This is a genomic window from Acinetobacter sp. VT 511, from assembly GCF_001077515.1.
In the GTDB taxonomy this organism is placed as follows: Bacteria; Pseudomonadota; Gammaproteobacteria; order Pseudomonadales; family Moraxellaceae; genus Acinetobacter; species Acinetobacter schindleri.
Genome location: NZ_LFRE01000061.1, coordinates 1 through 57671, shown reverse-complemented (window position 1 = coordinate 57671; position 57671 = coordinate 1). Strand labels below are relative to the sequence as shown.

Annotated in this window: 45 protein-coding genes, 15 pseudogenes and 1 other annotated feature (1 of these 61 running past the window's edge); of the genes and pseudogenes, 36 read left to right on the top strand and 24 right to left on the bottom strand. The window is 41.0% G+C overall.

Annotation, left to right across the window (positions count from 1 at the left end):
• The 3 genes and pseudogenes from ACS72_RS08940 to ACS72_RS08935 all read left to right on the top strand — a co-directional run.
• On the top strand, positions 1–873 hold the 3' end of the coding sequence (locus ACS72_RS08940; protein WP_048881894.1) for an excinuclease ABC subunit UvrA. 1794 nt of this gene lie to the left of the window's left edge; 873 of the gene's 2667 nt are visible here — the last part of the coding sequence; its start codon lies beyond the left edge, outside the window; its stop codon occupies positions 871–873.
• Positions 874–1039: 166 nt separating this feature from the next.
• Positions 1040–1308: pseudogene (locus ACS72_RS17425) on the top strand (transposase); the annotation flags it as partial.
• 195 nt (positions 1309–1503) lie between these two features.
• Positions 1504–1831 (top strand): annotated as a pseudogene (locus ACS72_RS08935) (hypothetical protein); the annotation flags it as partial.
• A 7-nt stretch (positions 1832–1838) separates the two neighbouring features.
• On the opposite strand, the pseudogene ACS72_RS08930 reads toward ACS72_RS08935, so the two are convergent.
• From ACS72_RS08930 to mobR, 3 genes and pseudogenes are all read right to left on the bottom strand, one after another.
• Positions 1839–2764, bottom strand: a pseudogene (locus ACS72_RS08930) (IS30 family transposase).
• Positions 2764–2919 (bottom strand): annotated as a pseudogene (locus tag ACS72_RS17420) (transposase); the annotation flags it as partial. The pseudogenes ACS72_RS08930 and ACS72_RS17420, both read right to left, overlap by 1 nt.
• A gap of 76 nt (positions 2920–2995) precedes the next feature.
• On the bottom strand, positions 2996–4663 hold the full coding sequence (gene mobR, locus ACS72_RS08925) for a phenol degradation transcriptional regulator MobR (protein WP_048881893.1): 1668 nt from the start codon (positions 4661–4663) through the stop codon (positions 2996–2998).
• A 410-nt stretch (positions 4664–5073) separates the two neighbouring features.
• Between mobR and ACS72_RS08920 the strand changes: the two genes are divergently transcribed.
• From ACS72_RS08920 to ACS72_RS08885, 8 genes and pseudogenes are all read left to right on the top strand, one after another.
• The gene (locus tag ACS72_RS08920) at positions 5074–5367 is read left to right on the top strand and encodes a phenol hydroxylase subunit (protein WP_048881892.1); all 294 of its coding nucleotides are present in this window, start codon (positions 5074–5076) and stop codon (positions 5365–5367) included.
• Between the two features lie 19 nt (positions 5368–5386).
• Entirely contained in the window at positions 5387–6391 is a 1005-nt protein-coding gene (locus tag ACS72_RS08915; RefSeq protein WP_048881891.1) for an aromatic/alkene monooxygenase hydroxylase subunit beta, read from the top strand.
• Positions 6392–6402: 11 nt separating this feature from the next.
• Positions 6403–6669: an MmoB/DmpM family protein gene (locus tag ACS72_RS08910; protein WP_004971969.1), complete on the top strand. Its 267-nt coding sequence runs from the start codon at positions 6403–6405 to the stop codon at positions 6667–6669.
• A 92-nt stretch (positions 6670–6761) separates the two neighbouring features.
• Entirely contained in the window at positions 6762–8288 is a 1527-nt protein-coding gene (locus ACS72_RS08905; RefSeq protein ID WP_048881890.1) for an aromatic/alkene/methane monooxygenase hydroxylase/oxygenase subunit alpha, read from the top strand.
• A gap of 117 nt (positions 8289–8405) precedes the next feature.
• Positions 8406–8768, top strand: coding sequence for a phenol hydroxylase subunit P4 (locus ACS72_RS08900; protein ID WP_048881889.1), 363 nt, complete (start codon positions 8406–8408; stop codon positions 8766–8768).
• 68 nt (positions 8769–8836) lie between these two features.
• Positions 8837–9898 carry an NADH:ubiquinone reductase (Na(+)-transporting) subunit F gene (locus ACS72_RS08895; RefSeq protein WP_048881888.1) on the top strand — a complete coding sequence of 354 codons (1062 nt, stop codon included), beginning with the start codon at positions 8837–8839 and terminating at the stop codon, positions 9896–9898.
• 147 nt (positions 9899–10045) lie between these two features.
• A pseudogene (locus tag ACS72_RS08890) lies at positions 10046–10627 on the top strand (dioxygenase); the annotation flags it as partial.
• 90 nt (positions 10628–10717) lie between these two features.
• On the top strand, positions 10718–11590 hold the full coding sequence (locus ACS72_RS08885) for a transporter (protein WP_048881887.1): 873 nt from the start codon (positions 10718–10720) through the stop codon (positions 11588–11590).
• Positions 11591–11675: 85 nt separating this feature from the next.
• On the opposite strand, the pseudogene ACS72_RS08880 reads toward ACS72_RS08885, so the two are convergent.
• Positions 11676–11900, bottom strand: a pseudogene (locus ACS72_RS08880) (IS3 family transposase); the annotation flags it as partial.
• Positions 11901–11906: 6 nt separating this feature from the next.
• Between ACS72_RS08880 and ACS72_RS17415 the strand changes: the two are divergent.
• A pseudogene (locus tag ACS72_RS17415) lies at positions 11907–12089 on the top strand (transposase); the annotation flags it as partial.
• Between the two features lie 21 nt (positions 12090–12110).
• Here ACS72_RS17415 and ACS72_RS08875 read toward each other — a convergent pair.
• Positions 12111–12455: pseudogene (locus ACS72_RS08875) on the bottom strand (ATP-binding protein); the annotation flags it as partial.
• A gap of 96 nt (positions 12456–12551) precedes the next feature.
• Here ACS72_RS08875 and ACS72_RS08870 point away from each other — a divergent pair.
• From ACS72_RS08870 to ACS72_RS08850, 6 genes and pseudogenes are all read left to right on the top strand, one after another.
• A pseudogene (locus ACS72_RS08870) lies at positions 12552–13046 on the top strand (IS5 family transposase); the annotation flags it as partial.
• Between the two features lie 236 nt (positions 13047–13282).
• Positions 13283–14362 (top strand): aromatic ring-hydroxylating dioxygenase subunit alpha, encoded by a 1080-nt coding sequence (locus ACS72_RS08865; protein WP_048881885.1) that lies wholly within the window; start codon positions 13283–13285, stop codon positions 14360–14362.
• Positions 14363–14435: 73 nt separating this feature from the next.
• Positions 14436–15404, top strand: a complete 969-nt coding sequence (locus ACS72_RS08860; protein WP_048881884.1) for a PDR/VanB family oxidoreductase — start codon at positions 14436–14438, stop codon at positions 15402–15404.
• A gap of 34 nt (positions 15405–15438) precedes the next feature.
• Positions 15439–15639, top strand: a complete 201-nt coding sequence (locus ACS72_RS17970) for a hypothetical protein (RefSeq protein WP_155858021.1) — start codon at positions 15439–15441, stop codon at positions 15637–15639.
• Between the two features lie 89 nt (positions 15640–15728).
• Positions 15729–16694: a PDR/VanB family oxidoreductase gene (locus tag ACS72_RS08855; RefSeq protein WP_048881883.1), complete on the top strand. Its 966-nt coding sequence runs from the start codon at positions 15729–15731 to the stop codon at positions 16692–16694.
• Between the two features lie 17 nt (positions 16695–16711).
• Positions 16712–17620: a LysR family transcriptional regulator gene (locus ACS72_RS08850; RefSeq protein ID WP_048881882.1), complete on the top strand. Its 909-nt coding sequence runs from the start codon at positions 16712–16714 to the stop codon at positions 17618–17620.
• A 136-nt stretch (positions 17621–17756) separates the two neighbouring features.
• On the opposite strand, the pseudogene ACS72_RS08845 reads toward ACS72_RS08850, so the two are convergent.
• From ACS72_RS08845 to ACS72_RS08815, 7 genes and pseudogenes are all read right to left on the bottom strand, one after another.
• Positions 17757–17975, bottom strand: a pseudogene (locus tag ACS72_RS08845) (type II toxin-antitoxin system HigA family antitoxin); the annotation flags it as partial.
• A gap of 222 nt (positions 17976–18197) precedes the next feature.
• Positions 18198–18977, bottom strand: coding sequence for a 3-oxoadipate enol-lactonase (pcaD, locus tag ACS72_RS08840; RefSeq protein ID WP_048881881.1), 780 nt, complete (start codon positions 18975–18977; stop codon positions 18198–18200).
• Positions 18978–19069: 92 nt separating this feature from the next.
• Positions 19070–20275, bottom strand: a complete 1206-nt coding sequence (gene pcaF, locus ACS72_RS08835) for a 3-oxoadipyl-CoA thiolase (protein ID WP_048881880.1) — start codon at positions 20273–20275, stop codon at positions 19070–19072.
• Positions 20276–20384: 109 nt separating this feature from the next.
• Positions 20385–21038, bottom strand: coding sequence for a 3-oxoacid CoA-transferase subunit B (locus ACS72_RS08830; RefSeq protein WP_016658296.1), 654 nt, complete (start codon positions 21036–21038; stop codon positions 20385–20387).
• Between the two features lie 20 nt (positions 21039–21058).
• Complete coding sequence (locus ACS72_RS08825; RefSeq protein ID WP_048881879.1) at positions 21059–21730, bottom strand: 3-oxoacid CoA-transferase subunit A; 672 nt, start codon at positions 21728–21730, stop codon at positions 21059–21061.
• Positions 21731–21948: 218 nt separating this feature from the next.
• Positions 21949–22239, bottom strand: a complete 291-nt coding sequence (catC, locus tag ACS72_RS08820; protein WP_034679659.1) for a muconolactone Delta-isomerase — start codon at positions 22237–22239, stop codon at positions 21949–21951.
• A 14-nt stretch (positions 22240–22253) separates the two neighbouring features.
• Entirely contained in the window at positions 22254–23363 is a 1110-nt protein-coding gene (locus ACS72_RS08815) for a muconate/chloromuconate family cycloisomerase (RefSeq protein ID WP_034679657.1), read from the bottom strand.
• Between the two features lie 102 nt (positions 23364–23465).
• Between ACS72_RS08815 and catM the strand changes: the two genes are divergently transcribed.
• Positions 23466–24383, top strand: a complete 918-nt coding sequence (gene catM, locus ACS72_RS08810) for a cis,cis-muconate-binding transcription regulator CatM (protein WP_048881878.1) — start codon at positions 23466–23468, stop codon at positions 24381–24383.
• 46 nt (positions 24384–24429) lie between these two features.
• Here catM and ACS72_RS08805 read toward each other — a convergent pair whose 3' ends face one another.
• The 4 genes and pseudogenes from ACS72_RS08805 to ACS72_RS17410 all read right to left on the bottom strand — a co-directional run.
• A complete protein-coding gene (locus ACS72_RS08805) occupies positions 24430–26043 on the bottom strand; it encodes a dynamin family protein (RefSeq protein ID WP_048881877.1) in 1614 nt (537 codons plus the stop codon).
• The gene (locus ACS72_RS08800) at positions 26040–27299 is read right to left on the bottom strand and encodes a GTPase (protein WP_048881876.1); all 1260 of its coding nucleotides are present in this window, start codon (positions 27297–27299) and stop codon (positions 26040–26042) included. Before ACS72_RS08800 ends, ACS72_RS08805 begins: the two co-directional genes overlap by 4 nt.
• A gap of 88 nt (positions 27300–27387) precedes the next feature.
• A complete protein-coding gene (gene catA, locus ACS72_RS08795) occupies positions 27388–28332 on the bottom strand; it encodes a catechol 1,2-dioxygenase (RefSeq protein ID WP_048881875.1) in 945 nt (314 codons plus the stop codon).
• A 226-nt stretch (positions 28333–28558) separates the two neighbouring features.
• Positions 28559–29026: pseudogene (locus ACS72_RS17410) on the bottom strand (IS1 family transposase); the annotation flags it as partial.
• A gap of 151 nt (positions 29027–29177) precedes the next feature.
• Between ACS72_RS17410 and ACS72_RS08790 the strand changes: the two are divergent.
• The 4 genes from ACS72_RS08790 to ACS72_RS08775 all read left to right on the top strand — a co-directional run bounded on the left by ACS72_RS08790 (position 29178) and on the right by ACS72_RS08775 (position 39263).
• Positions 29178–29849 carry a hypothetical protein gene (locus ACS72_RS08790; protein WP_048881874.1) on the top strand — a complete coding sequence of 224 codons (672 nt, stop codon included), beginning with the start codon at positions 29178–29180 and terminating at the stop codon, positions 29847–29849.
• Complete coding sequence (locus tag ACS72_RS08785; protein ID WP_048881873.1) at positions 29846–34894, top strand: tyrosine-type recombinase/integrase; 5049 nt, start codon at positions 29846–29848, stop codon at positions 34892–34894. The genes ACS72_RS08790 and ACS72_RS08785 overlap by 4 nt, the downstream gene beginning before the upstream one ends.
• 930 nt (positions 34895–35824) lie before the next feature.
• Positions 35825–37480 carry an HNH endonuclease signature motif containing protein gene (locus ACS72_RS08780; RefSeq protein ID WP_048881872.1) on the top strand — a complete coding sequence of 552 codons (1656 nt, stop codon included), beginning with the start codon at positions 35825–35827 and terminating at the stop codon, positions 37478–37480.
• Between the two features lie 550 nt (positions 37481–38030).
• Positions 38031–39263: an ATP-binding protein gene (locus ACS72_RS08775; RefSeq protein ID WP_048881871.1), complete on the top strand. Its 1233-nt coding sequence runs from the start codon at positions 38031–38033 to the stop codon at positions 39261–39263.
• A gap of 302 nt (positions 39264–39565) precedes the next feature.
• Here ACS72_RS08775 and ACS72_RS17405 read toward each other — a convergent pair.
• Positions 39566–40813 (bottom strand): annotated as a pseudogene (locus ACS72_RS17405) (IS3 family transposase).
• Positions 40423–40538, bottom strand: a sequence feature (AL1L pseudoknot). (Overlaps the previous pseudogene by 116 nt.)
• A gap of 84 nt (positions 40814–40897) precedes the next feature.
• Between ACS72_RS17405 and ACS72_RS17400 the strand changes: the two are divergent.
• A pseudogene (locus ACS72_RS17400) lies at positions 40898–41074 on the top strand (hydroxyisourate hydrolase); the annotation flags it as partial.
• A gap of 180 nt (positions 41075–41254) precedes the next feature.
• Positions 41255–41509 carry a TIGR03643 family protein gene (locus ACS72_RS08755; protein ID WP_004976999.1) on the top strand — a complete coding sequence of 85 codons (255 nt, stop codon included), beginning with the start codon at positions 41255–41257 and terminating at the stop codon, positions 41507–41509.
• Here ACS72_RS08755 and ACS72_RS17395 read toward each other — a convergent pair.
• Together ACS72_RS17395 and ACS72_RS08750 are read right to left on the bottom strand one after the other, a co-directional pair.
• Positions 41506–41658: a DUF2256 domain-containing protein gene (locus tag ACS72_RS17395; protein ID WP_081405843.1), complete on the bottom strand. Its 153-nt coding sequence runs from the start codon at positions 41656–41658 to the stop codon at positions 41506–41508. The genes ACS72_RS08755 and ACS72_RS17395 overlap by 4 nt on opposite strands.
• A gap of 3 nt (positions 41659–41661) precedes the next feature.
• The gene (locus ACS72_RS08750; RefSeq protein WP_048881868.1) at positions 41662–43185 is read right to left on the bottom strand and encodes a cryptochrome/photolyase family protein; all 1524 of its coding nucleotides are present in this window, start codon (positions 43183–43185) and stop codon (positions 41662–41664) included.
• Between the two features lie 390 nt (positions 43186–43575).
• On the opposite strand from ACS72_RS08750, the gene nudC reads away from it, so the two are divergent.
• From nudC to ACS72_RS08705, 9 genes are all read left to right on the top strand, one after another.
• The gene (gene nudC, locus ACS72_RS08745) at positions 43576–44343 is read left to right on the top strand and encodes an NAD(+) diphosphatase (RefSeq protein WP_048881867.1); all 768 of its coding nucleotides are present in this window, start codon (positions 43576–43578) and stop codon (positions 44341–44343) included.
• A 169-nt stretch (positions 44344–44512) separates the two neighbouring features.
• Positions 44513–45061, top strand: a complete 549-nt coding sequence (locus tag ACS72_RS08740; protein ID WP_048881866.1) for a lipocalin family protein — start codon at positions 44513–44515, stop codon at positions 45059–45061.
• Between the two features lie 135 nt (positions 45062–45196).
• A complete protein-coding gene (locus ACS72_RS08735; protein ID WP_048881865.1) occupies positions 45197–46183 on the top strand; it encodes an acyl-CoA desaturase in 987 nt (328 codons plus the stop codon).
• A complete protein-coding gene (locus ACS72_RS08730) occupies positions 46180–47472 on the top strand; it encodes an NAD(P)/FAD-dependent oxidoreductase (RefSeq protein ID WP_048881864.1) in 1293 nt (430 codons plus the stop codon). Before ACS72_RS08735 ends, ACS72_RS08730 begins: the two co-directional genes overlap by 4 nt.
• Complete coding sequence (locus ACS72_RS08725) at positions 47472–48266, top strand: DUF1365 domain-containing protein (RefSeq protein WP_048881863.1); 795 nt, start codon at positions 47472–47474, stop codon at positions 48264–48266. Before ACS72_RS08730 ends, ACS72_RS08725 begins: the two co-directional genes overlap by 1 nt.
• Positions 48263–49459, top strand: a complete 1197-nt coding sequence (locus ACS72_RS08720) for a cyclopropane-fatty-acyl-phospholipid synthase family protein (RefSeq protein ID WP_048881862.1) — start codon at positions 48263–48265, stop codon at positions 49457–49459. The genes ACS72_RS08725 and ACS72_RS08720 overlap by 4 nt, the downstream gene beginning before the upstream one ends.
• A gap of 25 nt (positions 49460–49484) precedes the next feature.
• Positions 49485–50264: a DUF1295 domain-containing protein gene (locus ACS72_RS08715; RefSeq protein WP_048881861.1), complete on the top strand. Its 780-nt coding sequence runs from the start codon at positions 49485–49487 to the stop codon at positions 50262–50264.
• 8 nt (positions 50265–50272) lie between these two features.
• Positions 50273–51322: a cyclopropane-fatty-acyl-phospholipid synthase family protein gene (locus ACS72_RS08710; protein WP_048881860.1), complete on the top strand. Its 1050-nt coding sequence runs from the start codon at positions 50273–50275 to the stop codon at positions 51320–51322.
• Positions 51323–51361: 39 nt separating this feature from the next.
• Positions 51362–52696, top strand: coding sequence for a HAMP domain-containing sensor histidine kinase (locus tag ACS72_RS08705; protein ID WP_048881859.1), 1335 nt, complete (start codon positions 51362–51364; stop codon positions 52694–52696).
• Positions 52697–52701: 5 nt separating this feature from the next.
• On the opposite strand, the pseudogene ACS72_RS08700 reads toward ACS72_RS08705, so the two are convergent.
• From ACS72_RS08700 to ACS72_RS08685, 4 genes and pseudogenes are all read right to left on the bottom strand, one after another.
• Positions 52702–53387, bottom strand: a pseudogene (locus ACS72_RS08700) (response regulator transcription factor).
• Positions 53388–53400: 13 nt separating this feature from the next.
• Positions 53401–53898, bottom strand: a complete 498-nt coding sequence (locus ACS72_RS08695) for a chalcone isomerase family protein (protein ID WP_048881858.1) — start codon at positions 53896–53898, stop codon at positions 53401–53403.
• Positions 53874–54446 (bottom strand): nuclear transport factor 2 family protein, encoded by a 573-nt coding sequence (locus tag ACS72_RS08690; RefSeq protein ID WP_048881857.1) that lies wholly within the window; start codon positions 54444–54446, stop codon positions 53874–53876. Before ACS72_RS08690 ends, ACS72_RS08695 begins: the two co-directional genes overlap by 25 nt.
• Positions 54447–54555: 109 nt before the next feature.
• The gene (locus ACS72_RS08685) at positions 54556–55449 is read right to left on the bottom strand and encodes a LysR family transcriptional regulator (protein WP_048881856.1); all 894 of its coding nucleotides are present in this window, start codon (positions 55447–55449) and stop codon (positions 54556–54558) included.
• Positions 55450–55549: 100 nt separating this feature from the next.
• Here ACS72_RS08685 and trpB point away from each other — a divergent pair, with 100 nt between their 5' ends.
• Together trpB and trpA are read left to right on the top strand one after the other, a co-directional pair.
• Positions 55550–56761 (top strand): tryptophan synthase subunit beta, encoded by a 1212-nt coding sequence (gene trpB, locus ACS72_RS08680; RefSeq protein ID WP_048881855.1) that lies wholly within the window; start codon positions 55550–55552, stop codon positions 56759–56761.
• The gene (gene trpA / locus ACS72_RS08675; RefSeq protein WP_048881854.1) at positions 56758–57486 is read left to right on the top strand and encodes a tryptophan synthase subunit alpha; all 729 of its coding nucleotides are present in this window, start codon (positions 56758–56760) and stop codon (positions 57484–57486) included. Before trpB ends, trpA begins: the two co-directional genes overlap by 4 nt.
• Here trpA and ACS72_RS17965 read toward each other — a convergent pair.
• Positions 57477–57671: pseudogene (locus tag ACS72_RS17965) on the bottom strand (IS30 family transposase); the annotation flags it as partial. The gene trpA and the pseudogene ACS72_RS17965 overlap by 10 nt on opposite strands.

Here is a 57671-nt window from a genome sequence, read left to right as displayed (position 1 = left end):
AATAATCCTTTAAATGAAGGAATGTTGGTTACCGAGGTTACACAGGGTTCTCTGGCTGGTGATGTGCAGGCTATACAGCGTCTGGTACAGGTTGATCAAAAACCAATTGGCCGTACTCCACGTTCTAATTTGGCAACTTATACGGGTTTATTTGATCATGTTAGAAAGTTATTTGCTGGGACTCCTGAAGCTCGCCAAGCTCATTATGATGCTGGACGTTTTTCGTTTAATGTGGCTAAAGGGCGATGTGAAACTTGTGAAGGTGAAGGCTTTGTCAGTGTAGAATTATTGTTTATGCCAAGTGTATATGCCCCTTGTCCGACATGTCATGGTGCTCGATATAATGATGACACTCTGAAAATTCGCTGGAATGGACGTAATATTGCTGAAGTATTAGGAATGACCGTCAATGAAGCACGTGATTTTTTTGATGGAGAGGTCTCGATTGCTCGTTCACTACAATTATTAAAGGAAATTGGCCTTGGTTATTTACGTTTAGGGCAACCAGCGACTGAACTATCTGGTGGAGAAGCGCAACGTATTAAATTGGCGACCGAGCTGCAACGCAATCAGCGTGGAAATACACTGTATATACTTGATGAGCCAACTACAGGTTTGCATCCATCAGATGTAGATCGATTGTTAGTTCAATTGCAGCGATTAGTCGATGCGGGTAATACCGTAGTTATGATTGAGCATGATATGCGTGCCGTTGCACAAGCAGATTGGGTGATTGATGTGGGACCAGGTGCTGGAAATGCTGGTGGGAATATTGTTGTGGCAGGAACACCAAAACAAATAACAGAAAATCAAGATAGCCGTACTGCTCCATATTTAGTTAATGAGTTAGTGGGTCGTGATATTAAACGTTGATATTGCGAGTGGGTGGAATAAAACCTTAAATTAAAAGCCTGTAAAATCAATCAGATATTTTTTGTTTTAGGTGGTGTGTGAGCATGAAATCTAAAAGTTTTTTTCAACTAAAGGCTTTGTTGCACAAACCTATCTGTAAAGGCTTTTTCAGCGATATAATTTTCAAATGAAGAAGCCTACACACAAAATCTACCGCACAACCAATTGGCCCGCATATAACCGAGCACTCATGAGTCGCGGAAATATTGCCATTTGGTTTGATCCTGCTACGCAATGGTATGCGCCATCAAAAGGCAAACAAGGGCGAAATCAAACCTACTCCGACGCAGCCATCCAATGCTGCTTAATGATTAAATCCTTATTTCGTCTGTCTTTACGTATGGTCACTGGCTTTGTGCAAAGTCTGATTAAACTTTGCGGATGAGCAGCCCCGAATATCAGTGATATTCGTACAGTACGCTTTGTAGAAGACAAAAGCATTTTAATATAAAAACAAAGTTAGTAAATAAATCATATAAATCAAATATTTTTTTATTAAATATAAAATCTATTTGAATTAATTTTGTTAATTTTGGGACTGTGTTATTCTATTATTGTAACGCTAAAAATAATTTACCTGTGCAGAAAAAAATGATGACACCATTGCTCATTGATGCATTAACAATATCTGAAGGTAGGTTTGAAAAACCATGCCCAGTTTTAGTTTTGAAAATGATGTTACTCAATGAGGAAATGAGCAGTGAGTCTTCAAAAAAAATTAAAAATCAAGCCTTACTACTGCTCGCGATATATCGTAAGTTATTGCTTGCTGTCGATAGGGATTTATATAAGGTAAAAACTCTAAATGACAGTGTGAAAAGAAGACACTGGGGGAAAAATGGATAAAGCACAGGACAAGATAGTGGTTGCAGACCAACTTCGGCTAAAGCGTTTAGATCCAGAAGAAATGATTTTATTTGGCAGATTCAAGCGGCAAGTGCAACAGTATAAAAACCAGCCATAACTTCACTCGGTGTATACCAACCTAGGGTTTTTCTAGGACGATGGTTGAGTGCAAATTCTATCTGCTCTATTTGTTCGTTTGACACGTCATCAAACGATGATGATTTTGGCAGATATTGACGGATTAAACCATTCGTATTTTCATTTCTAGCTCGCTGAATAGACTTGTAAGGATCAGCAAAATACGTCTCCATGCCAACATCAGTAATTCTTTTGTGTTCGGAAAATTCTTTGCCATTATCAAATGTCACACTATAAGCATGGCTCATTTGTAAACGATCTAATGCACAAGTAATCGTTTGAGAGGATGCTCTCGTTGGCCCTAAATGAACAATATATACATACAGGCTCTTTCGATCAACGAGAGTCAATAAAACACCTTTATGATGTTTACCAATCACCGTGTCACCTTCGAAATCTCCTAAACGTTGTCGTTGATCAATGACCTGGTCTCGGCAGTGAATACTTGTTTTATCAATGATTTGACCCCTACGATCCGTGTTTTTGTAACCGCGTTTTCGATATTTCTTCTGATGCCTTAAGTGTAGATGAAGTTTAGCACCTTTTGATTTATCTTGATAAAGGTACTGGTAAATCCACTCATGTGAAGGTACATCCAGCCAACCACGTTGTGTTAAAGCACCTGAAATTTGTTCAGGTGACCAGTCCAAACCAATCAAATAATCAATATAAGCGAAGGCAAATGCTGTCATTGATGATGAAGGACGGTACCGTCTTTGACTTGCAAATTTAGCTGCCTGTTGAGCTCTATATCCACGTTGCCCAGTATTTTTTTTAATTCACGGTAGATGGTTGATCGTGAACGTCCTAACTCCCGAGCAAGGGTAGCGACTGAACTTTTACTTTTCAAATTTGCCAAGGACAAAATTCTTGAGGAATATCACGCCATGTGGCGCATGTACGCAGTTTCCATAAGATCGCTATCATGATATTTCTACTATTCTTTGAACGGTAGCAATCATGTAATCGCATAGTATCTTGAATTTGCTGCCAGATATCATCGGTAAGAAGAGTACGTGCCATTGAAAATATAGAAATAAAAATAAGTCAAAGGAAGATTTTAAGTATTTAAAACCAATTCTTCAAATGAGGACACGCCCTAATAATATTTATTAAGTCGATAATCGAGCTTTGCTCGACTAATACCCAACAAACGGGCCGCTTCAGACACATTGTGTTTGGCTTTTTGCATCGCGGTGATAATCAGTTGTTGTTCATGTTGTTCTAAATCAAAACCTTCAGTCAACAGCTTGTCTAAATCTACGTTGGTTTGTTCATCTACGGTATGCTCGCTGTGCATTTGTGGAAATAAGGCTTTCAGTTTAATCAGTTGTTGATCTTCCGTTAGCAGTACCGCACGTTCGAGCAGGTTTTCCAGTTCACGAATATTGCCAGGCCAAGCATAGCTTTGCATAAAATCAGTGGCTTTTTCACTGACGCCCTGAATTTGTTTGCCATACATTTTTTCAAAGCGATTTAAAAAGTGTTCGACTAACAGCGGTAAATCTTCACGGCGTTCACGCAGAGGTGGAATTTGGACAGGAAAAATATTTAAACGGTAATATAAATCGGAACGGAAACGCCCAGCTTTAACCGCTTGTTCTAAATCTTCATTGGTTGCAGCAATCACGCGAACATCAATATGACGGGTTTGTGAATCTCCGACACGTTCCACTTCACCTTCTTGTAGCACACGCAGCAAAGCCGCTTGAGCACGTGGTGAAAGTTCGATCACTTCATCTAAAAAAATAGTACCGCCATGGGCGCGTTCAAATTTACCTACACGTGATTGATGTGCACCTGTAAATGCACCTTTTTCAACACCAAACAGTTCAGATTCAACCAGTTCAGGCGGAATTGCCGCACAGTTGACTGCGACAAAAGCATATTCTTTACGTTGACTCAGTTCATGTACACCACGGGCAAAGGCTTCTTTCCCGACACCTGTTTCACCTTGCAACAAAATGGAAACTTTGGCACCTGCGGCTTTTTTGAGTAAGTCACAAACCCGTTGATAGGCTGCCGATTGGCCGACTGAGCTGAACATGCTGTAGTCATTTTTACTGGTGGTATAAATCGATTTTTTCAGTTCATACAATTCGGCTTGTAGTGCAATGAGTTCCTGTTCCATCGGTTCGGGTGACATAAACTGAATCAGTTCATCGGCATTTTCCCATTCACCGAGTGGTTTACCAATAATGCGACAGTTAGCATGTCCGCAGGTTTTACATTCCATTTCCTGATAAATAATGGTCATGCCTGTGGCATAACTGCTGTACCCGCAAGCATAGCCTAGCAGCATCCAGCAAGAAGGTTCATTGCTCGGTCCAAACTGTTCAAGATGTACATCGGCTTCAAAGGAATTATGCCAGTTTAGGTCTGCATAAAACTGTTTTTTCTTTTGATTTATAATCAGTTGATTGGCAGAAACTTGTACCATGCCACGAATACCGTGCATTTGTGGCCCTGCCATAAAAGCCTGCTCTTCATTTAAGCCTGGGCGCATTTTCGTGGTGACTTCTGCATCTTTTAGACCTGCCTGATAGCCTAAACGAATAAAAAAGCGTTTGGTGCGTTGCATTCCAATCATATTGACAAGGTCTTTACGCAAATAGCCGATGACGCTGGTATGCATCAGCAACATCCGATATTCGTCAAACCAGATTTGTCCATGCTCAGTGTCAAAATGTAGCTTGGAAAGCAGGTCGTGAATTTCCTGAGGATAGCCTGCATTTTTGCCGCTACTGTCGTATTTTACTAGTGCCATGCGCCGTGTTTAATCCATTAAATTCGTGGCTGGTTAGCTATCTTATGCAACTTCGTGAAAATTTAACAATACATAAATAGTATCATGCCAAGCCTTAAAGGTATTTGAGTGTATCTATATGTTTTTATTTATATTTTTATTTTAGGCGAATTGCATAAAGCACAAGGATAAGTTTTTGTATCCGAGTGGGCTATATTTCATCAAATCATGAAATCTAAAATTTTTTTTACATCAAAATTCATCAAATCATTAAATCCAAGTTTTTATAAAAATACTCATATTTTTTTAGGTAGTTGTTTTTAAATGTTTTTATAAAGTTGGCACGCTTGTTGTACTAGTAAAGGTAAGCAACAGATGCATGAAGCAACTGAAGCAAGCTCTGAATGAATCAGATCTTGTAGGAGAACAATATGAAGGATGCAACAGGCGCATTGCCCTTAACCAAATATATTCGGGTGACGGGCGATATTGATGCCGCATTTGTCGAGTTCGACTTTGCCATTCACGATCCCACTTTATATGTGGAGTTGGTGTTACCGCAGCAAGCATTCCGCGAGTTCTGCGCAACCAATCAAGTGGTGGAAATGAGCGAACAACAGCAAGCCGTGAATGATGCTGAAGAAGACAAATGGCGTTACGGCATTGAACACGACACTTTAGTCGGTGCACAGCGATACAACATTGATCATGAAGATCAACACTGAATGCTTAAGGAGATAAGCGATGACTTTAGAAATTAAAACAGCGGGTATTGAACCAATTCGTCAAAACTATGCCTATATTGAGCGCCGTTTTGGCAACAAGCCAGCCACCCGTTATCAGGAAGTCAGTTTTGATATTCAGCCGGAAACCAACTTTCACTATCGTCCGCTGTGGAAACCTGAAAAAACCTTAAATGATAAAACCCATACTGCAATTGAAATGCAAGATTGGTACGCATTTAAAGACCCGCGTCAATTTTATTACGGAACTTATGTGCAGCATCGTGCGCGTTTGCAGGACATCGCAGAAAGTAACTTTAGCTTTTTTGAAAAGCGTCAGTTGGCAGAGCATATTTCTGAAGATGTTAAAGCCAAAGTGATTGCCTTGTTTTTACCGTTTCGTCATATCGAGCAAACTGCCAATTTACACATGATGTCGGGCAGTGCTTATGGTTACGGCACAGTGCTGACCCAAGCCTGTATTTATGCTGCGATGGATCGTTTAGGGATGGCGCAGTACATCTCACGAGTCGGTTTGGCACTCGATGGCAACACGGGCGAATCTTTAATTCCTGCCAAACAAGCATGGATGCAAGATAAGGCATGGCAAGGACTGCGCAAGCTGTGTGAAACCAGTTTGACTGAGCAAGACTATTTCAAACTGTTTTTATTACAAAACTTGGTGATTGACAGTTTTATGAGCGAGTTGGTCTATACCCAATTTGATCAATGGTTGGCACAGCATCAAGCACGTGACTTGGCGATACTGATGGAGTTTATGCAGGAAGCCATGGCAGATTTACGCAAATGGTCAGACAGCGTATTTAAAACTGCAGCTGCAGAATCTGCACATAACAAACAATTGTTGAGCCAGTGGTTAGCCGAATATTTACCTGAAGTGAAAGCGGCATTTGCAGCGTGGGCAGCAGGGGCGTTGTCTGCAGATGCAGTCGACATTGCAGAACAAAAACTACTGGAACGCAGTAAAAAAATTGGCATCGAACTTGAACAAATTTTGCAGGCTTAAGGAGAAGCAGCATGTCTAAGGTTTATCTCGCATTACAGGACAACGACACGTCGCGCTATATCATTGAAGCGATTGAAGAAGACAACCCAGATGCCACGATTCAATATCTGCCAGCCATGATTCGGGTAGAAAGCGAAACAGGTTTAATTGTCAAAGCAGAAACGGTATCTGAAAAACTTGGACAAGATTGGGATATTCAGTCTTTACAACTCAACATGATTACGTTGGGCGGTAACGTCGAAGAAGATGACGACAGTTTCCGTTTGCACTGGAACTAGGAATAAGCATGTGCACTGAGCCAATTTGAGTACAGTGCCGCCAGAACATATTGCTGCATAGATTGCCGCTAAAAAATTTAAGGATGATGAGCATGAATTCACAAGTTAAAACCCCAGCAAAAAAACTGAATGCCAAAGACCGTTATCGCGCACTCACTCGTGACTTGGATTGGGACTTTTCTTATGCAGACCGCAAAGAAGCCTTTCCATACGAAGAGTTTGAAGGCATTAAAATTACAGACTGGTCTAAATGGGAAGATCCATTCCGTTTAACCATGGATGCTTACTGGAAATATCAGGCAGAAAAAGAGAAAAAACTCTACGCTATTTTTGATGCTTTTGCACAAAACAACGGTCAAATGAACGTGACCAATGAGCGTTATTTGAATGCCATTAAACTGTTTTTAACTGCGGTGACTCCGCTTGAATATCAGGCATTCCAAGGTTATGCGCATGTGGGGCGTCAGTTTAGTGGTGTGGGCGCACGTATTGCATCACAAATGCAGTCGATTGATGAATTACGTCACGTGCAGACGCAAATTCATGCCATGAGTCATTACAACAAATTCTTTGATGGTTTTCAGGATTGGTCGCATATGCATGACCGCGTTTGGTACTTGTCTGTACCAAAATCTTTCTTTGAAGATGCACGTTCTGCAGGGCCGTTTGAGTTCTTATTGGCGATCAGTTTTTCCTTTGAATATGTGTTGACCAACTTGTTGTTCGTACCATTCATGTCAGGTGCAGCACACAATGGCGATATGGCAACGGTCACTTTTGGTTTTAGTGCACAGTCTGATGAAGCACGTCACATGACTTTAGGTCTGGAAATCGTGAAATTCTTGTTAGAACAACACGAAGACAACGTGCCAATCGTACAGGAATGGATTGATAAGTGGTTCTGGCGTGGAACGCGTTTGTTATCTATCGTTGGCATGATGATGGACTACATGCTGCCAAACAAAGTGATGTCGTGGAAAGAAGCGTGGGAAACTTACTTTGAAGAAGCGGGCGGTGCGTTATTTAAAGACTTGAGCCGTTACGGTATTCGTATGCCGAAATATTCAGAAGTGATTACCAAAGAAAAAGAACACGTGTCGCATCAGGCATGGTGGATTTTCTATAATTTCGGTCATGCAGCAGGTTTCCATACATGGATTCCAACCGATCAGGAAATGGATTGGTTATCTGAAAAATACCCAGACACCTTTGACAAATACTACCGTCCAAAGTGGGAACTCGCACGCAAGATGGAAGCAGATGGCAAGCGTTTCTACAGCGCAGGCTTACCGCAGTTGTGCCAAATTTGCCAAGTGCCAATGACATTCACCGAAATGGATGGCGATCCGACCATGTTTACGTATCGCGAGTCTGTTTATAAAGGCGAGCGTTACCACACCTGTTCAGATGGTTGTCACGATATTTTTGAACGTGAACCTGAAAAATATGTGCAGGCATGGTTGCCAGTTAACCAAATTCTACAAGGCAACTGTGGTGGCTTAGATTTGGAAAACATGCTGCGTGAATATTATCACTTCAATGTCGGTGCAGATAACTTGGATATTGAAGGTTCGCCAGACCAGCAACGTTGGAGAAAATGGAAAGGTGATGCGGCTTAACACGCATTCAATATCTAAGGTAAGTATATAAAGTTTAAGTTATTTCAAGCTTTAAAATTAAAAGGATTTTGGTTTGAGCCATTTTCGGCTTAAACCACCTCAATACGGAGAATGACCATGTCAGTACGCGCTATTCGCCCAGATTACGACTTTGAACCACGGGATCTACAAAAACACTATAGCGGCAATATTTTGATTTATGTGGGTTGGGATCATCACACTTTATATTGTTCTGCACACGCCATGTTGGTTTCGCCGCAGCAAACTTTTCAGGACTTTTTGGATCAGCAAATGCAAGCGGGTTTTCATCAACATCCTGACTTTGAAAAAATTAAATGGGATAAAGTGCAATTTACCCTGAACAAACAGGCGATTCAGCCACGCCCTGAACAGACCTTGGCAGAAATTGGCTTCGATCATAAATCACTACTGCGCTTTGTAACTCCAGGGCTGAATGGGTACAAGGACGCACACGTTTAAAACAGCAAGATCACAACTAGATAAAGACAGCAAAGCACAGACAGTAAGTGCAAGACAGGAGGTCGCAGATGAGCTATCAAGTCACAATTGAGCCAATTGGTACAACCATTGAGGTTGAAGAAGATCAAACCATTTTAGATGCCGCGTTACGTCAGGGCGTGTGGTTGCCATTTGCTTGTGGGCACGGCACTTGCGGCACTTGTAAAGTCCAAGTCACCGATGGTTATTATGATGTGGGCGAAGCATCACCTTTCGCGCTGATGGATTTAGAGCGTGAAGAACACAAAGTGTTGGCGTGCTGCTGTAAGCCAGAATCAGACATGACCATTGAAGCCGATGTCGATGCAGACCCTGATTTTCTGGGTTATCTAGTACAAGATTATCAGGCCAAAGTCATTGAAGTTCGCGACTTATCTCCAACCATTAAAGGTGTGCGTTTGCAGTTAGACCGCGCAATGGATTTTCAGGCAGGGCAGTACATTAACGTGCAATTCCCGGGCATTGAAGGCACGCGTGCGTTTTCTATTGCCAATGCGCCAAGCGAACTCGGTATTATTGAATTGCATATCCGTCATGTGGTGGGCGGTAGTGCAACGACTTATGTGCATGAGCAGCTAGCAGCAGGCGAGGAACTGGAAATTTCAGGGCCTTACGGACAATTCTTTGTACGTAAATCGGATGAACAGGATGCGATCTTTATTGCTGGTGGCTCAGGTTTATCTAGCCCGCAATCTATGATTTTAGACCTGCTTGAATCGGGTGATACCCGCACCATCTACCTGTTCCAAGGTGCGCGAGATGTTGCGGAATTATATAACCGAGAACTGTTTGAGAAATTGGTCAAAGACTATCCAAACTTCCGCTATATTCCTGCTTTGAATGCGCCTAAAGAAGAAGATGGCTGGACAGGTTTTACAGGTTATGTGCATGAAGCAGTTGCTGACTATTTTGAACAGCGCTGTGGTGGTCATAAGGCCTATTTATGTGGCCCACCGGTGATGATTGATGCGGCCATTTCAACCCTGATGCAAAGCCGTTTATTTGAGCGAGATATTCATACCGAGCGCTTCTTGAGTGCTGCAGATGGGGCAAGCGGTCAGTCACGTTCTGCATTGTTTAAACATATTTAAAAAAAGATTAGAAAAAACTTAAGGACATCGTTCAGTGCCGTAGAAACTCGCTTTGGCACTGACTTAAACCAACACTGGAAGGCAGTGTCAAAAACTAAAAATAGCACTGTTCAATTCTACAGTGCCAAAATAGACAAGGAGGATTACATGGACCGTCAACAAATTGATACTTTAGTGAAAGAAATGAACGTCGACACTGCGACAGGCCTTGTCGATCAACGTGTACAGCAAATTGTAGTACGTTTGGTAACAGACTTATTTCAAGCTATTGAAGATTTAGACATTCAGCCTTCTGAAGTCTGGAAAGGTCTGGAATACATGACCGACGCAGGCAAAGCCAATGAACTTGGTTTACTTGCAGCAGGTTTGGGTCTGGAACATTATCTAGATTTACGTGCCGATGAAGCCGATGCTAGAGCAGGCGTGACAGGTGGTACACCACGTACCATTGAAGGGCCATTGTATGTTGCAGGTGCACCTGAATCAGTCGGTTTTGCGCGTATGGATGACGGTTCAGAATCAGATCATATAGATACTTTAATTATTGAAGGTAAGGTCACTGACACACAGGGCAACATTATTGAAAATGCCAAAGTCGAAGTTTGGCATGCTAATAGTTTGGGCAATTATTCATTCTTTGACAAAACCCAGTCTGACTTTAACTTGCGCCGTACCATTTTTAGTGATGCAGCAGGTAAATATGTAGCGCAAACCACCATGCCAGTTGGTGATGCTGCTCTCTTCAGTTTCTTGCCAAGGTATGAAAGATTCAACATGGCAAGCAAACTTCATCAAAATTTGCATTGAATAGGATGTTCTATGAAAAACAAAATCTACGCACTCATGTTATTGAGCGGTATAGCAACGCATGTCTGTGCAACTGAAAACGGTTTAGACTCTTTTGCACTGGGTGCTGAAGGCATTGCTGCAGGTGCTTTGCCACCACCTGGGGTATATTTGCTGAACTACTACCAAAATTACCATGCCAGTGAGTTTAAAGATGGTCCCAACAATTTCCATGTCGATGTGAATGCCTTTATTCCACGTCTGGTGTGGATGACCCCACAACAAATTGCAGGCGGGCAATTAGGGATCTATGCAGCACAGCCTTTAGTCAATTTACGTTTAAATGCGATGGGCGCATCAGATTCTAACAGTGGACTGGGAGATTTAGTGATAGGCACTATGCTCGGTTGGCATAAAGGTAACCATCACAGTATCGCTGCTTTAGAAGGTGTGTTAGCAACAGGTGATTATGAAGATGCCAATCCTCAACGTCCTGTAATCGCTAATTTAGGCAAGAATTATCACACCATTCGGCCAGTTTTGGTTTACTCGTATTTGCAGCCACAAGGTTGGGAGTTTTCGACCAAACTGTCTTATAGTTTCAATACCGAAAATGACGATACCAACTATCAATCGGGGGATTATTTTGCTGGGGATTATGCAATCGGTTATCAGTTAAATGATCAAGTGAAATTGGCACTAGAAGGCTATGTGTTTAAACAAACCACAGATGATGAAGTGAATGGTGCCAGTATTGGTAATAAAGGACAGGCGTTGGCATTTGGCCCTGCAATTCAATACAAACAGGATAACTGGTCATTAGAGGCGAAGTTCCTTAAAGAAACCGAAGTGGAGCATCGTCCTGAAGGACATTCCACCACCTTAAAAATGGTGTGGGCATTCTAACGACTCAGAGTTCTTACTGAGACGATGATGTTAAGATTAAGCCAAGTTAAACTTGGCTTAATTCTTTAAAATTCTTGGTTTGATTCTAGACAGAATCGTGGACAACCAGCCCCTTTAAACTTTTAAAATATTTCTGTTCAAAGGCTTCTGGGCTTAACCAGCCGTTTGCAGAATGTCTTCTGATCCGATTGTAATAAATCTCGATATAGTCAAACAAGACAGCATTTGCTTCTTTTCGAGTCGAAAACACACTGCCATGGATTACATGACCTTTTAATGTATGAAAGAAGCTTTCAGTCACTGCATTATCCCCCTAATGGGCAAAAATGGAACCTTTTGCCTAGGTAAAGTGACCGATCGAGGTCGTAGTGGAAAAAATAATCGATTATTTTTAGAAGCAGTCCTATGGATTGCCCGTACAGGCAGTCCATGGCGTGATCTACCTGCTCATTTTGGTAAATGGAATACCATCTTTAAAAGATGTCAACGGCATTCTAAAACTGCCCCCTTTGATCTCGTATTAAGTTTCAACCTGAGGCTGAATCCCAATTCTTTTTTTATCCTTCAAACGATAACTCTCACCCGATATTTGTACCACATGACAGTGATGTAATAGCCGATCTAACATCGCAGCGGTCAACCTAACATCATCCGCAAACGACTTAGACCATTGGCTAAAGGGTAAGTTACTCGTCAATATCGTACTGCCTTTTTCATAACGCTTGGCAATCACGTTAAAGAACAGATTCGCTTCTTCACGTCCAAATGGTAAATAACCAATTTCATCGATAATCAGTAATTTCGGAGCGAGTATCACGCGCTGCATATAGGTTTTCAATTTACCTTGCTGATAGGCTACACTCATTGGATTGTCACTGCTTGCTCCAAAGTTAACATGTTGAGCAGTCCAAAATGACCGCTATATTAACCAAGGGGGGCAGTTTTACACTGCCGCTAACAGCGTAAACTTCATATTGGTATAGATGCTAAAACCCTACAAATACGAGCAGTTCAGCTTACAACCAATAATGTCAGTGATTCACAGGTGCTTGGTGATTTACTTAATCAGATTCCACAAGATGAGCGGATTGACTCTGTTTATACCGATGGAGCTTATGACACCAAGCAATGCCGTCAGATCATTGCAGATCGGCAAGCGCATGCGGTGATTCCACCTAGAAAAAATGCGAAACCATGGAAAGATACAAAGAGTAGCTCGCTAGAGCGAAATGAATTACTTCGAACAATTAAACGTTTAGGCAGGACACTATGGAAAAAATGGTCAGGCTATCATCGTCGAAGTTTGGTTGAAACTAAGATGCATTGCATCAAATTATTAGAAGATAAACTCAGTGCAAGGAGTTTTGATAGCCAAGTGAATGAGATCCATGCACGTGTAGCAGTCCTTAACAGATTTACGGAATTAGGTCGACCACGTACCCAAGTTACGCCTTAAATTTGGCTCAATTAGGGGCGCTTTGCATTTCAAATCTTTGTGCAATAAAGCCTGATTGATTCAAGGTCTAGTATTTAAATTCCCATTATTCATAATTAGTTAAATCTATAATTTAGAATTAATACCTTCAGAGTATCCCTGTCAGAGATATTTGATATTGGAAAGCGTTTTTAAACTCATCTACAAAGGAATGAGTTAAATGAAATAGTTCAATAAGTATAGCAAGGAGATGCTAGATGAATAAGATGATTTTTAAAACGGACACTCAGTCTGAGCATGTTTTTTTAAAAGACTGCTGGTATGTTGCTGCGCTTTCAACCGATGTTGATGCATTTAATCTATTTAAGCGCAAAATTATGAATATCAACGTGGTGATTTATCGTACTGAAGATGGTAAGCCGGTTGCGCTACATGATCGTTGTCCTCATCGTTTTGCACCTTTAAGTTTAGGGAGAAGAGAAGGCGATCAATTAGTTTGCCCATATCATGCTTTAAAATTTGATTGCACTGGTCAATGTACACACAATCCTCACGGGAAAGGTCACATCCCAACTGCTGCGAAAGTACAAGCTTTTCCTTTGGTAGAACGCTATGGTTTTATTTGGATTTGGATGGGTAATGCAGAAAAAGCAGATGAGAATTTAATCCCGGATTACAGTGAACTAATGTCAGGACATCCAAATTCGGTTGGTCATACCTATATGCATGTGAAATGCAATTATGAACTCTTAACTGATAATGTGATGGATTTAAGTCATATCGATCATGTACATGGCGAGATTATTACAACGCGCGGCAAACTGTCACCAATTATTCCACAGGTTACAGAAGCACATAATAGTCTTTCTGCACGTTGGGAATGGGAGCAACAACCTGCAATGATGATTTTTGCACCATTATTGCCAGATCCACAAGCATTAGCTCAGCAATATTTTAACATCACATGGACGGCACCTTCGCATATTCAACTTACTGTTGCTGCTGTACAAAATGGAGAGTTTGGCCTAGATGATTTAAATCAATATGATTTACATACCACCACACCTGAAACTGATACCACAACGCACTATTTCTTTGCGACACGTCGTAATCATATCGAAGAAGATGCAAGTTTTAATGTGATGAAAATTCAGAATATGCATCGTGCATTTGAAGATGAAGACGTACCGTTACTTGAAGCTGTACAGACAGAGATGAAAACTACAGATTTCTTCTCTTTAGACCCAGTATTAATGTCAAATGATATTGCACCTGTACGTGTACGTAAAAAGCTTTTAGAGCTGATTAATCAAGAAACACAACAAAATCAAGCTTAAATATTATCAATGCATCGTGAAGTGCTTGTTGTTAAGTACTTCATATTCATCGCACTAAAAGGAAGTGGTGGTTATGACATTAGGAAAATTAAAGCTCAAAGTGACAGATATCCAATGTGAAGCTAAAGGTATCTTGCTCTTAGAACTTAGAGATGAAAATAAACAAGCGCTTCCACCATTTACAGCAGGGTCACATTTAGAGATTTATCTTGCGAATGGACTGACGAGACATTACTCATTGTTAAACTCACCCGCAGAGCGTGATCGTTATGTAGTTGCTGTGAGCTTGGATCCAAATAGTCAGGGTGGATCAGCGTTTATTCATCAAAAAATAAAGCTTGGTGATGTGCTGAGCATAAGCACACCACGTAATCATTTTGAATTGGTAGATGTAGCAGAATACTGCTTTATTGCAGGTGGAATTGGTATTACCCCTATTTTATCTATGATTCATTGGTGTATTGCACATCAAAAAAAATGGACTTTATATTACTCAACCCGTAATCGACAACGCGCAGCATTTTATGAAAGTTTGAATGCACTTCATCAGGCAGAAAACATTCATTTTCATTTTAATGATGAGCAAGCCAATTTGTTAGATTTAGAACATATTGTACAAGAGCTCAGTCCAAACACGCATATCTACTGTTGTGGACCAAATCCACTGATGCTTGCCTTGAAAGAGGTTTCAGTTGCGATTGGAGAGCGAGTACATTTTGAATGGTTTAATGCACCACAACCGATCAAATCTGAAACCCAATCGGTAGAGGATATTTCTGAATTTACTGTGAAATTGGCAAAATCTGGTCATGAAATTATTGTTAAACCTGAGCAGTCCATCTTAGATGCCATTGAATCCCTCGGTATAGAGGTACCATTTTCTTGTCGTGCGGGTATTTGTGGCGCATGTGAATGCACAGTACTTCGTGGTGAGCCTGAACACTTAGATATGGTTTTAAGTGACAGTGAAAAACAAGCCAATCAACGGATGGTGATTTGTGTTTCTAGATCACGTTCTCCGGTCTTGGAATTAGACCTTTAAAATAATTGACTTTATACAGCACGATGTGCATTAAATGAATAAGGATATTCATACACTAATGCGATTACACATAAAGCCATCAGTAGGCTATGGTCATCGTTTGCCGTTTGCTGATCTAAATTTGGCATATGAATATGATGTATCCGCTTCGGAAAAAGGTACTGGACCAAGTGTTGGTACAAACTTGAAGAATGACAATCATACGCTGACTTTTGGATTAGCAAAGTCATTTTAATGTTTGATGCAAGGTTTAAAGGAGAGAGGCAAGCCACAATACCGATCATCTCTTTAAACCTTATATTGTATTAAAGTTATAGGTTGAAATTGAATAACATCATTGATGTCCGTGTACAGCAAATGCGTTATGAATCTGAGAATATCCTCAGTATTCAACTTGCGCCGATTCATAGTAAATTATTACCACACTTTAATAGTGGTGCACACATAGACTTCCATTTTCCTCATGGCAAAGTACGTCAATATTCACTCATTAGTCCACTACAAGACCGTAGATACTATGAAATAGGTGTATTAAAAGAGCCAAAATCATTAGGTGGATCTCGTTATATTCACGAGCAACTTAGAGTGGGCGACCTGATTCAAATCAGTCAACCACGCAACTTATTTGAACTCGATGATACTGAACAAAAAGTTCTGTTGATTGCAGGTGGAATAGGCATTACACCTATTTTGAGTATGTGGTCGAGCCTTGCTATCGATCAACGTAAATGTGATTTACATTATTGTACACGTCAGCCGAATATCCCATTTATTGACCGTATTAATGAATTTCATATCATGAATCGAGATAGTCGTTATACAACTTATGTTGGCAATAAACAAACCAACAATTTTGATATTAAAAAAGTTTTGCAACAAGAAAAAGTTAATACCCACCTTTATGTATGTGGTTCTGCACATTTTATACAGTATGTCGAAGCGCAGGCATTAGCTATGCAATGGACAAAAGAATTTATTCATAAAGAATGTTTTAAAAATCCTATGACTGAGTTGCTGTTAGCATCTCATCATGAACATAGCTTAGAAATTGCGTCTACAGGTCAAAAAATTCCAATATTACAAACAGATAATATTGCCGAGGTTTTAAATAAGGCAGGTTATGTAGTGCCAATGTCATGTGAACAGGGCATTTGTGGCACATGTACGCTGCGTTATACCGGGGGTGAGTTACATCATCAAGATATGATTTTAAATGAAACAGACCATTTGACTATGTTTACACCCTGCTGTTCAAAAATAAAATCACAGCACCTTATTATTGATCTTTAAGAGGACAGCCACACAATATGGATATTCGCCAAATGAAATATTTCATTGCTGTAGCTGATGAGATGAGTTTCACAAAAGCGGCTGAAAAATTATTTATTGCTCAGCCACCATTAAGTCGTGCTATACAAAATTTGGAAGAAGAGTTAGAAGTGCCGTTATTGGTACGTAATACTCGATCCATAGAATTGACAGAGGCAGGTAAATACTTCTACGAAAATTCGAAAAAAATTGTGCAGAGTGAAATGCATCTTAAGAAGATGACTCAGCAAATTGGCGGAGCCAATAATACACTGCGTATTGGATTTATTGGTTCTGCCATATACAGCGAACTGGCAGAATGCATCAAATATTACCGATTAAAGTATCCTGATATTGCCATTCATGTCGAAGCCATGAATACTCTTCAACAGATTGAAAAATTAAAAAGCGGCAAGATTGACATAGGAATTGGTAGACTTAAAAGTATAGATCACGAGATTGAGCGTATTATTCTGAAAGAAGAAAAACTTTATGTTGCTTTATATAAAGAGCATCCACTGTTACAGCTAAAAGTTAATCAGTCTCTTTCTTTAGAAGATATCGTTGATGAACCAATGATTTTATTTCCTGATACTCCACAACCAAATTTCCTTTCAAATATTCTTGAAATTTTTGAAGTCAAAATGATATCGCCCTCAAATCTATTTGAGCCTGTACGTGATATTCACTCTGCTTTGGGATTAGTGTTGGCTGGATTTGGAATCACAATAGTGAATGAGGGGGTAGTTAATCTTTATAGTAAAGATCTTGTATTTATTCCTCTGAGTGAAGCGTTTGCTTTTAGCTCAATTATTCTCAGATACCGAAAAAAAGAAAATTATACCCCCGTTGAAAATTTTATTAATTTATCAAAAAAAATATTTGGCTATGAATTAAAGGCTACTTAATTGTATAGATTTATTAATGAAAAGGATATATTAGGACTTACGCACTATCATTTATAGATTCTCTGGGCTTTGTTGCACAAAGATCTGAAAGGCAAAGCACCCCTAATTGAGCCAAATTTCCTGATCCACCTCTCTTTTAGAAAAACGTATCTGCCGATACATTAAACCGCTCAGACAATGCCTTAATATGACGAATATTCAGTTGGCGTTTACCACTTAAAATCTCAGAAATCACTGATTGGGTTGCAACCTCTGTTAAGTCAGACTGACCTAAACCATGTTGCTCCATCAAAAAAGCCAAAGCAGCACGACCGTCCCCTTTAGGCATAGGAAGATGCTCATTTTCATAATCAGTATTTGTAGTCATAAATTTAGTCCCCACTTGTTTTTAAGTGGGGACTAAATTAAGACTTATAGGATGAATTTATAAGGTGTGTTCAGCGGACGCTTACATTTGAGCATTAGACTGCTGAATAAGCCGTCATGAATAGATTTGTGCAACGAATCCGAAATAGTAATAAAAAATGGCCATGCACTGACCATTTTTATAAAAATTTTGTAGATTACTACAATAGAATTATGCGTTTAAAAACTGATGTAGAATGTAATTAAATACTCTAGGCTGTTCTATATTGGATATATGTGATGCATCAATTTTAAATAATTGACTATTTGGAATATGCTCCACCATATATTCTCCATCAGCAATGGTCGTTACAGGGTCTTGTAACCCTGCCACAACAAGTGTTGGAACAGTAATCGTTTTAAGTTGTTCACGAAGATCCGCTTTAGCCAAAGCTTCACAGCAACTTGCATAACCTTCTGGGCTGCCAGCACCAAGGTCGTTACTTAAAGATTCTACAACTGCTGCGTTACTTTGGATAAAGGGCTCGGTAAACCAGCGTGATGCAGCTGTATCAGCAATCGGTTTCAAACCTTGTTCACGCACCAATGCTGCACGCGTATCCCAAGCGAGTTCTTGACCGATTTTTGCTGCTGTATTAGACAAAACGACATGGTTAAAACGTTCTGGATGGCGAATGGCCAACCATTGACCTGTCAAACCACCCATTGAAATACCACAAAAACTGGCTTTATTTATATTTAAATGATCCAACAAATGGATAACATCTGACCCTAATTGATCAATCGAATAGGGACCTTTTGGGGAAGAGGATGCACCATGACCTCTAGTATCATAGCAAATCACAAAAAAATCATTCTGTAGAGCATCAATTTGCGGCTTCCACATAGTATATTTTGTGCCCAGCGAGTTTGAAAATATGATTGTTGGGTTATTGGTATCACCGAAGGTTTGGTAATTAATTTCGGCATCATTCGATATAAATTTTGGCATTTTACAATCCTTGATCTTATCTTTTAACTTGATCCAGCATTTTTAGCCTAATCCTCAGGGATAAAGCAGACTGCTTTGCAAAGAGAGCTTATTTAGACTCTTTCAATAATCAAAGCAATGCCTTGACCCACACCAATACACATCGAGCACAAGGCGTATTTGCCATTGGTTGCTTCAAGTTGATTTAATGCTGTGGTCACTAAGCGTGCACCAGACGCACCGAGTGGATGTCCAAGCGCAATTGCACCACCATTCGGATTAACTTTCGCTTCGTCATCCGCTAAACCCAAATCGCGAGTCACTGCTAAAGCTTGTGCTGCAAAAGCTTCATTCAGTTCAATCACGTCCATTTGTTCGAGTGTTAAACCCGTTTGCGCCAACAATTTTTTGATGGCAGGCGCTGGACCAAAGCCCATGATGCGAGGCTCAACGCCAACTGTGGTTGCGCCAATAATTTTGGCACGCGCTTTGAGTCCATATTTTTCAACTGCATCATCAGAGGCAATGAGCAGGGCAGCAGCACCGTCATTAATCCCTGAAGCATTACCAGCAGTGACTGTACCTTCTGCTTTCACAACCGGTTTGAGTTTATTTAAACCTTCCAGTGTGGTTGAAGCGCGCAGGTGTTCATCTGTATCAACAATTACGGCATCGCCTTTACGTTGAGGGATGCTGACAGCAATAATTTCGCTTTTAAAAAAACCTTTGGCTTGGGCTGCTGCGGTGCGCTGTTGGCTGTTATATGCAAAGATGTCCTGATCCGTGCGGTCGATATTGAATTGTTCTGCAACGTTTTCCGCTGTCTGCGGCATGGTTTCTACACCGTACATTTCTTTCAACTTAGGATTGATAAAGCGCCAGCCCATGGTAGTGTCTTCAAATTTCTGGCTGCGCCCATAAGCAGATTCAGATTTACCCATTACAAAAGGCGCACGGCTCATGCTTTCTACACCACCCGCGATAATTAAATCAGCTTCATTGGCTTTAATTGCACGTGCGGCCATTGCAATAGCATCTAAAGATGAGCCACATAAACGGTTTACCGTAGTTGCAGGCACTTGATAAGGCACACCGGCCAAAAGGGCAGACATACGTCCGACATTACGATTATCTTCACCGGCCTGGTTCGCGCAACCGTAAATGACATCATCAACATTTCCCCAATTGACCGTCGGATTTCGTTCCATCAAAGCCTTTATGGGGAATGCACCCAGATCATCTGCACGAACTGGCGCTAGACCGCCTGCATAGCGACCAAAAGGTGTACGAATAGCGTCAATGATGTATGCGTTTTTCATTTTTAAATCCTTTACTGAAAGCTCCTCCCTTTTAAAAGGGAGGTTGAGAGCGATTTTAAAAAGCTGATTTATTCGAAAAATCCCCCTTTGTAAAAGGGGACTCCCTTTTTTATTTAGATGTCCCATCCACCAACTTTGCACCAGTCATTGCCTGCAACTCTTCAAAGCTCAGACCGTCTACTTTTTCAATCACGGTCATGCCTGTAGGCGTCACATCAATCACGCAAAGGTCGGTATAAATGCGGTCTACGCATTTCAAGCCAGTGGCAGGGTAACTTAATTCAGCGACAATTTTAGGCTCGCCTTTTTTAGTTACATGATCTGTGGTGATAAATACTTTCTTTGCACCCACAGCCAAGTCCATTGCACCACCCACTGCAGGGATTGCATCGGGAGCGCCTGTATGCCAGTTGGCTAAGTCGCCATTTTCAGCCACTTGGAATGCACCGAGTACAGCAATATCTAAGTGACCGCCCCGCATCATGGCAAATGAGTCACCATGATGGAAAAATGCACCGCCAGTCAACATGGTGACAAATTCTTTACCAGCATTAATCAGCTCTGGGTCTTCATGACCTGTTTCTGGAGGTGGGCCAAAAGCCAATAGACCATTTTCAGAGTGTAGAAATATGTCTTTATCTGAAGGTAGGTAATTCGAAATTTTAGTCGGTAAACCAATGCCTAAATTCACATAAGCACCATCTGGAATATCTTGAGCCACACGTTCAGCAATTTGATCACGGCTTAATTTGGTATAACTCATTTTTAAATCTCCGTATCCAACTATTGAGCAGGTGTAACGTGAACAACGTGTTGAACAAAAATCCCTGGGGTGATGATATGTTCTGGATCTAAGCCACCGAGTTCAACTACTTCAGATACTTGCGCAATGGTCACATCGGCAGCCATAGCCATAATTGGGCCAAAGTTACGTGCAGATTTGTTATAAACCAAGTTGCCCCAACGGTCGCCTTGATGCGCTTTGATGAGTGCAAAATCTGCTTTGATTGGATTTTCTAAAACAAAGTCTTTACCTTCGTAATTGAGTGTCGGTTTACCTTCAGCTAAAAGCGTACCGAAACCTGTAGGCGTATAGATTGGACCTAAACCCATCCCCGCCGCTTGAATACGACATGCTAAATTGCCTTGTGGTACAAGTTCTAATTCAATTTTTCCAGCACGGTAAAGTTCATCAAAAACCCAAGAGTCAGACTGGCGTGGGAAAGAACAAATGATTTTACGGACAGAGCCTGCTTTAAGCAGTTTCGCAAGGCCATAATCGCCATTACCTGCATTGTTATTCACAATCACGAGGTCTTTGATGCCAAGCTTAATCAGTCCGTCAATCAGTTCAGCAGGCTGACCCGCTGTGCCAAAGCCGCCGATCATGACAGTTGAACCATTTTTAATTTGGGACAGTGCATCCATTAAGGATGTTGAGCTTTTATCAATCATATGACTACTCTTATTTGTATATGCTTAAATTGCTATGCGTAAATATCCTTTCAAAAATACCTATGCATAAAAATTATTGGGTTGTTATCACTGTACAATTAGGCCCTATTTCAAGCTGCGCCTTTAAAACTCCTGTAATACATCTCAGTATATAAATGAGAGATAAACCACCCCAAAAAATTAGAGTTCTAACAAGTTAGAGTGGTTTGATTTTCTGATCAGCTATCATCTTCACGAACTGAAGAGGGATGGCGGTTCAACGCTGTTACTTGAATATCCATATACGGGTAGAGTGGTAAACCTTGCAAAATGTTGTGTAACTCTTCATTGCTTTCAACATCAAAAATACTGATATTTGAATATTGACCCGTAATACGCCAAATATGGCGCCATTTACCTTGGCGCTGTAAATCTTGTGAATAAGCTTTTTCAACAGCTTTAATTTCATTGGCTTTATCGCTTGGCATATCTAAAGGGATATGTACGTCCATTTTGACTTGGAAAAGCATGATGACTCCTTAAATTATTGACGACGTAGGTTGTCGATTTTATTTTCGTCCAACTCAATACCTAAGCCTAAACCTGTAGGGATTTGTAGCTCAAAATTTTCATATTTAAGTGGCGTTTTTAAAATTTCTTCAGTCAGCAATAATGGACCAAATAACTCAGTGCCATATGCTAAATTGCTGAAGGTTGAAAATACGTGGGCTGAAGCAATTGTGCCTACAGAACCTTCTAGCATGGTGCCACCGTATAAATCTATACCTGCAAGATTGGCGATCTTTCCAACTTCGCAGCCCTCAAGTAAGCCGCCCGATTGCGCAATTTTTACTGCAAATACAGAGGCAGCGCTTCGTTTTGCCAGTTCATAAGCACTTTGTGGACCCATGAGTGATTCATCTGCCATGATCGCTATATCAAATTTACGTGTTAAGCGTTCCATAGCATCAATATTATGGATCGCGCATGGCTGTTCAATAAGGTCAATGCCACCATCTTGCAGCATTTGAATACCTTTAATCGCGGTTAATTCTGACCATGCACGATTGACATCGACACGAATCGAAATGTCATCACCTAAGGCTTTTTTGATTGCCAATACATGTTCAACATCTTGTTCAACAGGGCGTGAACCGATTTTGAGTTTGAAAATATTATGACGCTTGCTAGCAATCATCTTTTGCGCTTCAAGAATGTCTTTTTCAGTATTACCAGAAGCTAATACCCATAACACTGGAATACTGTCTCTTAGGCGACCACCTAAAACCTCACTAAGAGGCAAACCCAGACGCTGTGCTTGGATATCGAGTAATGCAGTTTGAATGGCGCATTTTGCAAAACGGTTACCATTAATATTGCGATTAATGACCTGCATAATTTGCGCGACATTCACATCTTTCAATGTTTTGAGTAGAGGTGCAAAATAGGTTTCAATATTGGTTTTGACGCTCTCAGGGCTTTCTTCGCCATATCCTAAGCCACCAATTGTGGTGGCTTCGCCCCAGCCGATAAAACCGTCGTCTGTGCTGATTTTAACCAGTACGAGTGTCTGAGTTTGCATTGTTGCAACTGCCATCTTATGTGGACGGATCGTTGGAATCTCAACAAGCAATGTTTCTATAGTTTTATACATTGCAAAAAATCTTCTGTGTTTAGCTATTTGTATACCCTAAGTTAATGTAATATCTTAAACTAGAGCCAAATTGGTATTTTTGAATACTTAAAAGGTATATAAATGGAATTAAGACATTTACGTTATTTTGTGACGGTTGTTGAAGAGCAAAGCATTACCAAAGCTGCAGATAAACTCTGTATTGCTCAGCCTCCTTTGAGTCGACAAATTCAAAAATTAGAAGAAGAATTAGGCATTACCTTATTCGAACGAGGATCGCGCCCAGTTAAAACAACAGAAGCAGGGATGTTCTTTTATAAACATGCTGTGCAAATTTTGACGCATACAGCTCAAGCGACCTCAATGGCGCAGCGCATCAATGCTGTGGATAAGACAGTTCGGATCGGCTACGTCGGTTCTTTACTGTATGCTTTGTTGCCTCAAATCATTTATTTATTTCGTCAGCGACATCCAGATACACATGTAGAATTAATCGAGTGTGGCACGCGGGATCAGATTGAAGCCCTAAAAGCAGGTAAGATTGATATTGGTTTTGGTCGATTGCGATTATCCGATCCAGCCATCAAACGTTTATTATTACGTAAAGAGCGCTTAAAATTGGCGGTACATAAAAATCACCATCTGGCAGAATTTATTGATACTGGCGTTTACCTGTCCCAAATTGTCAAGGAATCCATCTTTTCTTATCCCATTGCGCCTAAACCTAATTTTTCGACATTAATTCAGTCCATTTTTACGGAATTAGGCTTAGTCCCGAAAGAGCTTATAGAAGTTCGTGAAATTCATTTAGCACTCGGTTTAGTTTCCTCTGGCGAAGGGATTTCGATCATTCCTGAAAGTGCCAGTGAAATTGGCATGAAAAACTTAATCTATATTCCAATTTTAGACTTAGAAGCTTATTCGCCAATTTCATTATCGGTCAGAAATATGGATCAAAGTTCATACATTCCCGACATTTTAGAATGCATCAAAGAAGTATTCGCCGAAGAGGGGAAGCCAGTTCAACTCAATGATGATTAACATAATGGTTGGTAAGCTGCACTGAAGTTTTTCCTAATGTGCCTATTTAGGATAGATTCAAAAGATTCCTCGCTTTTGACGAATCAGAACTTGGCCTTCTTAAATAATCGGCAATGTATTTTAGTTCTTGTTCATCATTGATTAAGCCCTGATAGATGGTCTCAATTTGCTTTTCAATGTTGCTCAGCACGTTTTGACATTGCTCAATGACATCATCCAAATAGTTGTCTACTTTCTGCAATAAACTATTCGAAATTTCAGTATATAAACGCTCATGACCAATGGCTAAGATGTCCTTATCCTCCTCTGCATATATGACTTCGTATGCCAAATGCTCCGAAAACTCTAAATGCTCAAGCGGCATAAATTTCAATTGATAATCAACCAAATGTTTTGAAATGTGTACTGCCAGTAATTGATTGGTTTGCTGTGTAAGCGTGCGATATAAATCAGGCAAGGCTTGCTGCGCGGCAAATTGTTCTAATAGGCTTGGTAAAGTGGCAATAACGCTGCGCCAAGTCTGTGTCATGATTTGAGACTTATGCTGCACTAATGCATTGCTGGCATTGTTCAAACACACCTGCAATTGATTAAGCTGCGGCACAACTTCAAGTTGTAACGGCGCTAATATTTCTTCCTGCAAATGATGAAGCAAGGCTTCGGCAGGTTTTCGCTGTTTATAGGCTAAGGCGGGTTCAATTAAATGAAAAAGAGCATTAAATAGGCTATTAAATCCAGCAGATTGCATAGCTTGATCATTAAAATCTGCATCTTTTAACATTTGCGAAGAAATCGATACTGGCACTTGCAATAAGTCAGGATCAACTTGCATTTCCACCAGTTGCGATGTGGCACGCGTATAGACGTCCTGCTCCTGCAAACTACGTTGATCCGAATTTTTATTGCATAAGACTTGGCAAATTTCTCCATCCACCTCGTCTTCTTCAAAATAATCACTTCTGGTAATCACAGGCAGTAAGGGTTTATGCCTACGTAACTCCTGTCCCAAAGCCATGAGTTCTTTGACCTGACCGGGCGAAGATGAACTGCTTAACCATAAAACACCATCGGCACTGTCTAAAAACCGTTGAGTTAGTTCGGCATTTTGGGGAGTTACAGAATGCAGTCCAGGCGTGTCTAATAAAATTAAATTAAGACCGAGGCAAACACCTTGTAAACGCGAGGTGGTCTCTGTGGCACCTTCTTTTAAAGGTTTATCACTTTCAATGATATTTCCAGCATCGAGGTAAAAATAACCAACGCTTTGTTGTCGTCTGCGGAAACTTTCAGCCAAGACATTACATAATGAACTTTTACCGGCATTAAATTTGCCAAAAATTAATAAAATGATTTTATCTTCAAAATGTTCAGCAATAGATTGTGCCTCTTTGAGGCGGTCTAGATGTGTTTCCCAGTGACTCAGATAATGTTCAAGTTGGGTATTTAAAGCCACAATCGCAGTAGATATTTGGCTGGATGAACTCAATCCGTTACTGTTTAAACGTCGTTCATTTAGATTGGTTGCCAGTTGCTGATGCCAAGCCTGCATTTTATTTAAATGCAGTAGAATATTTTGCTCAGGCTGATTGAAAGTATCAGAACTTTGGATCAAATGTTGAATTGGACTTTCAATCGAAGTTTGAATCAAATCAGTACTCATAATGCTCCCTCCAAAGTTTCTGTTACTTGTTGGGCTTGTACAATGAGTTGAAGTCGTTGCTCTAGATTCTGCAGTTGGTTTTTCAATTGCATGCGATCGGCCGAGACTTCAAAATAGTGTGTGAATTCACGTCGCAAACGATCACGACCTGATTCTTCGTCAAAAATAAGTTTTAAATCCTTACGCAGTTTGACCGAAACCCCCATGACCGCAACCATCACAGTATCCAAACTACGGACATTACTTTTTTGTGTATCAGGTAAACCAATCACACCATATCGTACTAAGTGACTGTTGATTTCGATACAAGCGCGAGAATACGCTACTTGAATACGGTTACGATCTCGTTTACCCGCAGTCACTTTATACATATTGGCAAAGGAATCTGGTTCTAAAGAATCGTCTTTTCCTGAAATCTGCAGAATGGGCTGTAAATCCACACGAACTTTGTCTAGCACTTGATTGAGATCATGCAAAAAGGATTCAGCTTGTTGTTGAAGCGTTGTGTTCAGTTGCTGTATTTGGGTCTGAGTTGAATTTTGCAGTTCAGAGATTTCTGATTTAAGTTCAGTGAAGATTTTATTTTTTTCAAACTGGCGTACTGCGGAAACTTTTTCAATCATGCCGTTGAGGGTTTGTTGCAGTTCTGGAATACCACTACGTTGAACTAGTAGTGGTTTAGAATTGACTAAGCCTTGGCGATGACGCGTTGCAGAAACGGGTATAACATTGGCATCAGGCGCTTGTTTTTTAATGCTGGCGATAATATGTGCTAAAACATCTTGATCTGGTGCTTGATCGATTTGCGTCAGGACCAGTACGCTTTGACGCCGTGTTTGCTGTTCATCTTGTTTGAATTGTTGAAATAATTGTAATTCATACGGATCCAATTCACCCTCACGAACAGAATGGATTATTAAGCGGATATCCGCTTCGGTCCACATCGCATCTTGCGCATATTGGTCGTCAATGGCTGCGACATCAGCATCTAAACCTGGTGCATCTAACCAGCGGACATTATGCTTTAAATGTTCAGATAAAGTGACCGTTTCACGTTTATCTGCAACAGAGAAAATGTCATCGCCAATGAGTTCATTTAAAAGTCGGCTTTTACCGTGGTTATATTTGCCAATCACCGTCACGGTGGGAAATTGTCCTGCTAACAAGATAGCACGAAGCCGAGCCAAACTCCTATCTCGCTCTGGAAGAATGGTTAAAATTTCATTTTGTGCTGCATCAAAAATACGAATATCCATATAATTTTCTATTTATCCATAAAGCAAATCAGGCTAGGCGATTGCTGACAGCCTGATTACAAGATTCAAAATTAGATTTATAGTTGCATCAAGCTTGCAAGCGCGGGCGGTCTACCACTTGGTTATCAACTCCATCGACAAGTCGGCTTAATTTTAGATCAAAGACCATTTCAGCAAATGGACCTTCTACGCCGTTGGCTTGACTTGTCGCAGGATCGGTATGCTCAATCGCTTCAACCACTAGGCCTTCACGAGTTGCAAAAGCGAAGTCATCGTAGGTGTACGGGTCGCCAGCAACGTTAATTTGCGTAGTTAGTTTGCGATGACCATCTGCTGACACAAAGAAGTGGATGTGCGCAGGACGGTTACCGTGACGACCTAATTGATTTAACAATTGCTGTGTTGGACCATCTGGTGGGCAGCCATAACCTGATGGCAGAATCGTTTGTACACGATAATGGCCTTGTGCATCCGTCATAATAGTACGGCGCATGTTGAATGGTGTTTGTTCGCCAGTTGGGTCAAAGTGTGAATAGAAACCTTTGGTATTGGCATGCCAAATTTCAACTTGTGCATTTGGAATCGGTTGACCATCTGCATTGTAAATTGTGCCATGCAAAATAAGCGTATGGCCATTTGGATCGCTGCCATCATCCATACGTGCAAAGCCTTGTGACACGGGCGCGCCAGCCACATAAAGAGGGCCTTCAATGGTACGTGGCGTTGGGTTGTCAATGCCTAAAGCAGCATCGATTGCATCCATACGCATATCAAGAAAATGGTCAAAACCTAAACCAGGGGAAAGCAATCCAGCTTCATGACTTGTACCGAGTTGGTTTAAATATGCAATTGCCGCCCAATATTCATCAGAAGTAATTTCTAAATCTTCAATTGATTTAAATAAATCAGAAACTACGCGGTGGATAATTTGTTTGATACGCGGATTACCACCTTCTTGCTCAAGACCACTGAGTAGATTTATAAAATTTTGTACTTCTTCCGTGTTAAAAATTTTAACATTTGCGGCTGTCATGGCTATCTCCTTCATGTTGCCATAATGCTGGTCTACTTCATAATTATTCAATCGTTATATGAGTTAAGACTGCATTGATTCTTAAATTGTATATCCGTTTAGATATACCTTAATTAAATGTTATAGCCCTATCTAGTCTTTTTTTGGTATCTTTAAATACTTAAAAGGTATATTTAAGGAATGTGGTTTTAAAAAATTAGGTGGTGTTTCAAAAAGTATGCTGGCGTTAAACAAATCCGTTATTAAGGTAAAAGAAAGTCAAATCAAAGGCTTTAAAATGATTTTCGAGCTTTTTAGAAAAGTTGCAACTTCTCCTTAATCCACGCCTGATTCGATGACGAATTCTACAATTGTTACCTTCAATACTGACGGTAAAAAACTTACCGATCACTTGCTTGCAACATAGAAATGCTGTGATAAAACTATCCCAGTGATCACTCGAAATTCGAGCATATTGAATCCCAAGCTTTTTAAGTTTAGCTTTAAGACGTTGAACCGTTGCTAAATCCCGCTTACCCCAAACATAAGCAACAATTTCTCCAGATTCTCGATGGTAGGCATAAATAAGCCATTGTTTATTTTGTTTATTCCCTACAAAAGTCCAAAGCTCATCGACTTCAAGACATTCGTAGTGGCTTTGTTTAGGCTGAATCTGATAGATCGATTCACTTAAGGTTTGTAATACCTTGCCAATGATTTAGTATAAAAATAAGGTTAGTAAATAAATCATATAATTCAGATACTTTTTTAGTAAATATAAAATCTATTTGATTTTATTTTGTTAATTTTGGGACTGTGTTATTCTATTATTGTAACGCTAAAAATAATTTACCTGTGCGGAAAAAATGATGACACCATTGCTCATTGATGCATTAACAATATCTGAAGGTAGGTTTGAAAAACCATGCCCAGCTTTAGTTTTGAAAATGATGTTACTCAATCGGGAAATAAGCAGTGAGTTTTCAGAAAAAATTAAAAATCAAGCATTACTACTGCTCGCGATATATCGTAAGTTACTGCTTGCTGTCGATAGGGACTTATGTAAGGTAAAAACTCTAAAGGATAGTGTGAAAAGAAGACACTGGGCTAAAGTGGATAAAGCACAGGACAAGATGGTGGTTGCAGGCCAACTTCGACTAAAGAGTTTAGATCCAGAAGAAATGATTTTATTTTTAAATACACAGCATTTTTTGAAAAAGCTGCCGATTTCCTTTGTTCAAGAATTGGTTAATTGGGCATCACCGGTGGTGAGTGGTAATTTTTTAATCGAAAATGTTTTAGCTGGTTATATCGCCCAGAAGCTTTTGCCATTAGAAAGAATTAAAGTGAAAGAGCTTGGAAAATCTGTGCAACCATATTTTCATTTAGCTGACTTTTTTGTATTTTTACCTCAATTGGAGGAACTTTATCAAAAACATCAGCAGCAAATTGTTTGTGTGGCACCAACTGCAGAAGTTGCTTTAGCTTTAACAGACTGGAAGAAGGCATGGGTCTATCGTATTCGGAGTAGTTCATGAATGAGTATTTGGTGCAGCTCCTAGAATGTATTAATCAGAATGAAAATATAGAAAAAGAACAACTGATCCAAGCATTATTTTTGTTGCGTGCACACTATAGCTTAGCTGGCATTGTTGTCATTTGTCAGCGAATCTTCACATTGATTGGGGATGATGAATTATCAGAATTTCGTGATGAGCTTAATACGTTAAAGATCATTAGTAGATTACAGGATTCTGAGGAATATTCACATTTTTTCTCAGAAACAACAGATAGAAATAATATACTTACGCCATTACGCCCCTACACTGGAGACAGTGGTATTTGTGACTTGCTATTGATTCAAGCAGGAATAAGTCAAAATAATGAGAGTTTTAATACGGTAATAAGGTGGTTTTTAGACCAAATCTTTCACTTTCAAAAAAAAGTACATACTTTAGAAAAGTATAGTGATTATTTAAGTGGTGATAAAAGAGAAAAGCTAAAAGCTAAAAAGGGATCTCGTGTGTATAACGCCTTTTTAGCGATTAGGCTGTTGGGTGATCCAAGTCATGAGGATATTTTAGAACGAGTCAAAGACTTAATCACTCAAAACGGACCGGAACAATGGATTCGTTCAATGTCCGATCGTTCTGAAGATAAACGATTTAAAGAAGTTTTTTATCCATTAAAGCTGTTTTTATCCCAAATTTGGGAAAACAATCCTCTAAAAAATAAGAAGAAACGTCCAAAGTTTGTACACTGTATAGGGTTAAAGCACAAAAAATTGATCCTGCAACGATATGGTTCATTAAGTATTGCTATCCAACCTTTAGAGGATGTAGATGAAATTCATCGTGGTCTAGTCTCTGATGTATTTGAGCATGATGAGATTGAAGAAGATGAAACACCATTGGAGCCCTTGTTTAGATTTTTTTTGGCAGAACAATCCGATTTAATTCGAGGGCTTTATGCATCTAAGTCTACTTCTCAACATATTGAAGCTGCAAATGTTGGTTTAGTTTGGACCAAATCGCGATTGTCCTTAAATTCAATTCAAGAAGTATTTAGGCTCTGTCAACCATCTCATACTGATGCCAGCTTAATCTTACGCGCAAAATTAGCTTTAATATTGAGTTTACTCACAGGACGTTCGGTGAGTGAATTAACAGCGCCTCGTTTTAGTCGAAATGCAGATCAGAATAATATTGCTATTCAGTATGATCATACTTTATCTGCATATGTATTAAGTGTGTTTGCAGGGACACCGACACTCAAAAAAAAACCAGAAGATTCTAAATTTCATGTGCCATGGACCAATGAATTACATTTGGTTTTACCGATTGAACTCAATGATTTAGTGAGTCAAGTCAAAAATCTTGGGATTACAAGACATCATATGGCAGTTGAACGTGACGTGAGTGAACTGATTAACCGTGTACCTAAAGAGCTAGAAATCAGCCTCAAAAGCATTCGAGATATTCTTCCACGGTTGTTATATGATCATAGCCAAGGTGATTTAGCTGTCGTTAAAGCAGTGACTAATGCATCAGGTCGAAATTATGATAACTTGATCCATTATGCCTCTTTTGAACAGAGGCAACTTGAGCAACTCTGGGCTGCTTGTTTAAGAACGATAAAAATTAATATTCCTGAATATATATACTCTTCCAATAAGCGGGTGGGTAGCCCAATTGGAATAAAGATTATTGAAATACAAAATGAAATTACACGAATAAAAAAGAGAATAAATCATGCTGCCGAACAGAAAGATTGGCAGACGCTCTTTGATAGCTTGACGTTGTATACAGCATTATGGATGAATCTTGCAACTGCAGGACGAGGAATTAAGCAGCCCTTTCCAAAGTGGATCAGTCAGCAAGGCTGGGCATTGATTCAAGATAAACATCATCAAGATGAATCAACCGATCGTTATGTGCCATTGACGCAAGCGTTGATCAAACAGATTCAAGGTTTACGTGGTTTGATGGGAATGCTAGGGGAGCAAATTGAACCACGTGTTGATTTATCATCTTATGCTGTGCAACTTTGTGCTCCTCATCAGATTGAAGGTTTAGTTAGAAATTGGGCACGGAAGTTGGTTCGCTCTGATTATAATCAGTTACCTGGACGGTTCAAGGACGCTGGACTTGGGCACTGGATACGGGGTCGTCATCCATGGGATATGTTATCTGTATTTCCTGTATCAGCTTTTCAACAACAGTGGCTTGATGTACAAGAAAACTTGCAAAAACAATTAGGTTTCGAATGTCTTGAAGGTTTTGATTTTTTTAAAATCAAGCATATTCCAACATTTGTTTTAACCCAAGAGACTAAAACAGCTCAAGTAGAGACGAAGCTGAGAATACAATATTCAGAGAATGATGTAAAAGAATGGCTGAAAAACTCAGAGTATGAGTCCTATTGTCCGTTGATTTTTGGGGAAAATCCTGAGCCACAAGTAGCTTTAGAGCTTGGACATGTATTAGCTTCACATTTAGCTAAAAATACAAACATTGATTTGCCAGAAGCTATCAAGGCATATTGTGCTTATATTCGCGATAAAACGAAAATTCCTTTATTCGTTCAACTTCCTCAAAAAGCTAATCGTACATGGCTGACATCTGAAAATAGTTTTAGTACATGGGGTTATATTGAACAAAACTTACTTGATCATATTCAGAAGGATTTAGAACATTTACCTGAACATCAAAATTGTGATGTTGAAATAGGACGTTTGCTGGTTGTACTCTCCATGTATTCACAACTGTGCAGAGTGAGCCATTTACAAGCGATGTTGGAGTTTATTGCTTCTGATCAACATATAGTCGCTATGGGGAATAGTCGGCTCGTTGAACTGACAGTGAATAATGATAGATCTGTGACAAAGATACGCCGTACAGTACTGTTAAGTCCTTATGTCTCGACTTTAATTTTAGTAGACCGACAGTATCTACAGCCCCGATTAAAAGAGATTTTAGCACAGTCAAGAAATCAGCAAAGAAAGGATTGGCAAAAGTGTTTTACTACATATCTAAAACAAATTGGGCTTAAGTCCACTCTATCGTTAGCTCAATGGTTGAAAGCTTTACAGCAAAATGTGATGTTAAATAGTACTCCGTTAATTGCAGGTTACATATCAGGCCAAGTCTTGACTGAAGATCTTTCAATCAATGAATTATTACGCTTATTCGAATATGAAAAATTAACCACAAATTTAGATAGCACTGAGCCAGAAAGTGAAATAGAAATAGACGATGAGCAACTACATTTGTCTGATATTTTAGCGATGATTCAGCAACTAAAAGGTGAATCTAGATCAAGCATTTGGCTTAAACAGCTTGCCAATGATGAAACGAATCACTACTCAGTCAATTTATTAACGTGCTTTGTGCGATGGCTGATTTTACGCTGTGATGCAGAAGAGTTAAGTCTACAGAATCGAAATATGATTCATCTACATTTGGCCATCGTCAGTGCAGGTATATTGGGGTTTTCAGAAGATTTAACAAAAGATAGCCAGATTGATGAAGATGTATTTCAAAAATGGATGGAGTTGACGCAAGAGCATTTTCCACACCGCAAGCATCTCGCTGCGTGGAATCGCTTTAGAGATTTTTTAATTCAGTTAAATGATAATCGTATAAAGTTACACAAGCGTACAGCGCATCAAGCAAGTGCTAAAGTTTTTTCAAAAAATGAAGTGCAGCAGATCGTTCAAATATTACAATCTGTAGAATCTGGGGTGAATGATGCTGCTTTACGTCTAGAGATTCAGCGTCATTTTCGTTTATCTGCAGCGATGGGTGTACGCCGTTCAGAGACACTTCATTTACGGCCCTTAGATATTGATGAGGATATGCTCCGAATTCGTCCTTATGGTGAGCATCAGTTAAAAACACTTGGATCAGAACGTGTTGTTCCGATGAATTTATTAAGTCAGACGATTCAAAATGGATTAAATGATATTTATAAGAATAAAAAATATTCGATATTAATGTCTGATGAGAATAGTGAGCATAGGCCTTTTTTTGCTCAAATATCTCAAATATTAAAGAAAGTCACTGGAGATGTTGATCTCAGCTTACATCATTTAAGACATACGTTTGCAAGTACATATACTTTAAAGTGTTTGCAAACAGTGGTGGATTTTAAAGCGCTCACGATAGAATTGCCATGGCTACAAAATTGGATGCCATCGAATGAGCAATTTAATACGCTAGTAGGCAATGAAGGACAGGTTGGGCAAGGGATTAAGGCGATTAGTCGAGTGCTTGGACATTTACATGAATCGACAACATTAAAGCATTATGTTCATATCTTATTTCTGGCTACTTATGCCTATAGCATGCAACAACAGCAACCCAATTTACATACTGCATTTTTTAAGCGAGTCATGAGTCGGAGTAATTTATTCAGGCATTTCCAAGCGATTCATCAACAGAATGGTAATCTAAAATATGAGTTGAGAGACACCATCGAAAAATATGTATTCAAAAAAAGACAAAGTCAGAGGTGGGTCATCTATGCTCAAAAAAGAGGGAATTCGACTGGAAAAGTAATTAAACACGAATTATTTCAAAAGTTTGAAGATATTGAGCGGTATCTTATTTCTGGGCAGGGGCAGCCACGATTAGATATTGAGTCCTGGAAGAAAGCTTTAATTATGATGGCAAACATTCCGTCAGGTAAACGTGGTTCAAATATAGGAAGACATCCATTATCGACACAAGGAAAGTTAGCACGTTTGCCTGAATTACTCAGTGCTGTAGATTTTAATTCTGCACAAGAGATTTTAGAGCGATTTGATTATTTAGAACAAAACCAATCAGAAACTTATAATTGGTTAATAAAAAAATGGTTGTATGAAAGTAATGTAACAAAAGTATTGATGCATTTTACGGCAGAAGATAAACCTATGCTTTCACTTCTTATAGAACATCAGTTTTTTCCGGTAGTGATGAAACATAATAAATATGATTATTTTAGAATAATGTCTCAACAAGCGTCATTAAGCGCCGTGCGATGGGTACTTGCGTGGTTGAGTGTACGATATTTAGCGATTGGAGATCATATCAGAATCTAAGTATATATGACTTACGCACGCTTTGTTACACAAAGGTTTGAAAGACAGCGCTACCTTAATTGAGCTAATTTCAAGTGACAATTTGGATGTAAGTGCAGCCAAATTCTGTGAATTTGTTCGAGATAGCTACGTGTGCATAATATCATTTACCTGACTAGAAAAATTTCTTGCTGCTCATTTATAGCTTAATAATAGAGACTTAAGTATTTTTTATGGATCAGCAGAACCAAAAAACATCGCATTATCCATTGCGTTTTGTCTGCTGCTGGAAGCTATGTAACATGATTCCTTAGGAGAAATAGCCTAAGCTTAATATGTGTGATTCATAGAGATCGCTAAATTGAAATGATCTCTATGAATCACACACTTAATAAGTGATTAAAAGGGCTGAAAATCCGCGAATTTGATTTTTTTCTTCGCTTTCAATTTGATCCATACGTTATTTATTTATATTTTTCATTTACAAATCAATAAAAGATTCTAATTTAGTTTGATCAAAGAAAAATGTACCCATTTGATAATTAGGTTACAGCAAAATCTCTAATCGGGCGTGGAAACCTGAAAATTGCTACAGAAGCATTAAAACCGCTTTAGCGGTTTTTTGTGCTTATTATGCTTAGTTTGCCATTATGGTAGGCCAGGCAGGGCAGTCTATGACTGGCCGTCTTCTGTAGTGCGGTATTTCCACCCCTGTTTGGTCTACCTCCATCTCGTGGAAAAGATGGTTGTAGATAGTCAACTCTAAACTACAGGTACTAAACATGAAGATTTTATTATCTAATCCCCCCATTTCTCTTAGGTCTCTTTTGTTAGCGCTGACTGGATATTGACGGTCATTTAATTCACAGCTTTAACCAAATCGAACTATATACATTTTCAAATTTCGTACTTGAGCGAAAGTAGGAAAGTGTTGCCTGGAGAAAATAAGAAATGGGTTCTACACGACTATTGACCAATATTATTCAGCGTAAAGTCATGTTGCCAGAAGAAATGTCACCTTCAATGCAGCGTGACAATTTTGAAGTTGCACTGACTGATTTTGAAAAGCATCCAATCATCAAATGTTTATTTAAGGCGGATAACCAGCGTTCTACGGAATGTTGGAGCGTGCAAGAAATTGCAAACTTTATTGAGGATTGCACAGAAGATCAAAACATCAATTTATGCATTTTGTATTGGAAAGATATACACGGCAATATTTACATTATTGATGGAGCACATCGTCTTTCCTGTATCTATGCGTGGATTAATAGATATTTTGCGGATGAGCAAGTCAATCAAGCACCTAATTTCAATGATCCACAAAAACAAGATATTCGTTACCTCCGCAATTATTTAGGAGATCTCGCTGATTTTCAAAGAATTTGCACTGATGCTGAATTTGCAGAAAAAAAGTCGAAGTTAGAAGATATTAAAATCAGTTTCAGGCAGGTACTGGGGACTCCGCAAGATGCGCGACGGGTATTTCAATCGATTAACTCAGATACTAAACGTTTAGATAAATATGAGGAATATCACCTAAGAAGTCGCGGTAGTGACGCGTATTATGCGATCTATGCCTGTTGTTATATCAATGACAATAAATCTAACTTAGAAGAGCTCCAATATACACGTTTAAATGAGTTGATTGAGTTAGGGGAGAGGATCCACCAGCTACTTTTTTCGACCATTTTATTAGACAATGAAATGAGTCATGGCAAAAAAATTGGCTTGGTCAATGAGCTGATGAATATCATTGCGGGTGATCAGATTCATAATATTATGAGTTTGAATCAGGGGGAGCGCGTTGAAAACCTAATGTCGCATCTGTTGACCATTCTTTGCAGAATAGCGACGCCTGTAAAAAATGCTGGGGTTCCGAGTTTGGGCTTACATCCATACTTATATTTTTATAAGGATCAGCGTTTTCAGATTACTTCTTTTCTTGCATGGTTTTCAACTGTGTATGAAATTCATGAAAGCCGCATGCAGATTCATCATCGAACGATTAGTTTCAAGGACTTCACCCGGGTACGCCGTAGTATTGAGTTCTTGATCGCCAATTTTCCCGTGGCGACCACCGAAACGGTCGGCAAGTTCGGAAGTGGTATCAAGGGCTATGATCGGCTACAAATTGTCTATAAAGCCTTTATTTGCTTAAGCTTGGAAATGGAGGTTGATTTTGATGATGAGAAATGCCTGAATACCTTTATTCTGTCCATGTCTAAGGCCTTCAAGTACATAAACTTTAACGAATTCTATGTCGAAAGATTTTTGGGTGGTTATGATGATGCAGTAGTCAAGAATGTAGTGGGATATGTGGAGTCGATTAGTCCAATTTCTCGGCCAAAGCCAAAGGCCTTTTCGGCATTAACCAAGAGTCTGCTTAAGCACAATTTTCTGGTGGGTAATCATAACTTTTGCCTCATTTGTGATGGATTGATCTATCTTGATTCTACTGAATCGGATCATCGGATTGCCAAAGCCGTAGGTGGGCAAGGTGTTCTAGAGAATGGTCTGCTGGTTCATCCCATCTGTAATAGAATGAAATCAGATCTGAGTCTGGAAGAGATTAGAGCGGATTTGTTTGGTGAATTACTGTATTAATCAACAGAGCGATGAGCTCATTTTTGCAGATGTATCAATGATTAATCACATGATTTAACTTTTGATACATTCAGCCAATGTGGTTATTTTTAATTCAGTCCAGAATCACAACCAGAAACTAGCTGTAGTTTCTGAATGACCGTCAAGGTCCTTAGTTTCGCCCATAGATTCCCTCTGTGGGCTTTTTTTTGATCAAAAATTGTATAGATGCTCTAAAATAAACCTTTTAGCATTTCATAAGCAATTAGGATTAAGGCTGAGACCATCAGCACAACAAAAATGAGTTCCACTCTAGTTAACATATTAATTCCTTTTACTTTTCACTTAATTTATATAGCAGTTAAGTCGCAGCATCAATGACATAACATGACATGGAAAATAATTAAAAAGACAGAATTTGGATTTTTATCAGATCTACTGTTTGCATGCTTCAACAGTAGCTTTGAATGTTTCACTTAAACTTTAAACTTTTTTTAAAATTGAATATTTTTACATCTAGGTTCTAAACTTTGATAGAATTAATTAAAACTTTAGATTTCAAGTGTAAACAATGCGAAGCGCTAATATTCGACGTCATGGCTACTTAAAATTTCTGAATACATGGCAAAACCGTGATGTCATTAAAGTGCTTTCGGGTGTACGTCGCTCTGGAAAATCCACCTTGTTAGCGATGTTTCAACAAGACCTAAAAGCACAGGGTGTACAAGCCGAAAACATCATTGCTATCAATTTCGAATTTATGGAATTTGAAGAACTCACAGATTACCGTAAACTACATGATTATGTACTATCTAAAGTTGATAAAAGCAAAAAAAACTATGTTTTTTTAGATGAAATACAACATGTTACTAATTTTGAAAAAGTAGTCGACTCTTTATATGTTCGAGATTATATCGATTTATATATTACAGGTTCAAACGCATTCTTTCTGAGTGGAGAACTTGCGACTTTACTCACAGGACGCTATATAGAGCAACATGTTTTACCCCTTTCATTCCAAGAGTTTAAACAGTGGCATATTGAAAATAATCCGATCATCCAACAATTATCCAATCGTGATTTGTATGCCATGTATACGCACAGTAGTTTCCCTTATACGCTTGCCATGACTAGCCAGCAGGAAACTTATGATTACTTGCAAGCGGTCTATGCCAGTGTAATGTTTAAAGATGTTATTCCCCGTTTGAATACTGCCGATATTAACTCTCTCGAGCGTGTCGCAAGATATTTGGCAAGCGTGACAGGCTCACCTATTTCCATCAATAAAATTAAAAATACCTTTGTTTCAAGTGGGGTTAAAATTTCATTTGAAACAGTAAAACGCTATATTCAGGGCTTACAGGACAGTTTGTTATTTTATAGTGCTGCACAATTTAAAGTACGCGGGCGTGAGTTATTACAATCCTCTGAAAAATACTATTTAGTTGATGTCGGATTGCGCCGGATTATGTTGCCTGATGCTAATGCTGATCAAGGTCATATCTTAGAAAATGTAATTTATCTTGAGCTTATCAGACGAGGTTATACGGTCTATGTAGGGCGGGTTGATGAATATGAAATTGATTTTGTTGCTGTCGATACTTTACAGAATTTAACTTATTATCAAGTGGCATTAGAAACGCTCAATGAGGAGACACTCAGCCGAGAGTTACGTCCATTACAGAAAATTTCTGATTCGTATCCCAAATATTTACTTACCTTAGACACGATAGGGGCTGAAGCAAATTATAATGGTATTGTAAAAATGAGTGCTCTCGATTGGTTGCTATCTGAAAATAAGTAAAGTTGAGGGTAGACATGGATACTCTTGTTTATTGATTAAAACTCAAAGACTTTTCAGCATCATCCAAGAATGTATTCAAGCATAATTTCTGCTCCAATTGTGATGGATCGATTTACCTCGATTCGATTGAGTCAGACCCTCATGATTGAGCCAGAGTCGCTTACTGAAAGTAGCGAGAATTGCGCTGGAGTTTCTGAAGGAACTTAATATCCTTAGTTTGCCCACTCCCCAATGTAGGCTTTTTTTCATCAAACATACAATACTGAACCGTACCGGGTTTGTTGGAGACTTTTTTATTTAAGTTAGGCCACCTGACCTAACGGGTTAATCTTATCATAGTACATTGCTTCAAACTCAAAAGGCGATACATAACCCAGTGCACTGTGTACACGCTCTTTATTGAACCAATCGACCCAGTTTAGTGTCGCAAGTTGTACATCCGCTAAACCTTGCCAATCTGCTTTTAAATATTCAATCACCTCTGTTTTGTATAAGCCATTTACCGTTTCAGCCAAAGCATTATCGTATGAATCACCCGTTGTACCGACTGATGCTCGTAAATTTGCTGCTTCTAAACGAGTGGTATAGCGAATAGAAAGATATTGAACACCTCTATCGGAATGATGAATCACATTCTTTGGCATGCCTCGATCGTGCAATGCTTGCTCCAATGCATCAAGTACCATATCTGTATTCATCCGTGTTGATACTTTCCATCCAACAATTGCTCGCGAGAACACATCAATAATAAATGCGGTGTAGACCCAGCCAGAATTGGTTTGAATATACGTAAAGTCACTGACCTGAGAAGCACTGCTTCGCAAGGGTCAGGTCGATCAGCACTAAAATTCCGTTTCACTCAATCATCTGCTCGTTTTTGATCATCTCGGCTGCGGGTAGTTTGTTTATTCTTACCACGCCAAACACCTTGTATACCTAGCTTCTGCATCAATCGAGCAACTGTACAACGTGCAATAACATAGCCTTCACGTTTCAATTGTTGCCAGACCTTACGCACACCATATCGACCTAAACTTTCTTTCCAAATACGTTTAATTTGTTCAGCATGATGCTCATCATGTAGATCTCGTTTCGCTCGATGTTCCCTTGCGAAGCAATGCTTCTCATCCGCGAGATCTAAAGTCCGGTAATAGGTTGGAGCCGCGATCGGTAAATTTCTACAAATCGCATCAACACCATATAAGTCTTTATTGTTATGGATGAAATCCATCATTATTTGTGTGGGCGGTCGAGCTCCGCCTGGGCGAAAAAGCGGCTGCTTTACGTAGAATTTCATTCGCACGTTGCAGTTCTTTATTTTCGCGTTCCAGTTGTTTGATACGTTCTGGATCTGAAAATTGTTGTACTTTGATTGGATTTTGTTGATCTAAGTATTTTTGATACCAAACATGTAGGGTTTCAGGAGTACAACCAATCTTAGGCGCAATTGCGGAAAATGCTGCCCAATTCGATGGATAATCTTTTTCAGATTCAATTAGTAATTGAACCGCTCTTTCTCTGATTTCAGGGGTATATTTGGGTTTTGTCATCGGGACACTACGCTTCGCTACGTCTTGCGAAGCAATGCTTCTCATCTCAGAATATTGACTCTCCGACAAACCCAGTATGGTTCACTTGAAGCTGGTATTTATAAAGTTACCTTTAGAACCGAGGACTGGTTTAAAAAAAATAAGCAAGATACCTTCTTTCCTGAAGTTCCTGTAATTTTTAAGGTAGATGGAAGTTTCAGCCATTATCATATTCCTCTACTTCTAAGTCCTTATGGATATTCGACTTATAGAGGTAACTAAGACTTAACAGGGCTAGTTTAACTAGCCCTTTTATTCGTGCTGAGGCCGTAAACTAGAGAAAGATCACAAAAAATTCATGATCGTATTATTATGCTTTTAGTTGAATTAAAGTTGACTCAAGTTATGTAAATGAGTTGATAGAACTTATTGAAGCTTTATAGTAATTAAAACGAGAATGGTATGAATCAATTTTCTGAAGAAGATTTATCCAGAATTATAGAAATGGCTTGGGAAGATCGAACTCCTTTTGAAGCTATTTTATGTGAGTATGGTTTAAATGAAGCGGCGGTGATCCGCTTGATGCGGCAAAATATGAAAGCATCGAGTTTTAAAATGTGGCGTGAACGCGTCACCGGCCGAAAAACCAAACATCTGCAACTGCGTTCACCCGACGTGATACGGGCCTATTGTTCACGGCAATACAAGCGTTTCTAAACGTTTGATTTTGAAAGCTGTCTGGACTCACGTTTACATCGTTCAGAACAGTATCGTACTTCCTCCCAGCAGCGTTGCCATTTTTTGCGCCAAGTAAAAGGGCGCAAGCAGTGCATACATATTTTTTCAGGGAGATGCTGTTTTTTCATCGTTTATAACTCATCAATCCGACTAAGGAGCTGCTGGGCATGGCTGATGATTTGCTGCCGATCTTTCAGTTTGTCCAGCTGCCGATAGATCATGCCCATACGTGGATGGGTACGGAATGCCGCTTCATGCCGGATCATGAAATACCAGTACAGGCTGTTGAACGGACAGCTGTCCGGCTCGGTACGGGTTTTGACATTGTAGCTACAGTGCTTGCAGTAATCCGACATCTTATGGATGTAATTGCCCGAAGCGGCATAGGGTTTGCTGGCCATCAATCCGCCATCGGCATGCATCACCATGCCCAGCGTATTCGGCAATTCTACCCATGCATAGGCATCGGCATAGACCGCTAGATACCACTCGCTGATCTGCTGCGGGTCTACACCAGTTAATAAAGCAAAATTACCGGTCACCATCAAACGCTGGATATGATGTGCATAGGCATGCTGAAAGGTATTACGGAAACACTCCGCCATACAGTTCATCCGGGTACGGCTGGTCCAGTAAAATTGCGGCAGCGGAGTTGAGTGCTGCAGGGCATTGCGGCTGGCATATTCCGGCATGTACAGCCAGTAAATCCCACGGACATATTCGCGCCAGCCGAGAATCTGCCGGATGAAACCTTCGACTGCATTCAGTGGTGCATGACCGGCATGGTAGGCCGCTTCTGCGGCATCACAGACTTCTTTGGGCAGCAGCAGGCCGCAGTTCAGATAAGGCGAGAGCAGGCTGTGAAACAGTGTGTCTGCTCCCTGCACCATAGCATCCTGATAATCGCCAAAATGCGGCAAACTGTGATCAATAAAATGGTGCAGTGCACGCAGGGCATTGCTGCGTGTGGTGGCCCAGCGGAAATCGTCAAGGCTGCCGGGGTGATGGGAAAACTCGCGTTCAACCAGTTCCAGCACATCCAGATCAATCTGATCGCGTTCAAAGTGCAGTGGCGCGGTCAATGGCGGACTGCCTGACCAGGCCTTGCGATTGGCACTGTCATAGTTCCATTGCTGTCCAAGCGGCTGCTGTCCCTGCATTAAATAGCCGGCCTGCTTACGCATTTCCCGATAAAAATATTCCATACGCAGTGTCTGGTAACGGCTGGCACAGTGCCGGAACTGCTCCGGACTGCAGAAAAAACGCTCGTCATTCATACACTGTATCGGCAGTTGCAGCTGCTGGCTCCACTGCTGTTCAATCTGCTGCTGCAAGCGGTATTCTCCGCATTGGGTCATGACCAGTTCTGTGACGGGGAACAGCTGTTGCTGTGCCTGCACAAAATCCAGCAGGCTACGAATCGGACTGCCGGATTGAAAAGCATGATAACGTACACGCCAGCCTTCTGCTTTGAGTTCTTTGGCAAAATGACGCATGGCGCTAAAAATCAGGGCAATTTTCTGCGGATGATGGGCGACATAAGTGGCTTCCTCAACAACTTCGGCCATCAGGATCACATCCCGGGTACGGTCCAGTGTCTTGAGTGTAGCAAGCTGATGATGAAGCTGATCACCCAGAATTAAACCGAAACGCATAGCTATTCCAGACCCAATGAAAGATAGCGCAGTGTAAATTCAGAGAGTTCAATTTTTTGTGAAAATAAAGATCAACCCGTATGTTGAATCAATTCAACTCGACCAGATGATCCTCTGACATCGCATAGGAATCATGATTGCTGCAATAAAAAGACTGTTCATCTCCACAATGCTAAAGCCAGTTGATGAAACTTACTTTGCATGATTTCTGAGTTCATAATTGGTGTGAAAATTATGTGATTTTAATCAAAAAGATACAAATTATTATGCTTGTAATTCCGACAGTGTACGCCTAGTATCTCAACAGAAGTTACTCCATGTAAGCTTCCTTAGTTTTGTCCCATACATCCCCTGTATGGGATTTTTTTTAATCAGGGAATTCTCACGAGCATGCATTCAAAAGCGTATATTTTTAGACAGCAGCAATTACTGGTGGATGAGCATTTTCAGTTGCCGCAGGTAGCTAAACTGCAGCATGATCTGAACCTGACGGAAAACGGCGAGATCATTGCCCGTGACCTGAAAGAAGACGAACCGGTGCCTGAAGGTTATCAATTGGTTCCGATCCGGCAACTGGTGCAAGTCTGGAACAGATCGCAATTTGAACAGGCCAGCCGTGCGGTACAGTTACTGGAATGGCGCCGTAACCACGTCTTTTGCAGTAAATGCGGCCATTCCACCCAGCAACACGCCAGCCAGTATGCCATGGTCTGTCCATCCTGTGGCTATAACCAATATCCACGGGTGAATCCCTGTGTGATTACCATCATTACCCGAGGCAAAGATGAAATTTTACTGGCAAAAAATGCCCGCAATAAAACCCTGATGTACAGTCTGATTGCCGGATTTGTCGAAGTGGGCGAAACCTTGGAGGAAGCAGTACGCCGTGAAACCCTGGAAGAGGTGGGGCTACAGATCAAAAACATTCAATATCTGGCCAGCCAGCCGTGGCCATTTCCAAGCAACCTGATGATGGCTTTTAAAGCAGAATATCACGCCGGGGAAATTCAAATTCAGGAAAATGAACTGAGCGATGCGCAGTTTTTCAAATTTGATCAGTTACCCGAAATTCCGTTTAAGGGCAGTATTGCCTATGCCATGATTCAACATGTGATGCATGGAACGCCTGTAGCAGATGACAGTAAAGAATGGCTTTGACACAGTAATCCTGTTTGAATTTCTCAAATAAACTGCGATAACGCCTTAGGTCCTGAATATTCAGATGGTATTTCCTGATCAGGAGAAACCGAATAGCATCATTTTATCTTCACACTTTGTTCACATGCTGTTGAGTTATCTTAAGTCTAAAATCAAACAAGGCTAAAAAATGAAGATGCGATTCAAGTCTGCTTTTGCAGCGATAGCATTGTCTATCATTAGCTTAAGTACAACGACCCGAGCAGAAACTGCTGCGTCTCAGGCAGTCGATCAGGTGGATATCCAGCAGTATGCAGGCAAGTGGTATGAAATTGCGCATTTACCGATGTATTTTCAGCGTAAATGCGTCTCGGATATCACGGCGCAATATAGCCTCAATGCCGATCAGACCATGCGTGTCTTGAATAGTTGCCGGATTGGCAACGGTGAGATGATCAGCTCTGAAGGAGTTGCCTATCCGCAAAATGCGGGCAACAGCAAACTGAAGGTCAGTTTTTTGCCGCAAGGCTTAAGATGGATTCCGTTTACCAAAGGTCATTACTGGGTATTACGAGTGGATCCGGAATATAAAGTGGCGCTGGTGGGTGGACCGAGTAATAAATATCTGTGGATTTTATCGCGTGAACCACAACTCGATGAAGCCACCTATCAGTCCTATCTGGAAACCGCAAAACATTATGGTTATGACGTGACAAAACTGATCAAATTGCCGCATTAATCTGTTACCCTTTTGCCGAACTGCCTAGTCTCTCTACAGTTCGGCTTTTTTTATTTACTTCACATAAAATTCATATCTGACTGATTACACTCATCAAATAGAATAAAGACAATCGCTTGAAAATAGGATGAGTCCATGTTGAACAGTCTGATGCGATGGATAGACAGCTGGTCTACACCCACAGCGCCCGAAACACTGACGGCTGAAAACAGCAAGATTCAGTGGCTGCGGATTTTGCCCTTTATTCTGTTGCACCTGGCCTGTTTCGCTGTGTTCTGGGTGGGAGTGTCGTGGTTTGCGCTGGGCTTTATGCTGCTGTTCTACCTGATCCGTATGTTTTCCATTACGGCTTTTTTCCATCGTTATCTGTCACATAAAACTTTTCAGACTTCGCGCCCAGTACAGTTCCTGTTTGTGCTGATTGGCACCATGAGCGCGCAGCGTGGTCCGCTCTGGTGGGCGGCACATCACCGCTATCACCACCGCTATACCGATACCTTGCAAGATCCGCATTCCTCGACGCATGGTTTTTGGTACAGCCACGTCGGCTGGTTTTTAAATGAATATAATTTTGCCACGCGTAAAGAAGTGATCAAGGACTGGCTGAAATATCCGGAACTGATCTGGCTGGATCGCTTCAGTTTAATGGTGGTACTGCTGACCGCGGGCGGAATTTATGCACTAGGGGAATGGCTGACCATTACCTGGCCGCAACTCGGCACATCCGGCCTACAATTGCTGGTCTGGGGCTTTGTAATCTCTACAGTGTTACTGATCCATGCCACCTTGTGTATCAATTCACTGGCGCATCATTATGGCAGCCGGGATTTTGACACTGAAGATCAGAGCCGCAACAACTTATTCCTATCCATCATTACCTTGGGCGAAGGATGGCATAACAACCATCATTATTATGCTGGCAGTACCCGGCAAGGCTTTTACTGGTGGCAGATTGATGTGACCTATTACCTGCTGAAACTCATGTCCTGGCTGGGGCTGGTCTGGGGACTCAAGCCGATTCCGGCACGTGTCTATGAAGCCAGTAAAATTGCCCAGGCTCGGAAACAGAAAAAAGCCGCTACGGCAGACATTCACACGATTCAATCGAAGGAATCACCATGAAAATTGCAATTATTGGTTCAGGTATTTCCGGTTTGTATGCTGCCTGGAAACTCAGCAAAGTACATGAAGTCACGGTCTTCGAAAAGAATAACTACTTCGGCGGTCATACCGATACCCATCAGCTGAATATAGACGGTGAACAGGTCGCCGTGGATAGCGGCTTTATTGTATTTAATGAGCATAACTATCCACTGTTCTGTGCCATGCTGAAAGAACTCGGGATTCAATCACAAAGCAGTGACATGGGCTTTTCGGTGAATAATCAGGTCACGGGCTTGCAGTACAATCCATCGAAAAAATTCTCGCTGCTGTTTAGACCGCAAAACTTTTTAAAGGCTGATTTTCGCGCGATGTTGTCGGATCTGTTCCGCTTCTATGCGGCGAATAAAGATCTGGATGTGGAACAGGTCGATGCACAGCTCAGTATTGATGAGTATTTAAATCAACATGGATATAGCACAGCCTTTCGTCAGGAACATCTCTATCCGATGTGTGGAGCGCTGTGGTCCTGCCCGGTGGAGCAAGCTGGACAAATTCCCTATAAATTTGTGGTGAGCTTTTTCCAGCACCATCGCATGTTGCAATTAAAAGACCGGCCGTTATGGCTTACGGTCAAGGGGGGATCAGCGCGTTACGTTCGTGCCATTCAGTCCCAATCGAATATCACCTTCCGCAAGATGGGTGTTCTGCATGTATCCCGTAGTGCCAATGATGTGCTGGTTGAAACGACACACGGCAGCGAACGTTTTGACTGGGTTGTATTTGCCAGCCATGCTGATGATAGTCTGAAATTACTGAAAGACCCTTCTGCTCAGGAGTGGGACGTACTTGGTAAGTTCCGCTATCAGGATAACCGCATGGTGGTGCATTCAGATACTAGTATTATGCCCAAATCTCGTCGCCAATGGGCGAGTTGGCATGTACATGTAACCTCGAGTCAAGGATCTGAACAAACGCCATTCCAGCATAGTAATATGCACTATGGTTTTAGCTATTGGATGAACCAGTTGCAAAACCTGCAATGCAAAACTCAGGTCTTTGCGACCCTTAATCCTAATTTTAGACTTGATCCGAAAAAAGTCTGGGTGGAACGAAACTATCGTCATCCGGTGTTTGATGCAACTGCGATTGAAGCACAACAACGCTGGGCAGAGGTTAATGGTCAGAACCGCACTTCATACTGTGGTGCTTACTGGGGCTGGGGCTTTCATGAGGATGGCGCACGTAGTGCTTCCTGGGTAGTCGATCAGCTATTGCAGCAGACCGAGCAGGCAGCTAGGAGCGCATGATGCAGATGTATCCACTGGCGATTGCCTCTGCCGAAATTAGGCATCGCCGTTACCTGCCCAAAACTCATGCTTTTAAGACCCAGCTAACCTATCTATGGTTTGACCCGGATGAACTCTCAAGCTTTACCCAAAAATCCTGGCTATGGTCTTCTAGGCACTGGAATTTCCTGACCCTAGATGAGCGGGATTTTCTGACCATGGAATATGGTTCGATTCGGCAGAAGGTCGCACGTTTGCTAATCACGCGGGAAAACTACCTGCTTCCGCATGCCGCGTCTATCCGGGTGCTGGCTTTGCCACGAACACTCGGCTTTCGCTTTAATTCTGTAGTGTTTTATCTAGTCTTTGATGCCACCGACCAACTGATATTTGTACTGAGTGAAATCACCAACACACCGTGGAATGAAAGACAGGTCTACATTCACGACTGCCGAAACAATGCAGACGAACATGCGCCGTACCAGAGTCATCAGTTTGACTTTAAAAAGGCCTTTCATGTGTCGCCGTTCATGCCGATGGAGCTAGATTATCGTTGGCGTTTTAGCTTTTCAGAACAGCAAAATGTGATTCATATGCAGCTGTTTGAGCAGGCTGTGCTGCAATTCGATGCCACCCTGAAATTTTCCCTGCAGGCCATCACAATTCCTTCACAGCAGCATCGCTATGCTGTACTGAAAGTTCTTGAACCCTTCAGGATGGTCAGCGGAATTTATCTGCATGCTTTTCGTTTATGGAAAAAGAAAATTCCGTTTTACCGCCATCCTAAAAAAGAAAAAGGAAACACATTGCGATGAAAACACTGTTAATGGGAGAGCACACCGAACTGCCGGTGGTATTACGGCATTTTCTGAAATTGCGTCATGGTCAGCTGATTTTTAAAGGCGTCTGGAACGGAACAGTTGGCGAAAACAGTGACTTACATGCTGTAATTCAAGTTCATGACGAACGCCTTATCGATTTGCTGTTCCGTAATGGTGTACTGGGGGCAGCAGAAGGCTTTATTCGTGGTTACTGGAGCAGTGAAGATCTGGTCAATGTAATTCGTATTCTAGCGCGTAATCGTGATGTGCTTGATCGGATGAATCAAAATGTGGTGGCAAAAGCTAGCCAGTTGGTACTCAAAGCTTGGTATAAATCCCGCAAGAATTCGATTGATGGTAGTCGTCAGAATATTGCTGAGCATTATGACTTGAGCAATGATTTTTTTAAATTGTTCTTAGATTCCAGCATGATGTATTCCAGTGCAGTGTTTAAAGAGCCGGGCATGAGCCTGGAACAGGCTTCGGATTATAAAAAAGAGCTGATCTGTCAGAAACTGCAGTTACAACCGATGGATCATTTAGTTGAAATTGGCAGTGGCTGGGGAGGTTTTGCTATTTATGCGGCTCAGCATTATGGCTGCAAGGTCACCACCATCACCATTTCCAAGGCACAGTATGATGAAGCCGTGGCCCGGATCGCTGCAGCCGGACTGTCACATCGAGTTGATGTGCAACTAAAAGACTACCGCCTACTGGAAGGCAAATACGACAAACTGGTGTCGATTGAAATGATCGAGGCGGTAGGTGAGCAGTATTTGCCGACCTATTTTCATAAATGCCGTGAGCTGCTGAAACCGAATGGTCTGGCCCTGATCCAGGCCATCACCATTGAAGATGCACGCTATGCCAAAGCCCTGAATACTGTGGACTATATCAAGCGCTATATCTTCCCGGGTAGTTTTATCCCCTGCATCAGTGTCATGACCCAAGCCGCTTCCGAACAGAAACTGCGTCTCAAGCATCTGGAAGATATTGGCCAGAGCTATGCCCAAACCCTGAACTGCTGGCGTCAGCGTTTTCTGGAGCAGCGTGATCAGGTACTACAACTTGGTTTTGATGAGCGCTTTATCCGCATGTGGGATTTTTATCTGTGTTATTGCGAAGGCGGTTTCAGGGAAGGTGTGATCAGTGATGTGCATCTGTTGTTTGAAGCCAGTGCCTACTAATCCAAGATAAAATAGGAGGACTGACATGCTACTGAGTTTACTGGTGCTGAATGTTTTTATTATGTTCTGTAGCTGGCTACTGGTGACCTATAACCGAAGAGCAGGCCTAGTCGATGTGGCTTGGAGTTTTAATATTGCGCTTAATGTCATCATTGCGGCTTGGGTAATGGAAACTGCACCGCTGCTGGTGCGCATGTTCTTGGGAATCGCGAGTGGCATCTGGTTTTTACGCCTGACTTGGCATCTGTTACGTCGTTATGCCAATGAAACCCAAGAAGATACCCGTTATGCGAATATGCGCCGGGCAATGGGTGATTACCAGCATCTTGGTTTTCTGGCCTTTTTCATGTTTCAGGCCGGCCTTGTGGTATTGTTTTCCTACCCGATGCTGGAGTTACTGAACATTCCAGCCCAGCAGTGGAATGACTGGACCTCACTTACAGTACTTGTGGCGGGCATAATCATGTTGCTGGCACTGATTGGGGAAAGTGTTGCTGACCAGCAACTTTTCCGTTTTAAGCTCAATCCCCACAATACGGGTAAAACTATGGATCGAGGGCTGTGGAAATATTCACGCCATCCGAACTACTTTTTTGAATGGCTGCACTGGTTTGTCTATCCAGTCCTAGGCCTGGCGGCAGGCATCTATGATTTATGGCTGTATCCACTGTTGATGTGGCTGTTTCTGTACTACATCACCGGGATTCCCTTTAGTGAACAACAGGCGCTGGCAAATCGCGGCGATAACTATAAAGACTACCAACAACGAACTTCAATTTTTATTCCGTGGCCACCCAAAGAGTAGGTAACTACATGGACTTTATGATTCAACAATCCTTAAAATTGGTCGAAAGCGGCAAACTGCCCGATCCAGTGATTCGGGCCGGCATTCGTACTTTAAGCAAAAAACGCCTGGTACAGGAAGGGCGATTTGATCCTCCATTGGGTGTGCAGCGCTATATGGATGTGCTGAGCATGCTAAAAAGCAGCGAGATTGCCATCGAGACTGACAAAGCCAATGAACAGCACTATGAACTGCCCACTGCATTTTTTCAGGCAGTACTGGGCAAGCGTCTAAAATACAGTGCCAGTTTGTTTGAAAATGCACATACCACCCTAGATCAGGCTGAAGAAGCCGCACTGGCCAGCTATTGCCAGCGTGCACAATTACAAGATGGACAGGATATTCTGGAAATTGGCTGTGGCTGGGGATCTCTCAGTCTGTATATGGCCGAGCATTATCCTAAAGCCCGGATTACCGTGGTGTCGAATTCCTCGACCCAGCGCCAGTATATCCAGGAACAGGCCCGTCTGAAAAAACTGGAAAACCTGACGGTGATCACCTGCGATGTTAATGTACTGCAACTGGAACCGGCTTCTTTCGACCGTGTGGTTTCGGTGGAAATGTTTGAGCATGTCCGGAACTACCAGAAACTGTTTGAAAATATCAGCAGCTGGCTGAAAGACAATGGCCTGTTGTGGTGCCATATTTTCTGTCACCGTTTTCTACATTACCCGTTTGAAGTCAAAAATGAATTTGACTGGATGTCGAAATATTTCTTTAGTGGTGGTCTGATGCCGGCAGCTTCAACCTTCCTGCATTTTCAGCAGCATTTACAGCTGGAACAGCACTGGCAATGGGCCGGCACCCAATATGAACGTACCGCAAATGCCTGGCTGGAGAATATGGATCAAAAGCAGGCCGAGCTGCATCCCCTGTTTGAACGGACCTATGGCACCGATGCTGCCATCTGGTGGCAGCGCTGGCGGATTTTCTTTATGGCCTGTGCCGAACTGTTTGGTTATGACCATGGACGCGAGTGGGTGATCGGCCACTTTCTGTTTAAAAAGAAAGCCGTATAATTGAAGGGCACATTGGATGGGCCAGCGGGGAATTGATCAATGTTAAAGCTGTTTAGGGACAAACGCGATCATCCTCTGGGTGAGGTGTTTAACCGCTACTACTGGCTGCAAATTGGATTCATTGCCTTGTCGGTGGTGATTGGTATTGCCTGTAGTGCCTGGGTGATTAAAGGCTTTTTGCTGCGCACCGCCTTGGAACAGGAAATGTCACACTACTGGCAGCGGCTGGAACGAAATCCGGCCGCCGAACTTCCCGACACCAAAAACCTGTATGGTTATCGCTGGTATGATAGCCCGCCTGTGCAGTTTCAGCACATGCAGTTCGAGCAGGGCGTAAATCGGCATTTTGTCGATGGTAAAGAGCGCATGACCGTCTACGGTGAAAAAAACCAGCAGCATGTGCTGCTAGTGTTTGGTGAAAGCAACGTCAACAAGCTGGTCTGGCTGTTTGGTCTGGCCCCACTGATGGTCAGCCTATTTGTGCTGTATAGCGTATTGTGGTGGTGGAACCGTCGCGCCAGGCGTTATTTTTCTCCGATTACCCGATTGGCCAATGCGCTGGAACATATCGACTGGGAACATCAGAAAAATCAGGCCTCGCCTTTTCAGGACATTCGCACTGATTCCAATCTGGAAGCTGAATACCTGAAGCAGGCATTAGAAAAATACCATCAGGTCTTGAGTGCGTTTATTCAGCGTGAACGCGAGTTTACCGGTGATGTCAGCCATGAGCTACGCACGCCACTGACCATTTTAAAGGGCAATGTGCAACTGTGTCAGACACGCTATGGTGATAACAAATCCTTTACCCGCCTGCACAATACCATCGAAGACATGCAGCTGCTGGTCGATACCTTACTGGCCATCGCCCGAAATACCACTAACACGTTAACTGCTGAACCGACCATGTTGTCAGAATGTCTGGACAATCTGGTGCAGGATCTGCAAAGTGTCAGCCACAACAAAGGCATGCAGATCGACCTGCAAAAAGAGTTGGATGAACAGCCGCGTAAATTGTACCCGTCGATGACCAAAATGGTGTTTGGCAATATTCTGCGCAATGCGCTCAACTATTCACAGGGCACAGAAATTGATGTGATTCTGCAAAAAAATAAAGTCCTGATTGCGGACAATGGAGTCGGCATTCCTTTACCGAATAATTCCAAAGTCCAGGAGCTTTCCGGACAGCAGCTGGAACTGGAAATCAAAGGACATGGCATTGGCCTGCAACTGGTACAGAAGTTATGCAAGCAACTGGGCTGGCGGGTGGAGCTGTTTGACCGGCAGTATTATCTCAGCACCCATCAAGATGTCGATCTGGCGATGACGACTGGACTGATTGTAGTAGTGTATTTAAACGAAGTTTCCGTTTGAAAAGCTTAAGTGTCTAAAGCGATCTTTAAACCGACACCGGATATGGTATGAATCAACTTCTGCTCAAAAGGCTTGTCGACCATCTTACGCAGATTATAGATATGACTGCGTAAAGCATCGCTTTCCGGTTCTTCATCGCCCCAAAGCTCCAGCATGATTTCCTGTTTGGTCAGCACTTTAGGTGAATGGCGCATCAGCAGTTTAAGCAGTTTAAACTGAATGGGAGGCAGCTCAATGATCTGACCAGCACGGGTCAGCTGCTGTCTGGCCGGATCCAGAACCAGATCGTAAATTTGCAGACGGCTACTGGAGACTTCACCCAGCGAACGCTTGATCAGGGCTTTGACCCGTACCACTAGCTCATTAAAATCGAAGGGCTTGACCAGATAATCATCCGTACCGGAATTAAAGCCTTTCAGTTTGTCATCTAGGGTATCACGAGCAGTGAGCATCAGTACTGGTAGGCCAAACCTTCTTCATTGCGTAGCCATTCACACAGTTCATAACCTGAACCGTCTGGCAGGTTAATATCCAGTAGTAAGATATGATAGCGTTGCTGTTTCAGTAGCTGGCGCGCAGCATTCAGATTGCGGGCATGATCCACCACAAAATCATGTTCTTCCAGAAACTCGCATAAGGTAGAGGCCAGTTCATAATGGTCTTCAACCATCAGGATAAAATGTTTGGACATAGCTGCGGATATACTAATTTAATAATTGCTGTTTTAATTTAGCATTAAATGGCTGCGGACCAAGCCAGATATTAAAATATTGTTGTGCCAGTGGGTGCTGCAGTTGGCCCAGATTTTGCTGGTTGAGGGATAAGCTTAGAGATTGCGTGGCATGATTGTATTTCAGACGGTACAGGTCACCGGATCTGACCGGACGATACAGATCGGTGATTGGATTGAAAACAGCCTGAATCTTTTGATCTTTGATATTACGTTGGAGTAGATGTCTGGCTGCACGTTTGAATGCCCATTCTGGAATATTCTGTGTGTAGGAAAACTCCATCTGCATGTTTTGGCCTTGCCAAGGCTGATTACAGTTTTGCGCAAAGTAACTGGCCACACCGACCTGTTTTTGCCCCACCATGAGTGGGCCATTACCACATTTATTTAAGGTTTGTGCATGCGCCCACGAACTAAAATTCCCAATCATCAGTACAGTGGTTATGGCTACTTTTTGAAAGGCAGTACCCATGAATAGGTTCCTCCTACATAAGGTAAAGAACGATACAAACCATTGGCCGAATCCCAGAAGTCTTGTTGAAAAATAATCTGATTGTTTGGGTTGACCTTTATTTCACTGATTCCAAATGAATCCATTGTTCGTGTCTTCCCGAACATTTTAAAATCATAAACCATATGCCAGTGTACATAGGCTGAGTCTTGATAATATGAAGTATTTAATAATCTGACAGTTACATTACTCACCCGCTGGTTCATACCTTGGAAATGTTCAAGCAGTTTTTTACGCGATGAAAATTGCGACAGAGTGTCGTTAATAAAAAGTTGATCTGAATACAGTGCTCCAGCATTTTCAACGAATTTAGGTGTGCCCAAGGTATTAAATGCCGAAGTGAAGCGGGTACCGATTTCTAGTGCTTTTGCATCATCTAAGGGTATTCCTTGAATACTCGCTCTGGCATTTGCATAATCAGAGGAATAACGAGGAACACTTTTACATCCTGACAGGAAAAGTACGGGTAAGGATAAGGCAATTGCCATTAACGTTTTGAATTGATTCATGTTTACTGTCCATCTCCACAGTTTATTTTTATACTTTAGGTGAGTTAAGGTGAACAGAATGTGAAGATAGATGCTAAATACAGTACATTGAATAGAATCTAATTAAGGATTAAATTTCACTTTCTTTTTTTTCTTCAGTCATTATCCAATGAATGATATTCATGACATCACGATTTTCGTTATTTTTTCTGACCATTGCATAAAAATTATAGTCACAATAGATAAAACCAAAAGGGGCAATGACCCTTCCATTTAATATTTCTTTTTCTACTAAAATTTGAGGCGCTATCGCAATTCCTAACCCAGACACAGCCGCTTCTATCATTAAATTGAGACGATCAAAATAGCGATCATTCGCTTTTGGGGAAAAGTGAATTTGGGACTGATTAAACCATGTATGCCATGCACTTTTATTTGAGTGAGTATGAAGTAATGGATAATTTAAAAGATCATTTTTTGTATGAAGCGGATTTATTTCACGATTACAAATAGGCCCCATGTTATCGGGAAATAACAGATATTTATTCAAAAAGTTAGGAAGTAGATGATTCTCACTGATGCTATTGATCAATATGTCAACTTTCTCTTTTTCTAATAATTTTAACTCATTACATGTCATTAATTTGATATGGATATTGGGATAAATGACTTCGAGCTTTTCTAATCGGGGAATCAGCCAATTTGCCATAAAACTATGAGAAGCGCCTATTACTACCTCTACTTCTGATGTTTTATTTGTTAACTCAAAGACACATTGTTCTAAACGATTAAAAAGATGCGTACAAACTCGAGATAATTCTTCTGCGTCCGCCGTCAGAGAGATGGTCGAGGAATGTCGAATAAACAATTTTTTATCTAACCATTCTTCTAACTGCTTTATTTGATGACTAATCGCACTATGGGTGACACACAATTCTTCCGCAGCTAAGCTAAAACTTTTATTTCTAGCAACTGCTTCAAATGCTTTTAAAGCATTAAGGGGGGGGAGTGTTCTGCGTTTCATGTTGTAAAATTTTCTAACATCATCAGCTCAAAATATATCAATTATCAGAAAAATGAAAATATTTTAAGATGAAAAAAATGGATACAGCAAGAGATATGAGATGACAACCCCTTATACAGGTAATGGTCCTGATGACTTTGGATTTTTTGGTAAATTTGGCGGATGTTACATGCCAGAGAGCTTGATGCCTGCACTTCAAGAATTAGAGCAAGCCTTTAATATTGTTCGGCATAAACCTGAATTTTGGGCTGAATATCAGCAGATTTTAACGGACTTTGTTGGTCGTCCTAGTCCTCTTTTTTATGCAAAAAACCTAACAGCTTATGCGGGAGGTGCTCGAATCTATCTCAAGCGGGAAGATTTGAACCATACGGGTGCGCATAAGATTAATAATTGTGTTGGCCAAATCTTATTGGCCAAATTTATGGGGAAAACCAGAATCATTGCAGAAACGGGTGCTGGACAACATGGTGTTGCAACAGCAACGGTTTGCGCGCTTTTTAAGATGAAATGTACCATTTTTATGGGAGAAACAGATATTCAGCGCCAACAAATGAATGTTGAACGCATGAAATTACTCGGTGCTGAAGTCAGAAGTGTTCAAAAAAGTCGTGGTACTTTAAAAGATGCCATGAACGAAGCATTACGTGACTGGATTCGTCATGTGGATACAACCTATTACCTATTGGGTACGGGTGCAGGCCCTCATCCATATCCCACCATGGTCAGAGAATTTCAAAAAATTATTGGTTTAGAAGCCAGAAACCAAATCCTGCTCAAAGAAAATAAACTGCCTGATGCTTTGGTTGCTTGCGTTGGTGGTGGATCAAATGCATTAGGGTTGATGCATCCCTTTCTAGAAGACCTGAATGTCAAAATGTTTGGCGTTGAGGCAGGTGGAAAAGGAACACATACTGGTGAACATGCCGCCTCTATTTGCAAAGGTCAAGTTGGTGTGCTGCATGGCAATTTAACCTATTTATTACAAGATTTAGACGGGCAGATTTTAGGAGGGCACTCTATATCAGCTGGCTTAGATTATCCTGGTGTTGGCCCTGAACATGGCTTTCTGTTTGAAACAGGACGTGTGACATATACGGCTATAAGCGATCAAGAAGCCGTAAATGCATTTCAGCTTTTAAGCCAACAGGAGGGCATTATTCCTGCGCTTGAGAGTTCTCATGCGATTGCGTATGCGATTCTACTTGCTAAAGAAATGCAGCCAGAACAGATCATTATTGTCAATTTAAGTGGCAGAGGTGACAAAGACTTAAACACGGTCAAAAAATATCTTGCAGGAGCTACAGCATGAACCGTCTAGATCAAAAATTAGAGCAATTGAAACTGGAAAATCGAAGTGGTCTGGTCTGTTATTTTACTGCTGGAGATCCTAATTTCGCAGAAAGTTGTCGTCTGTTGAGCCAATTAGGTCAAGCTGGGGCTGACATTATTGAAGTTGGCATTCCTTTTTCAGATCCAGTGGCAGATGGAGAGATCATTCAGGCAGCGCATCTTAGGGCCTTAGGTGCAGGTCAAACGGTAAAACAGACCATTGAGTTGGTAAAAGTAATCAGGCTGCATGATGACCAGACACCAATAATTTTCATGACTTATTTAAATCCGATTATGCAATATGGTTTTGAGACACTTATCGCCGAAACAGAAAATCTTATAGATGGAATATTGATTTTAGATGCTCCATATGGATATCGAGAAAACTTTGAAGTGCAGTTAAATGAAAAAAATATGCATTTAATTGCAATGACCGCGCCGACGACCCCAGTTGAAAGGTTAGAGCAAATTTCAACGCGCGCGACAGGGTTTTTATATCATGTTGCAGAAAATGGCTTAACAGGAGGAGACTTCAATCTATCTAATCTTGAGAAAAAGATGACTGAAATTAAACCGATTTTTAATATTCCTGTTGCAATTGGCTTTGGGATCAAAAATGAAAGCCATGTTAAAGCACTAGCCAATAAAGTAGATCTTATTATCATTGGCTCAGCGCTCGTCGATACTTGGCGAATTCAAACATGAGGTGCGACAGTTTCAAAAGCCATATGATAATCAACAAGCTGAGCAAATTTCTCTAATGGTGTAAGCCAATCTAACGCCTTTCTAGGACGAGTATTCAGTGACATGGCAACTTGATTTAAATAATGCTGATCTGCCTGATTTAAATCAATCCCTTTAGGTAAATATTGCCTAATTAAACCATTCAT

Bases quoted from the DNA above. Each gene is read 5' to 3' on its own strand.
- mobR (WP_048881893.1), bottom strand. From the start codon at position 4,663: ATGGCACTAGTAAAATACGACAGTAGCGGCAAAAATGCAGGCTATCCT.
- ACS72_RS08920 (WP_048881892.1), top strand. From the start codon at position 5,074: ATGAAGGATGCAACAGGCGCATTGCCCTTAACCAAATATATTCGGGTG.
- ACS72_RS08915 (WP_048881891.1), top strand. From the start codon at position 5,387: ATGACTTTAGAAATTAAAACAGCGGGTATTGAACCAATTCGTCAAAAC.
- ACS72_RS08910 (WP_004971969.1), top strand. From the start codon at position 6,403: ATGTCTAAGGTTTATCTCGCATTACAGGACAACGACACGTCGCGCTAT.
- ACS72_RS08905 (WP_048881890.1), top strand. From the start codon at position 6,762: ATGAATTCACAAGTTAAAACCCCAGCAAAAAAACTGAATGCCAAAGAC.
- ACS72_RS08900 (WP_048881889.1), top strand. From the start codon at position 8,406: ATGTCAGTACGCGCTATTCGCCCAGATTACGACTTTGAACCACGGGAT.
- ACS72_RS08895 (WP_048881888.1), top strand. From the start codon at position 8,837: ATGAGCTATCAAGTCACAATTGAGCCAATTGGTACAACCATTGAGGTT.
- ACS72_RS08885 (WP_048881887.1), top strand. From the start codon at position 10,718: ATGAAAAACAAAATCTACGCACTCATGTTATTGAGCGGTATAGCAACG.
- ACS72_RS08865 (WP_048881885.1), top strand. From the start codon at position 13,283: ATGAATAAGATGATTTTTAAAACGGACACTCAGTCTGAGCATGTTTTT.
- ACS72_RS08860 (WP_048881884.1), top strand. From the start codon at position 14,436: ATGACATTAGGAAAATTAAAGCTCAAAGTGACAGATATCCAATGTGAA.
- ACS72_RS17970 (WP_155858021.1), top strand. From the start codon at position 15,439: ATGAATAAGGATATTCATACACTAATGCGATTACACATAAAGCCATCA.
- ACS72_RS08850 (WP_048881882.1), top strand. From the start codon at position 16,712: ATGGATATTCGCCAAATGAAATATTTCATTGCTGTAGCTGATGAGATG.
- pcaD (WP_048881881.1), bottom strand. From the start codon at position 18,977: ATGCCAAAATTTATATCGAATGATGCCGAAATTAATTACCAAACCTTC.
- pcaF (WP_048881880.1), bottom strand. From the start codon at position 20,275: ATGAAAAACGCATACATCATTGACGCTATTCGTACACCTTTTGGTCGC.
- ACS72_RS08830 (WP_016658296.1), bottom strand. From the start codon at position 21,038: ATGAGTTATACCAAATTAAGCCGTGATCAAATTGCTGAACGTGTGGCT.
- ACS72_RS08825 (WP_048881879.1), bottom strand. From the start codon at position 21,730: ATGATTGATAAAAGCTCAACATCCTTAATGGATGCACTGTCCCAAATT.
- catC (WP_034679659.1), bottom strand. From the start codon at position 22,239: ATGCTTTTCCAAGTCAAAATGGACGTACATATCCCTTTAGATATGCCA.
- ACS72_RS08815 (WP_034679657.1), bottom strand. From the start codon at position 23,363: ATGTATAAAACTATAGAAACATTGCTTGTTGAGATTCCAACGATCCGT.
- catM (WP_048881878.1), top strand. From the start codon at position 23,466: ATGGAATTAAGACATTTACGTTATTTTGTGACGGTTGTTGAAGAGCAA.
- ACS72_RS08805 (WP_048881877.1), bottom strand. From the start codon at position 26,043: ATGAGTACTGATTTGATTCAAACTTCGATTGAAAGTCCAATTCAACAT.
- ACS72_RS08800 (WP_048881876.1), bottom strand. From the start codon at position 27,299: ATGGATATTCGTATTTTTGATGCAGCACAAAATGAAATTTTAACCATT.
- catA (WP_048881875.1), bottom strand. From the start codon at position 28,332: ATGACAGCCGCAAATGTTAAAATTTTTAACACGGAAGAAGTACAAAAT.
- ACS72_RS08790 (WP_048881874.1), top strand. From the start codon at position 29,178: ATGATGACACCATTGCTCATTGATGCATTAACAATATCTGAAGGTAGG.
- ACS72_RS08785 (WP_048881873.1), top strand. From the start codon at position 29,846: ATGAATGAGTATTTGGTGCAGCTCCTAGAATGTATTAATCAGAATGAA.
- ACS72_RS08780 (WP_048881872.1), top strand. From the start codon at position 35,825: ATGGGTTCTACACGACTATTGACCAATATTATTCAGCGTAAAGTCATG.
- ACS72_RS08775 (WP_048881871.1), top strand. From the start codon at position 38,031: ATGCGAAGCGCTAATATTCGACGTCATGGCTACTTAAAATTTCTGAAT.
- ACS72_RS08755 (WP_004976999.1), top strand. From the start codon at position 41,255: ATGAATCAATTTTCTGAAGAAGATTTATCCAGAATTATAGAAATGGCT.
- ACS72_RS17395 (WP_081405843.1), bottom strand. From the start codon at position 41,658: ATGAAAAAACAGCATCTCCCTGAAAAAATATGTATGCACTGCTTGCGC.
- ACS72_RS08750 (WP_048881868.1), bottom strand. From the start codon at position 43,185: ATGCGTTTCGGTTTAATTCTGGGTGATCAGCTTCATCATCAGCTTGCT.
- nudC (WP_048881867.1), top strand. From the start codon at position 43,576: ATGCATTCAAAAGCGTATATTTTTAGACAGCAGCAATTACTGGTGGAT.
- ACS72_RS08740 (WP_048881866.1), top strand. From the start codon at position 44,513: ATGAAGATGCGATTCAAGTCTGCTTTTGCAGCGATAGCATTGTCTATC.
- ACS72_RS08735 (WP_048881865.1), top strand. From the start codon at position 45,197: ATGTTGAACAGTCTGATGCGATGGATAGACAGCTGGTCTACACCCACA.
- ACS72_RS08730 (WP_048881864.1), top strand. From the start codon at position 46,180: ATGAAAATTGCAATTATTGGTTCAGGTATTTCCGGTTTGTATGCTGCC.
- ACS72_RS08725 (WP_048881863.1), top strand. From the start codon at position 47,472: ATGCAGATGTATCCACTGGCGATTGCCTCTGCCGAAATTAGGCATCGC.
- ACS72_RS08720 (WP_048881862.1), top strand. From the start codon at position 48,263: ATGAAAACACTGTTAATGGGAGAGCACACCGAACTGCCGGTGGTATTA.
- ACS72_RS08715 (WP_048881861.1), top strand. From the start codon at position 49,485: ATGCTACTGAGTTTACTGGTGCTGAATGTTTTTATTATGTTCTGTAGC.
- ACS72_RS08710 (WP_048881860.1), top strand. From the start codon at position 50,273: ATGGACTTTATGATTCAACAATCCTTAAAATTGGTCGAAAGCGGCAAA.
- ACS72_RS08705 (WP_048881859.1), top strand. From the start codon at position 51,362: ATGTTAAAGCTGTTTAGGGACAAACGCGATCATCCTCTGGGTGAGGTG.
- ACS72_RS08695 (WP_048881858.1), bottom strand. From the start codon at position 53,898: ATGGGTACTGCCTTTCAAAAAGTAGCCATAACCACTGTACTGATGATT.
- ACS72_RS08690 (WP_048881857.1), bottom strand. From the start codon at position 54,446: ATGAATCAATTCAAAACGTTAATGGCAATTGCCTTATCCTTACCCGTA.
- ACS72_RS08685 (WP_048881856.1), bottom strand. From the start codon at position 55,449: ATGAAACGCAGAACACTCCCCCCCCTTAATGCTTTAAAAGCATTTGAA.
- trpB (WP_048881855.1), top strand. From the start codon at position 55,550: ATGACAACCCCTTATACAGGTAATGGTCCTGATGACTTTGGATTTTTT.
- trpA (WP_048881854.1), top strand. From the start codon at position 56,758: ATGAACCGTCTAGATCAAAAATTAGAGCAATTGAAACTGGAAAATCGA.